The organism is Blastococcus sp. TML/M2B, from assembly GCF_016612865.1.
In the GTDB taxonomy this organism is placed as follows: domain Bacteria; phylum Actinomycetota; class Actinomycetes; order Mycobacteriales; family Geodermatophilaceae; genus Blastococcus.
The window spans coordinates 283,099-339,258 of sequence record NZ_JAENZZ010000002.1 but is presented as its reverse complement, the minus strand read 5'-3'; the positions used below and the strand labels follow the sequence as shown (position 1 = coordinate 339,258).

The 56,160-nt window shown below is 75.8% G+C and carries 51 protein-coding genes and 5 pseudogenes (1 of these 56 only partly in view); 26 read left to right on the top strand and 30 right to left on the bottom strand.

Going from position 1 to position 56,160, the window contains the following annotated elements; translation table 11 throughout:
• Positions 1–53: 53 nt before the first annotated feature.
• Positions 54–875 (top strand): TSUP family transporter, encoded by an 822-nt coding sequence (locus JKP75_RS10220; RefSeq protein ID WP_200491538.1) that lies wholly within the window; start codon positions 54–56, stop codon positions 873–875.
• Positions 876–959: 84 nt separating this feature from the next.
• On the opposite strand, the gene JKP75_RS10215 is transcribed toward JKP75_RS10220, so the two are convergent.
• Complete coding sequence (locus tag JKP75_RS10215) at positions 960–2,756, bottom strand: helicase-related protein (RefSeq protein ID WP_242471944.1); 1,797 nt, start codon at positions 2,754–2,756, stop codon at positions 960–962.
• Positions 2,757–2,946: 190 nt separating this feature from the next.
• Positions 2,947–3,978, bottom strand: a complete 1,032-nt coding sequence (locus tag JKP75_RS10210; RefSeq protein ID WP_200491539.1) for a zinc-binding dehydrogenase — start codon at positions 3,976–3,978, stop codon at positions 2,947–2,949.
• 154 nt (positions 3,979–4,132) lie between these two features.
• Between JKP75_RS10210 and JKP75_RS10205 the strand changes: the two genes are divergently transcribed.
• The 3 genes from JKP75_RS10205 to JKP75_RS22715 are packed head-to-tail and all read left to right on the top strand — an operon-like array spanning position 4,133 to position 5,706.
• Entirely contained in the window at positions 4,133–4,957 is an 825-nt protein-coding gene (locus JKP75_RS10205) for an acyl-CoA thioesterase domain-containing protein (RefSeq protein WP_309229733.1), read from the top strand.
• 28 nt (positions 4,958–4,985) lie between these two features.
• The gene (locus JKP75_RS22720) at positions 4,986–5,258 is read left to right on the top strand and encodes a dienelactone hydrolase family protein (protein ID WP_200493038.1); all 273 of its coding nucleotides are present in this window, start codon (positions 4,986–4,988) and stop codon (positions 5,256–5,258) included.
• A gap of 1 nt (position 5,259) precedes the next feature.
• Positions 5,260–5,706, top strand: coding sequence for a dienelactone hydrolase family protein (locus JKP75_RS22715; protein WP_200493358.1), 447 nt, complete (start codon positions 5,260–5,262; stop codon positions 5,704–5,706).
• 4 nt (positions 5,707–5,710) lie between these two features.
• Here JKP75_RS22715 and JKP75_RS10190 read toward each other — a convergent pair whose 3' ends face one another.
• Positions 5,711–6,673 carry a YihY/virulence factor BrkB family protein gene (locus JKP75_RS10190; RefSeq protein WP_200493037.1) on the bottom strand — a complete coding sequence of 321 codons (963 nt, stop codon included), beginning with the start codon at positions 6,671–6,673 and terminating at the stop codon, positions 5,711–5,713.
• A gap of 191 nt (positions 6,674–6,864) precedes the next feature.
• Between JKP75_RS10190 and JKP75_RS10185 the strand changes: the two genes are divergently transcribed.
• The 3 genes from JKP75_RS10185 to JKP75_RS10175 are packed head-to-tail and all read left to right on the top strand — an operon-like array spanning position 6,865 to position 9,438.
• A complete protein-coding gene (locus JKP75_RS10185; RefSeq protein WP_200491541.1) occupies positions 6,865–7,896 on the top strand; it encodes an LLM class flavin-dependent oxidoreductase in 1,032 nt (343 codons plus the stop codon).
• Entirely contained in the window at positions 7,893–8,699 is an 807-nt protein-coding gene (locus JKP75_RS10180; RefSeq protein ID WP_200491542.1) for an alpha/beta hydrolase, read from the top strand. The genes JKP75_RS10185 and JKP75_RS10180 overlap by 4 nt, the downstream gene beginning before the upstream one ends.
• Positions 8,692–9,438 (top strand): PIG-L deacetylase family protein, encoded by a 747-nt coding sequence (locus tag JKP75_RS10175; RefSeq protein WP_200491543.1) that lies wholly within the window; start codon positions 8,692–8,694, stop codon positions 9,436–9,438. Before JKP75_RS10180 ends, JKP75_RS10175 begins: the two co-directional genes overlap by 8 nt.
• Before the next feature lies 1 nt (position 9,439).
• Here the strand turns inward: JKP75_RS10175 and JKP75_RS10170 are convergent, their stop codons facing one another.
• The gene (locus JKP75_RS10170) at positions 9,440–10,969 is read right to left on the bottom strand and encodes an ATP-dependent DNA ligase (protein ID WP_200493036.1); all 1,530 of its coding nucleotides are present in this window, start codon (positions 10,967–10,969) and stop codon (positions 9,440–9,442) included.
• A gap of 83 nt (positions 10,970–11,052) precedes the next feature.
• Here JKP75_RS10170 and JKP75_RS10165 point away from each other — a divergent pair, with 83 nt between their 5' ends.
• Both JKP75_RS10165 and JKP75_RS10160 read left to right on the top strand, forming a co-directional pair.
• Entirely contained in the window at positions 11,053–12,282 is a 1,230-nt protein-coding gene (locus JKP75_RS10165; RefSeq protein ID WP_200491544.1) for a trans-acting enoyl reductase family protein, read from the top strand.
• Between the two features lie 116 nt (positions 12,283–12,398).
• Positions 12,399–13,040: a hypothetical protein gene (locus JKP75_RS10160; RefSeq protein WP_200491545.1), complete on the top strand. Its 642-nt coding sequence runs from the start codon at positions 12,399–12,401 to the stop codon at positions 13,038–13,040.
• 120 nt (positions 13,041–13,160) lie between these two features.
• Here JKP75_RS10160 and JKP75_RS10155 read toward each other — a convergent pair whose 3' ends face one another.
• Entirely contained in the window at positions 13,161–13,589 is a 429-nt protein-coding gene (locus JKP75_RS10155; protein WP_200491546.1) for a nitroreductase family deazaflavin-dependent oxidoreductase, read from the bottom strand.
• A 140-nt stretch (positions 13,590–13,729) separates the two neighbouring features.
• Positions 13,730–14,980: an HNH endonuclease signature motif containing protein gene (locus tag JKP75_RS10150; protein WP_200491547.1), complete on the bottom strand. Its 1,251-nt coding sequence runs from the start codon at positions 14,978–14,980 to the stop codon at positions 13,730–13,732.
• Between the two features lie 146 nt (positions 14,981–15,126).
• Between JKP75_RS10150 and JKP75_RS10145 the strand changes: the two genes are divergently transcribed.
• Positions 15,127–16,524, top strand: coding sequence for a thioredoxin family protein (locus JKP75_RS10145; RefSeq protein WP_200491548.1), 1,398 nt, complete (start codon positions 15,127–15,129; stop codon positions 16,522–16,524).
• Positions 16,521–17,051, top strand: a pseudogene (locus tag JKP75_RS23410) (UGSC family (seleno)protein). The gene JKP75_RS10145 and the pseudogene JKP75_RS23410 overlap by 4 nt, the downstream one beginning before the upstream one ends.
• Here JKP75_RS23410 and JKP75_RS10130 read toward each other — a convergent pair.
• Positions 17,023–17,802, bottom strand: a complete 780-nt coding sequence (locus JKP75_RS10130; protein WP_200491551.1) for a hypothetical protein — start codon at positions 17,800–17,802, stop codon at positions 17,023–17,025. The pseudogene JKP75_RS23410 and the gene JKP75_RS10130 overlap by 29 nt on opposite strands.
• Positions 17,803–17,999: 197 nt before the next feature.
• Between JKP75_RS10130 and JKP75_RS10125 the strand changes: the two genes are divergently transcribed.
• The 5 genes and pseudogenes from JKP75_RS10125 to JKP75_RS21165 all read left to right on the top strand — a co-directional run bounded on the left by JKP75_RS10125 (position 18,000) and on the right by JKP75_RS21165 (position 22,432).
• Positions 18,000–18,287 carry a hypothetical protein gene (locus JKP75_RS10125; RefSeq protein WP_200491552.1) on the top strand — a complete coding sequence of 96 codons (288 nt, stop codon included), beginning with the start codon at positions 18,000–18,002 and terminating at the stop codon, positions 18,285–18,287.
• Between the two features lie 97 nt (positions 18,288–18,384).
• Positions 18,385–19,890: an AMP-binding protein gene (locus JKP75_RS10120; protein WP_200491553.1), complete on the top strand. Its 1,506-nt coding sequence runs from the start codon at positions 18,385–18,387 to the stop codon at positions 19,888–19,890.
• A 49-nt stretch (positions 19,891–19,939) separates the two neighbouring features.
• The gene (locus JKP75_RS10115) at positions 19,940–21,139 is read left to right on the top strand and encodes an acyl-CoA dehydrogenase family protein (protein WP_200491554.1); all 1,200 of its coding nucleotides are present in this window, start codon (positions 19,940–19,942) and stop codon (positions 21,137–21,139) included.
• Positions 21,136–21,387 (top strand): annotated as a pseudogene (locus tag JKP75_RS23405) (acyl-CoA dehydrogenase family protein); the annotation flags it as partial. The gene JKP75_RS10115 and the pseudogene JKP75_RS23405, both read left to right, overlap by 4 nt.
• Before the next feature lie 370 nt (positions 21,388–21,757).
• Entirely contained in the window at positions 21,758–22,432 is a 675-nt protein-coding gene (locus tag JKP75_RS21165) for an acyl-CoA dehydrogenase family protein (RefSeq protein ID WP_309229731.1), read from the top strand.
• On the opposite strand, the gene JKP75_RS10105 is transcribed toward JKP75_RS21165, so the two are convergent.
• Positions 22,335–23,381 (bottom strand): porin PorA family protein, encoded by a 1,047-nt coding sequence (locus JKP75_RS10105; RefSeq protein WP_200491556.1) that lies wholly within the window; start codon positions 23,379–23,381, stop codon positions 22,335–22,337. The two genes, JKP75_RS21165 and JKP75_RS10105, sit on opposite strands and share 98 nt — an antisense overlap.
• Positions 23,382–23,635: 254 nt before the next feature.
• Positions 23,636–24,247: a trimeric intracellular cation channel family protein gene (locus JKP75_RS10100; RefSeq protein ID WP_309229730.1), complete on the bottom strand. Its 612-nt coding sequence runs from the start codon at positions 24,245–24,247 to the stop codon at positions 23,636–23,638.
• Between the two features lie 111 nt (positions 24,248–24,358).
• On the opposite strand from JKP75_RS10100, the gene JKP75_RS10095 reads away from it, so the two are divergent.
• Entirely contained in the window at positions 24,359–25,615 is a 1,257-nt protein-coding gene (locus JKP75_RS10095) for an MFS transporter (RefSeq protein ID WP_200491558.1), read from the top strand.
• Between the two features lie 16 nt (positions 25,616–25,631).
• Here the strand turns inward: JKP75_RS10095 and JKP75_RS10090 are convergent, their stop codons facing one another.
• From JKP75_RS10090 to JKP75_RS10080, 3 genes are read right to left on the bottom strand one after another with little or no spacing between them, the layout of a single operon-like run.
• Positions 25,632–26,651: an MsnO8 family LLM class oxidoreductase gene (locus JKP75_RS10090; RefSeq protein WP_200491559.1), complete on the bottom strand. Its 1,020-nt coding sequence runs from the start codon at positions 26,649–26,651 to the stop codon at positions 25,632–25,634.
• A gap of 54 nt (positions 26,652–26,705) precedes the next feature.
• Entirely contained in the window at positions 26,706–26,867 is a 162-nt protein-coding gene (locus tag JKP75_RS24540; RefSeq protein ID WP_200491560.1) for an RGCVC family protein, read from the bottom strand.
• Positions 26,868–26,894: 27 nt separating this feature from the next.
• Positions 26,895–27,092 carry a hypothetical protein gene (locus tag JKP75_RS10080; RefSeq protein WP_200491561.1) on the bottom strand — a complete coding sequence of 66 codons (198 nt, stop codon included), beginning with the start codon at positions 27,090–27,092 and terminating at the stop codon, positions 26,895–26,897.
• Positions 27,093–27,452: 360 nt separating this feature from the next.
• Here JKP75_RS10080 and JKP75_RS24535 point away from each other — a divergent pair.
• A pseudogene (locus JKP75_RS24535) lies at positions 27,453–27,701 on the top strand (CBS domain-containing protein); the annotation flags it as partial.
• Positions 27,702–27,795: 94 nt separating this feature from the next.
• Complete coding sequence (locus JKP75_RS10070) at positions 27,796–27,966, top strand: CBS domain-containing protein (RefSeq protein WP_200491562.1); 171 nt, start codon at positions 27,796–27,798, stop codon at positions 27,964–27,966.
• On the opposite strand, the gene JKP75_RS10065 is transcribed toward JKP75_RS10070, so the two are convergent.
• The 6 genes from JKP75_RS10065 to JKP75_RS10045 all read right to left on the bottom strand — a co-directional run bounded on the left by JKP75_RS10065 (position 27,949) and on the right by JKP75_RS10045 (position 34,495).
• Positions 27,949–29,148 carry a helix-turn-helix domain-containing protein gene (locus tag JKP75_RS10065; protein WP_200491563.1) on the bottom strand — a complete coding sequence of 400 codons (1,200 nt, stop codon included), beginning with the start codon at positions 29,146–29,148 and terminating at the stop codon, positions 27,949–27,951. The two genes, JKP75_RS10070 and JKP75_RS10065, sit on opposite strands and share 18 nt — an antisense overlap.
• Positions 29,149–29,215: 67 nt before the next feature.
• Positions 29,216–30,382, bottom strand: a complete 1,167-nt coding sequence (locus tag JKP75_RS10060; RefSeq protein ID WP_309229729.1) for an MFS transporter — start codon at positions 30,380–30,382, stop codon at positions 29,216–29,218.
• Positions 30,383–30,481: 99 nt separating this feature from the next.
• Complete coding sequence (locus JKP75_RS22710) at positions 30,482–30,613, bottom strand: hypothetical protein (RefSeq protein ID WP_255522686.1); 132 nt, start codon at positions 30,611–30,613, stop codon at positions 30,482–30,484.
• A gap of 390 nt (positions 30,614–31,003) precedes the next feature.
• On the bottom strand, positions 31,004–32,032 hold the full coding sequence (locus tag JKP75_RS10055; protein ID WP_200491565.1) for an LLM class flavin-dependent oxidoreductase: 1,029 nt from the start codon (positions 32,030–32,032) through the stop codon (positions 31,004–31,006).
• A gap of 59 nt (positions 32,033–32,091) precedes the next feature.
• Entirely contained in the window at positions 32,092–32,913 is an 822-nt protein-coding gene (locus tag JKP75_RS10050) for an alpha/beta fold hydrolase (RefSeq protein ID WP_200491566.1), read from the bottom strand.
• Positions 32,914–32,980: 67 nt separating this feature from the next.
• Positions 32,981–34,495, bottom strand: a complete 1,515-nt coding sequence (locus tag JKP75_RS10045) for an NAD(P)/FAD-dependent oxidoreductase (protein ID WP_200491567.1) — start codon at positions 34,493–34,495, stop codon at positions 32,981–32,983.
• Between the two features lie 253 nt (positions 34,496–34,748).
• Between JKP75_RS10045 and JKP75_RS10040 the strand changes: the two genes are divergently transcribed.
• Complete coding sequence (locus tag JKP75_RS10040) at positions 34,749–36,980, top strand: lysylphosphatidylglycerol synthase transmembrane domain-containing protein (protein ID WP_200493035.1); 2,232 nt, start codon at positions 34,749–34,751, stop codon at positions 36,978–36,980.
• Between the two features lie 9 nt (positions 36,981–36,989).
• Here the strand turns inward: JKP75_RS10040 and JKP75_RS10035 are convergent, their stop codons facing one another.
• Positions 36,990–37,682: an NRDE family protein gene (locus JKP75_RS10035; RefSeq protein ID WP_200491569.1), complete on the bottom strand. Its 693-nt coding sequence runs from the start codon at positions 37,680–37,682 to the stop codon at positions 36,990–36,992.
• 127 nt (positions 37,683–37,809) lie between these two features.
• Between JKP75_RS10035 and JKP75_RS10030 the strand changes: the two genes are divergently transcribed.
• From JKP75_RS10030 to JKP75_RS10020, 3 genes are all read left to right on the top strand, one after another.
• A complete protein-coding gene (locus JKP75_RS10030; RefSeq protein ID WP_200491570.1) occupies positions 37,810–38,487 on the top strand; it encodes a hypothetical protein in 678 nt (225 codons plus the stop codon).
• Between the two features lie 159 nt (positions 38,488–38,646).
• Positions 38,647–39,636: a hypothetical protein gene (locus JKP75_RS10025; RefSeq protein ID WP_200493034.1), complete on the top strand. Its 990-nt coding sequence runs from the start codon at positions 38,647–38,649 to the stop codon at positions 39,634–39,636.
• Between the two features lie 22 nt (positions 39,637–39,658).
• Positions 39,659–42,601: an FtsW/RodA/SpoVE family cell cycle protein gene (locus JKP75_RS10020; RefSeq protein ID WP_200493033.1), complete on the top strand. Its 2,943-nt coding sequence runs from the start codon at positions 39,659–39,661 to the stop codon at positions 42,599–42,601.
• A gap of 90 nt (positions 42,602–42,691) precedes the next feature.
• On the opposite strand, the gene JKP75_RS10015 is transcribed toward JKP75_RS10020, so the two are convergent.
• From JKP75_RS10015 to JKP75_RS09970, 10 genes and pseudogenes are all read right to left on the bottom strand, one after another.
• On the bottom strand, positions 42,692–43,675 hold the full coding sequence (locus JKP75_RS10015) for a rod shape-determining protein (RefSeq protein WP_200491572.1): 984 nt from the start codon (positions 43,673–43,675) through the stop codon (positions 42,692–42,694).
• 73 nt (positions 43,676–43,748) lie between these two features.
• Positions 43,749–45,587, bottom strand: a complete 1,839-nt coding sequence (locus tag JKP75_RS10010; RefSeq protein ID WP_200493032.1) for an FtsX-like permease family protein — start codon at positions 45,585–45,587, stop codon at positions 43,749–43,751.
• A gap of 139 nt (positions 45,588–45,726) precedes the next feature.
• Positions 45,727–46,293 carry an ABC transporter permease gene (locus JKP75_RS10005; protein ID WP_200493031.1) on the bottom strand — a complete coding sequence of 189 codons (567 nt, stop codon included), beginning with the start codon at positions 46,291–46,293 and terminating at the stop codon, positions 45,727–45,729.
• A 2-nt stretch (positions 46,294–46,295) separates the two neighbouring features.
• The gene (locus tag JKP75_RS10000; protein ID WP_309229728.1) at positions 46,296–47,111 is read right to left on the bottom strand and encodes an ABC transporter ATP-binding protein; all 816 of its coding nucleotides are present in this window, start codon (positions 47,109–47,111) and stop codon (positions 46,296–46,298) included.
• Positions 47,112–47,219: 108 nt separating this feature from the next.
• Entirely contained in the window at positions 47,220–47,840 is a 621-nt protein-coding gene (locus tag JKP75_RS21160; protein ID WP_200491574.1) for a phosphatase PAP2 family protein, read from the bottom strand.
• Entirely contained in the window at positions 47,837–50,263 is a 2,427-nt protein-coding gene (locus JKP75_RS09990; RefSeq protein WP_200491575.1) for a phosphatase PAP2 family protein, read from the bottom strand. The genes JKP75_RS21160 and JKP75_RS09990 overlap by 4 nt, the downstream gene beginning before the upstream one ends.
• 56 nt (positions 50,264–50,319) lie before the next feature.
• Positions 50,320–50,907: a hypothetical protein gene (locus tag JKP75_RS09985; RefSeq protein WP_200491576.1), complete on the bottom strand. Its 588-nt coding sequence runs from the start codon at positions 50,905–50,907 to the stop codon at positions 50,320–50,322.
• 82 nt (positions 50,908–50,989) lie between these two features.
• Positions 50,990–52,246: an MFS transporter gene (locus JKP75_RS22705; protein ID WP_255523335.1), complete on the bottom strand. Its 1,257-nt coding sequence runs from the start codon at positions 52,244–52,246 to the stop codon at positions 50,990–50,992.
• A 43-nt stretch (positions 52,247–52,289) separates the two neighbouring features.
• Positions 52,290–52,772, bottom strand: a pseudogene (locus tag JKP75_RS24530) (MFS transporter); the annotation flags it as partial.
• Positions 52,773–53,008: 236 nt separating this feature from the next.
• Entirely contained in the window at positions 53,009–53,749 is a 741-nt protein-coding gene (locus JKP75_RS09970; protein ID WP_200493028.1) for a GGDEF domain-containing protein, read from the bottom strand.
• Between the two features lie 28 nt (positions 53,750–53,777).
• On the opposite strand from JKP75_RS09970, the gene JKP75_RS09965 reads away from it, so the two are divergent.
• Positions 53,778–54,683 carry a hypothetical protein gene (locus JKP75_RS09965; RefSeq protein ID WP_200493027.1) on the top strand — a complete coding sequence of 302 codons (906 nt, stop codon included), beginning with the start codon at positions 53,778–53,780 and terminating at the stop codon, positions 54,681–54,683.
• Here the strand turns inward: JKP75_RS09965 and JKP75_RS21155 are convergent.
• Entirely contained in the window at positions 54,676–55,017 is a 342-nt protein-coding gene (locus JKP75_RS21155; protein ID WP_200491579.1) for a hypothetical protein, read from the bottom strand. The two genes, JKP75_RS09965 and JKP75_RS21155, sit on opposite strands and share 8 nt — an antisense overlap.
• On the opposite strand from JKP75_RS21155, the pseudogene JKP75_RS24525 reads away from it, so the two are divergent.
• Together JKP75_RS24525 and JKP75_RS09955 are read left to right on the top strand one after the other, a co-directional pair.
• A pseudogene (locus JKP75_RS24525) lies at positions 55,016–55,741 on the top strand (hypothetical protein); the annotation flags it as partial. The gene JKP75_RS21155 and the pseudogene JKP75_RS24525 overlap by 2 nt on opposite strands.
• A gap of 10 nt (positions 55,742–55,751) precedes the next feature.
• Positions 55,752–56,160, top strand: the 5' portion of a protein-coding gene (locus tag JKP75_RS09955; RefSeq protein WP_255523334.1) for a hypothetical protein. It continues 110 nt past the right edge of the window; only the first 409 of its 519 coding nucleotides appear in the window; it begins with the start codon at positions 55,752–55,754; its stop codon lies beyond the right edge, outside the window.

Below are 56,160 nucleotides of genomic sequence, written 5' to 3'. Positions count from 1 at the left end.
GTGGTCGCCGCCTCCGGCGCCGCCGGACGGATCGGGGCTCCGGGGGGAGAGGGATGGGCGAGCTGCTCGCGGGGGACGTCCTGCCCGACGGGCTCGGCACCGCGACCCTCCTGCTCGTCCTGCTCGCCGGGCTCACCGCCGGGTTCATCGACGCCGTCGTCGGCGGGGGCGGGCTGGTGCAGCTTCCGGCGCTGCTGCTGGTCCCCGGCATCAGCCCGGTGCAGGCGCTGGCCACGAACAAGCTCGGATCGGTGTTCGGCACGACCACCAGCGCCGTCACCTACTACCGGCGCGTCCGCCCCGACCTGCGGACCGCGCTGCCGATGGCGGGCATCGCGCTCGTGGGCAGCTTCTGCGGCGCCTCGGTGGCCGCGCTGTTGCCCGCGAGCGTCTTCAAGCCGGTGATCGTGGTGGCGCTGATCGGCATCGGGGCGTTCACCGTGCTCCGGCCCGCCCTGGGCGACGTCACCGCGCTGCGGCACAGCAGCCGCCGCCACCACGGGACGGCAGCGGTCATCGGCGCCGCCATCGGCTTCTACGACGGCATCCTCGGGCCCGGCACCGGCTCGTTCCTCGTGTTCGCCATGGTGTCGCTGCTGGGCTATGCGTTCCTGGAGGCGAGCGCCAAGGCGAAGATCGTCAACTGCGCCACCAACCTGGGCGCGCTGCTGTTCTTCGTGCCGCACGGCTCGGTCTACTGGGGCCTGGGCCTGCTGCTGGGTGCGGCCAACATGGTCGGCGGCTACCTCGGCGCGCGGACGGCGACCGCGCGCGGCAGCGGCTTCATCCGCGTCGCGTTCCTCGTCGTCGTCGGGGCGCTGGTGCTCCGGGTCGGCTGGGACGTCTGGCAGGAGAACGTCCGCCCGCACCTCTGACGTGCACCGACCTGGCGCGCGGATGCGGCATCCCGAGGTCGGGAACGCTGCATCCGCGCGCCCGGTCGGCCTCGGACGGCGGGGTCAGCCCCGGCGGGAGCGCCCGCGCGGTCCGCCCTGGCGGCCGCCGAGCGCGCGGCCCGCGGAACGCTGACCACCGGGACGGCGGTCGCGGTTGCCGCCCGAGCGGCCGGCGGGACCACCGCTGCACGGGCGGCAGGTGGTGAACCAGGGGGCGATCGCCGAGCCGCAGCTCGTGCACTTGCCCGACCGGCCCAGCGCGATCGCGTCGGGGAGCAGCTCGGTGATCATCTCCGCGCACTCCTCCTCGACCCAGGCGGCGTCGTCGCCGTCCAGGCCGCCGACGCCGGGGAACTGGCGCAGCAGCGTCTGGGCGTCGCGGGCGGCCGCGGCGGCCTGCTCGTACTCCTCGACGGTGCCGCCGCGGGGGACGTCGGGCAGCACCGTCTCCGGCGGGACCGGGATGCCGACCGCGTGCTGGAGCGCGGCCTTGGCCAGCGTCAGCCAGCGGGTGCGCCGCGGCGGGTTGTAGTCGATGGCCAGGTTGACCAGCCGCCACACGGTCTCCAGGTCGCCGGCCGCGCCGAGCGGGCCGCGCAGCAGCGGCAGCAGGGCGTGCACCCGCAGCACCAGGCTGGTGACGTCGTCGGCGGTCATGGCCTGGTCGCGGGTCGCGGCCCGGGCCCACGCCATCCAGCGGGTGAGCGCCTCGGGGAGATCGACGGCCTCCATGGCGCCGAGGTCCTCGAGCTCGGGGCGCAGCCGCGGGGCGCGCTTGGGCAGGTCGCTCATCTCGTCGCCGCGGGCCACGGCGGCACCGTTGGCGACCAGCCCGGCCAGGGGCTTGAGGCCGCTGACGCCGATGAGGATGCCGACGGCGCCGTGCCCGGTGAGGCCGTAGCGGCCCGCGCGGCCGGCGATCTGCGCGGCCTCCCAGGTGCGCAGCGGCCGCACCTCCTGGCCGTCGAACTTCGTCGTCTCGGCGAACAGCACGGTGGTGGCCGGCACGTTGATGCCGTGCCCGATGACGTCGGTGGTGACCAGGACGTCGAGCTCACCCTCGGTGAACCGGTCGATGACCTCACGGCGGGTGGCCGGGGGCAGCGCGCCGTAGAGCACGCCGACCTTGCCGGGGCGGTGCTGGTCGAGCTCGGAGGCCGCGGCGTAGACCGCCTTGCGGGAGAACGCGACGACCAGCGTCTGCGGGCGCACGCCCTCGGGGCGCACCGGGGCGCGCAGCACGTCGAGCCGGGACAGCCGCTTGTGGTTGACGACCTCGACGTGCTCGGCGTCGGAGACCAGCGGCTTGAGCACCAGGTAGGCCTCGGCGGCGCTGATCAGGTGCATCGTGCGGTACTCGCCGGTGAGCAGCAGCCGCGCCCAGTGGTGGCCGCGGTCGGGGTCGGTGACCCAGTGCGCCTCGTCGAGGACGAGCATCTCGCCGCGCGGCGGCGCCTTCTCGACGGTGCAGCAGACGATCGGCGCGAACGGGTCGATCTCCTCCTCGCCGGTCGACAGGCCGACGGTGCCCTCGGGCAGCAGGGCGGAGAGCTTGGCGTAGGCCTCGTGCGCCAGCTGGCGCAGCGGCGCGGCGTAGACGCCCGAGCCGGAGGCGGCCAGCGCCTGCAACGACTCGTAGGTCTTGCCGGAGTTGGTGGGGCCGAGGTGGAAGACGACGTCCTCGGGCCGGGTGCTGCGGGTCGGCAGCGCGGGCTCGGCACCCTCGACCCAGCTCTGCTGCGCCAGCTTCTCCTGGCGGGCGGCGGCGCGGTCGGCCTCGCGGGCGGCGGTCTGGCGGCCGGCGGAGCGCTCGCGACGGCGGGCCGTCTGCGGCAGGGGGGTGGACTGGATCTCGGGCAAGCAGTGTCCTTCGAACGGGTTCGGAGCAGGGGCGGGGTCGACGCCGTCGCAGGCGGACCATCGCTCCGATCAACAGCGGGGGCGGCGGGTTCATGCCCGGGGCCGTCTGCTCACCGGGCCCGCACGGGCACCCCATGGTCGCACCGACCGGCGGTGCGACCTGCGTCGCACCGCCGATCGACCCCGTCCGTCAGGGCTGCACGAGGATCCGGATCGGGTTGCCGTCGCGCTCCTGGAGGCGGCGGATGCCCTCGCCGACGTCCTCGAGGGAGACCACGCCGCTGATCGACCGGGACAGGTCCAGCCGGCCGCTGGCGACCAGCTCGGCCAGCGTCCCGATGTCGGTGCCCTGGTAGCCGAGGTGCCCCCGCGCCTGCTTCGTGGAGAGCCCGAAGCCCAGGGTGCTGCCGAGGGAGGCCTCCTCGCCGCTCAGCCCGACGACGACCACGCGCCCGCCGTTGGCCAGCGACGCCAGGCCCTGGTCGAAGGTGACGGCGAGGCCGACGGCGTCGAAGGCGACGTCCAGCATCCGGCCCTTGGTGGCCTCGGAGATCTTCGCCGCGAGGTCGGGGTCGCGGGAGTCGAAGGCGAAGTCGGCGCCCAGTTCCAGCGCCCGCCGGCGGACCTCCTCCTCGAGGTCGACGGCGATGATCGGGTTGGCCCCGACCAGCCGGGCGAGCTGCACGACGTGCGTGCCCACGCCGCCGACTCCCCAGACCCCGACGGCCTCGCCGATGCGGACCTGCCCGGTGTGCACGACCGCGCCGAAGGGCGTGGAGACCGCGTCGGCCAGGATCGCGGCCTGGTCCATCGGCACCCCGTCGGGCACCTCGGTGAGGCCGAACGCGCTGGCCAGCGTGTACTCGGCCCACGCGCCGTCGTAGGCGAAGGCCATGAGCTGGATGCTCAGGCACTGCCGGCCGCGCACGCAGTTGGCGCAGGTGCCGCACGGGCGCCCGGCGGCGGGGATCACCCGGTCGCCGACCGACCAGCCGGTGACGCCCTCGCCGAGCTCGGCGATCGTGCCGGAGGCCTCGTGGCCCTGGGTGATGACGTCGGGGGTGCCCAGGCCGCCGAACACGCCGTCGATCAGGCTGAGGTCGGAGTGGCAGATGCCGCAGTAGGCGACCTTGATCAGCACCTGGCCGGGGCCGGGTGAGGGGATCGGGACGTCCTCCACCGCCCACTCGCCGGTGGCCTTGTAGAACCGCTGGGCACGCATCGTTCCTGTCATGGAGCAACTGCCTCTCGCCGGCGGCGACCGCCGGGTCTCTGGGACGGGTCGGGCGACAGTGTGCTGGCCGGGCGGTGACGTGCGTCGCAACCCCACCTCCGTATCGTCGCGGCGGCGATCCGAATCGACCGAGGAGAACGCAGTGCGCAGCGAGCCGGGGGCACCCGCAGAGTCCGAGCCGACGGTGCACGACGTCCTCGACCTCGAGGAGATCGACCGCGACCTCTACCGCAGCACGCTGGTCTTCGCCGACCCCTTCCCGCTGTACGGCGGGCAGGTCGCCGCGCAGGCGCTGCTCGCCGCCGGGCTGACCGTCGGCGAGGGCCGGCTGCCGCACTCGCTGCACGGGTACTTCCTGCGCAGCGGCGACGCCGCCCGGCCGACGATCTTCCGCGTCGAGCGGGACCGGGACGGTGGCTCCTTCTCCGCCCGCCGCGTCGTCGCGGTGCAGGGCGGCGAGGTCATCTTCAGCATGGCGGCGTCCTTCCACGCCGGCGGTGCGGGCCCCGACATCCCCGTGCAGGAGATGCCCGACGTCGAGGCGCCGGAGACGCTGACGAGCCACGGGATGCCGCGGCTGTTCACGATGGAGAGCCGGCGGCCCGGGCAGGCCGACGAGTCCTGGCGGCTGCCGACCCGCTTCTGGGCGCGGACGACGGTGCCGCTGCCCGACGACCAGCTGGTGCACGCCTGCGTGCTGACCTACCTGTCCGACATCGGCACGGGGCTGGCCAACATGCCGCAGGACGAGGCGAGCCCGGGGCCGACGCTGGACCACGCCCTCTGGTTCCACCGGCACGCGCCGCTGGACGACTGGGTGCTCATGGACATGCAGCCGGGCACGGTCTCGGGTGGACGCGGCTGGTACACCGGTGCGATCTTCACCGCCGGCGGCACGCTCGCGGCCAGCTTCACGCAGGAGACGCTGTTCCGGGCGGGCAAGAACCCGTTCCGCCCCGGCAGCTGACCACCCGCCCCGACCCGCTGGAGACCCCGTGCCCGACATCTCGATCCCCGGCGCCGCCAGCGCCCCGGAGCTGCGGGCCTACCTCGCGGTGCCGCCGACGGGGGAGGGGCCGTGGCCGGCGGTCGTCGTCGTCCACGAGGCGTTCGGGCTGAACGACGACACCCGGCAGCAGGCCGACCGGATGGCCGCGGCCGGCTACCTGGCGGTCGCGCCGGACCTGTTCACCGCCGGGGGCGCGCTGCGCTGCCTGCGGACGACGTTCCGCGCGCTGCTGCGCGGCGAGGGCGCGGTCCTTCGGTGACCTGGAGGCCACCCGGCTGTGGCTGCGCGACCGCCCGGACAGCACCGGACGGATCGGCATCCTGGGCTTCTGCATGGGCGGCGGCTTCGCGCTCATGGCCGCGAACAAGGGCTTCGACGTCTCCGCGCCCAACTACGGCGCCGTCCCGGCGAACGCCGAGGAGCTGCTCGGCGGCGCCTGCCCGGTGGTCGCCAGCTACGGCCGGCGCGACGTCATGTTCCGGGGCGCCGCCGCGAAGCTCGAGACCGCGCTGACGAACCTCGGCGTCGAGCACGACGTGAAGGAGTACCCCGACGCCGGGCACTCCTTCCTCAACCGGCACAACGCCGGCCCGTTCAGCGTGCTCGAGCGGGTGGCCGGCTTCAGCTACCACCAGCCCTCGGCCGAGGACGCCTGGGCGCGGATCCTGCGGTTCTTCGGCGAGCACCTGCGGCCCGCCGCGCGCTGAGCGATCAGCTGCCGGCGTCGTCGTCCGGGTGCGGCGGGACGCTGTCGGCGACGACGGCGCCGCGCTCGCCCGGGGGTCGCTCGGGCCCGACCGTGGAGTCCCGCGCGGTCTGCCGCTCGCTCTCCGCGTTCACCGTCGCGCCGACGATGACCAGGAAGACGCTGAGCCACAGCCAGAACATGCTGATCGCCACGCCGCCGAGTGAGCCGTACGTCGTCTCGTAGGAACCCAGGCTCTGCACGTAGGCGAACAGCGCGACCGAGGTGACCAGCCACAGGAGGGTCGCCACCCCCGCGCCCACGCTGATCCACCGCCAGCGGGCCCGCTTCCGGTCGGGCGCGAACCGGTAGAGGACGGCGAGGACGAGCGCGAGCACGACCGACAGCGCCAGCCAGAGCAGGGCCGGCGCGAACGGGCGCAGCGGATCGGGCATCCGGTCCAGCCGCCGCGACAGGGCGCCGGTGCCGGTGAGCACCGCGCCGATGGTGAGCGCGCCGCCGAGCACGAAGGTGACCGCGAGGCCGGTCCGCCGCCAGAAGCTGCGGGTCTCGGTCTCGGAGTAGGCGAGGGTCAGCGCGTCGATCAGGTAGGTGGCGGCGGTCGTGGCGGTGACCAGCGCCGCGGCCAGCCCGCTGAGCCCGCGCCAGGTGAGCACCTGCGTCGAGGCGGTGGTGATGGTGGTCAGCTGCTCGGCGACCAGCGGCTCGAGCTCGGGCGGCAGCACCTCGGCGACCGAGGAGAGCTGGTCCAGCGCCTGCTCCGGGGTGTTGACCGCGCCGTAGATCGACAGCGCCGTCACCAGCAGCGGGGCGATGGAGAGGATCGCGAAGAAGGAGACCGCCGCGGCCAGCGCCATCAGCCGGTCGTCGAGGACGTGCCGGGCGGCCCGGGCGAGCACCTGACGCCAGCCCCGCACGGGGATCCGGTGCGGGGCGTGCGCGTCGTGGCCGTGCCGCGCGGTCGCCATGGTGGCTGTAGTGCCCCCGATCCGGCGTTTCGTGCACGAACCGTCGTCTCCGGGCGCGCGGGACGACGGTTCGTGCACGAACGGTGCCCTCGGGCCTGCCGCTCGGTGGTCCAGCCGTCGTCGGCCGGTGCTGCTTGACTGGGCCGGTCCGCGTGGCGCACCCGCGGGCACCGGCTCGGGAAGGACGGTCCATGCACCTCGGCGTCGACAGCTTCGTTGCGGCGGTGACCGACCCCTCGACCGGCCACCTGGTCGGGCCGGAGGAGCGGATGGAGCACCTGCTCGAGGAGATCGAGCTCGCCGACCGGGTCGGGCTGTACTCGTTCGGCATCGGTGAGCACCACCGCCCGGAGTACTACGACTCCGCGCCGCCGGTGATCCTGGCCGCCGCGGCCGCCCGCACCTCCCGCATCCGGCTGGGCAGCGCGGTCGCCGTCCTCAGCGCCGCGGACCCGGTCCGGGTGTTCCAGCAGTTCGCCACGCTGGACCTGATCGCCAAGGGCCGGATCGACCTCGTCGTCGGCCGCGGCTCGTTCACCGAGGCGTTCCCGCTGTTCGGGCTGAGCCTGGCCGACTACGACGAGCTGTTCGCCGAGAAGCTGGACCTGCTGCTGCAGATCCGCGATTCCGAGCGCGTCACCTGGTCGGGCCGGCACCGCCCGCCGCTGAACGGGCAGGGCGTCTACCCGCGTCCGCTGCAGGACCCGCTGCCGATCTGGGTGGGCGTCGGCGGGACGCCGGAGTCGTTCGTGCGGGCCGGGCTGCTCGGCCTGCCGCTGATGGTGGCGATCATCGGCGGCGAGCCGCGCCAGTTCGCCCCGCTCATCGACCTGTACCGCCGGGCCGGCGCCCAGGCCGGGCATCCGCCGGAGCGGCTCCAGGTGGGGCTGCACGTGTTCGGCTTCGTCGCCGGGAGCACGCAGGCGGCGGCGGACACCATCTACCCGGGGTGGCACGAGATGTTCGAGAAGGTGTCGCGCGAACGCGGCTTCTCCCCGCCCAGCCGGGCCCAGTTCGACGCCACCAGCGGCCCGAACGGCGCCTTCTTCATGGGCGATCCCGAGACCGTCGCCGAGAAGCTGGTGCGGATCTCGGCGCAGCTCGGCGGGGTGGACCGGATCTCGCTGCAGATGACCAACCCCCGGCTGGCGCACGCCGACCTGATGCGCGGCATCGAGCTGCTCGGCACCGAGGTCGCGCCCCGCGTGGCGGCGTCGGCATGACCGCGGCGCGGGAGTGGAGCCTCGACGGGCACGCCGGCCGGCTGGCCGGGCGGACGTGGGAGGGCGCCTCGCCCACGCACGTGGTGCTGCTGGCGCACGGCTACGGCGAGCACACCGGGCGGTACGACCACGTCGCCGCCGCCCTGGTGGACGCCGGAGCGGCCGTGTTCGCCGTCGACCACGTCGGGCACGGGAAGAGCGACGGCGACCGGGTGGTGATCACCGACTTCGAGCGGGTCGTCGACGACCTGCACGTCGTCGACGAGCAGGCGCGGGCGCAGCACCCCGGGCTGCCGGTCGTGCTGATCGGGCACTCGATGGGCGGGCTGATCGCGGCCCGCTACGCGCAGCGGTACGGCGGCTCGCTGGCCGCGGTCGTGCTGTCCGGCCCGCTGGTCGGGGAGTGGGGCGGAGCGGCGCTGCTCGACCTGCCCGAGCTGCCGGACACCCCGCTGGACAGCAGCACGCTGTCCCGCGACCCGGCCGTCGGCGCGGCCTACGAGGCCGACCCGCTGGTCTGGCACGGCCCGTTCCGGCGGCCCACCCTCGAGGCGATCGTCCGGGCGCTGGTGGCGATCCAGGACGGGCCGTCGCTCGGGGCGCTGCCGCTGCTGTGGGCGCACGGCGAGGGGGACCGGCTGGTCCCGCTCGAGGGCTCCCGCGTGGGCGTCGAGCACCTGCGCGGCGAGACCTACGCCGAGCGCATCTACCCCGGGGCGCAGCACGAGATCTTCAACGAGACCAACCGCGACGAGGTCCTCGCCGACGTCGTGGCCTTCGTGCGGGAGGCGCTGCGTGGCTGAGCCGAGCCTGCTCGCCGTCTTCGCCCACCCCGACGACGAGTCGATCTCCGCCGGCGGGCTGCTGGCCCGCTCGGCCGCCGCCGGCGCGCGGACGACCGTGGTCTCGGCGACCTGGGCCGAGGGGACGGCGCGGGCCGGCGAGCTGGCCGAGGCGGTCCGGCTGCTCGGGGTCCAGGAGCCGCCGCGGCTGCTCGGCTACGCCGACGGGCAGGTGCCCGAGTCCGCGCCCGGGCGGCCCCGCCTGGTGGACGCGCCCCTCGACGAGGCGGTCCGGGCCCTGGCCGTGCACATCCGGGAGGTGCGGCCCGACGTGGTGGTCACCCACGACGCCTACGGCGGGCTGACCGGGCACGCCGACCACGTGCACACCTACCGGATCACGCTGCTGGCGACCCAGGCCGCCGGCCTCGAGCAGATGTACCCGGATGCCGGGGAGCCCTGGCGGCCGCAGGCGCTGTTCCTGGCCACCCACCCGGAGCCCGTCGTCGCCGGGCTGCGGCAGGTCGTCGGCGCCCAGCGGGCGGTGCACGGCGTCCCCGAGGAGCAGATCACCGACCACCTCGACGTCACGCCGTGGCTGGACGCGAAGATCGCCGCGATCCTGGCGCACCGGACCGAGGTGGAGCGCGGGGCGGTGCCCGGCCTGGTCGCGGCGGCCCCGCCCGAGGCGCGCGCGGCGCTCCTCTCCACCGAGTGGTTCACCCGCTGGGAGCCGTTCCCGGCGGTGCCCGCGCGCTAGCTCAGGGCGCGAGCAGCGCGCGGACGGCGTCGATCGTGTCGGCGTCGGCGGGGGTCTTGTCCGGGCGGTAGCGCAGCACGCGGGCGAACCGCAGCGCGACGCCGCCGGGGTAGCGGGTGCTGCGCTGGGCGCCGTCGACGGCTATCTCCACGACCAGTTCCGGCCGCAGCAGCACACCCCAGTCGGGTCGCTCGCGGGCGTGGCTGGGGAAGGTGGCGGTCTGCCAGGCCAGCAGCTCGTCGGTCATGCCCTTGAACGTCTTGCCGACCATCACCGGCTCGCCGCCGTCGGGGTCGCGGGCGCCGAGGTGGATGTTCGAGAGCGTCCCGGTGCGCCGTCCGTAGCCCCACTCCGCGCCCAGGACGACGAGGTCGAGGGTGTGCACCGGCTTGACCTTCTGCCACGCCTTGCCGCGCCGGCCCGCCGCGTACGGCGCGTCGAGCGCCTTCACGACGACGCCCTCGTGCCCGCCGGTCAGCGCGTCGTCCAGCACCTGCGCCGCCCGGTCCGCGTCGGGGCGGCGGGTGCCGGGCATGCGCAGCGCGGCGTGCGCGTCGTCGGCGAGCAGCCCGGCCAGCGCGTCCAACCGCTCGGCCAGCGGTTCGTCGAGCAGGTCGCGCCCGTCGAGGTGCAGCAGGTCGAAGAAGAACGGGCTGAGCAGCACGCCTTCGTCCGCCGTCTCGCTGCCGAAGCGGCTCATCGTGTCCTGGAACGCGCGCGGCCGGCCGTCGTCGTCCAGCGCGAGCGTCTCGCCGTCCAGCACCGCGGTGCGGCAGGGCAGCGACCGGACCAGCGCGACCAGCTCGGGCACGCCGTCGGTGATCTCGCGCAGCGTGCGGGTCCAGACGCGGACGTCGTCGCCGTCGCGGTGCACCTGGATGCGGGCACCGTCGAGCTTGAACTCCACCGTGACATCGTCACCGAGGTCCCCCAGGGCGGCGTCCAGCGACGAGCCCGGGCTGGCCAGCATCGGCCGCACCGGCCGGCCCACCTCCAGCCGCACCGCCTCCAGCGCTGCGGTGCCCCCGGTGAGCGCGGTCGCCGCCGTCGCGGGCAGCCGGCCCGAGAGCATGAACGCCCGGCGCACCGCCGCGGCCGGGACGTCGGTGGCCGCCGCGACTGCGTCGAGCACGACGCCCTCAAGCGCACCCTGCCGCAGCTCGCCGGTGAGCAGCCGGACCAGGAACCGCTGCTCCTCCTCGGTCGCGGCGGCGAACAGCCCGGTGAGGACGGCGTCCCGGCGGGCGGCCGATCCCGCGCCCGACGTCGTCGCGAGCTCGCCGAGCGCGGCGACGACGGCCGCGACGGTCAGCGAGGGCTCGGTGGCGGGGGTGCCCGTGCGCGGGGCGAGGGTGCGCCAGCCGACCCCGAGCCGGCCCTGCCCGGTGTCGCCGGAGAGCCAGGCGGTGACCGGCTCGACCTCCGTCGGCTCGGCGGTGCGGAGCAGCGCCGCGATGGCGGCGGCCTTGGCCGTGCGCGAGCGCGTGGCCGCGACCTGGGCGGACGCGGCGACGACCTCGGCGAGCAGCACGGGGCCATGGTGGCAGCCCCCACCGACGGTCCGGCGACCTCCGGGGTGCGCGACGTCCGGCCGGACCGGTATGCATTGCGTCCATGACCGCCAGCGCACGCGACTCCGACCTCGTCGTCTTCGGGGCGACCGGCTTCGTCGGGAAGCTGCTCGCCGCCTACCTGGCCGAGCACGCTCCCGCCGGGGTCCGGATCAGCCTGGCCGGGCGCTCCCGCGCGCGGCTGGAGGAGGCCCGGGCCGCGCTGCCGGGAGCAGCGGCCGACTGGCCGCTGATCGAGGCCGACGCCGCCGACCCCGCGTCGATGGCCGCGCTGGCCGCCGGCACCCGCGTCGTCGTCACCACGGTGGGGCCCTACGCCCGGTACGGCATGCCGCTGGTCGAGGCCTGCGCCGCTGCCGGCACGCACTACGCCGACCTGACCGGTGAGGTGCTCTTCGTCCGCGACGCGATCGACCGGACCGACGCGGTCGCCCGCGGCACCGGCGCGCGCATCGTGCACGCCTGCGGCTACGACTCGATCCCCTCGGACCTCAGCGCGATGCTGCTCGGGGCCCGCGCGGCCGCCGACGGCGCGGGTGGCCTGCGCGACGTGCAGCTCGTCGCCACGCTCAAGGGCGGGTTCAGCGGCGGCACGATCGACTCCATGCGTGCGCAGGTCGAGGCGATCGGCAAGGACCCGTCGCTGCGCAAGGTCGCCGGGCACCCGTTCGCCCTGAGCCACGACCGTGCGGCCGAGCCGAAGACGCAGCAGCCGCGCGACGCCGGCCTGCCCCAGCGGCTGCCGGACGGGCGCTGGGCGGCGCCGTTCGTGATGGCGTCGTTCAACACCCGGATCGTGCGGCGCAGCAACGCGCTGCAGGACTGGGCGTACGGCCGCGAGTTCAGCTACGGCGAGGTCATGGGCGTGGGCTCGGGTCCGGCGGGTGCGGTGTCCGCCGCCGGTGTGACCGCCGGGTTGGCGGGGGCCCTCGCGGCGATGTCGTTCGGGCCGACCCGCGGACTGCTCGACCGGGTGCTGCCCGCGCCGGGCGACGGCCCCAGCGAGGAGGTGCGGCGCACCGGCTGGTTCCGGATGGACGTCAGCGCCACCACCGAGTCCGGACGCCGGTACACCGCCGTCGCCTCCGGGCAGGGCGACCCCGGCTACGCCGCGACCGCGGTGATGCTCGGGGAGTCCGCGCTCGCCCTGGCGTTGGACGGCGACCGGCTCCCCGACCGCGCCGGCTCGCTCACCCCGGCGACGGCGCTGGGCGACGTCCTGGTCGAGCGGCTGCGCGCCGCCGGGCACACCTACGAGGTGACGCCTGGCTGAGCCCGCACGGCAGTCGTTTCCCAGGGAGCGCACGGGAGCGGGCCAGGTCCGCGCCAGGAAGCGCCCGCAGGCTCCTCCCGGGAGCCGGGGACGCCGGCTGACGACGAGGAGCCGCCATGCGCAAGAAGCTGATCATCGCCGCCGCCGCCGGGACGCTGGGCCTGGGGGGACTGGCGGTCGCCGTCCCGGCGGTCGCCGACGAGGGGAGCACCGCCGGGTCGGCGGTCGGGCGGATCGCCGACGCCTTGTCGGGGCTGGTGTCCGACGGGTCGATCACCCAGGAGCAGGCCGACGAGGTCGCGAGCACCCTGAGCGATGCCGGCATCGGCGACCGGGGCGGGCACCGCGGCGGAGGCCCGGACCTGGACGCCGCCGCGACGGCGCTGGGCATGACGCAGGACGAGCTGCGCGCCGCACTGGAGACCGAGGGCACCACGCTGGCCGACGTCGCCGAGGAGCAGGGCGTGCCGGTGGGGACGCTCGTCGACGCGCTGGTGAGCGCGGCGCAGGAGCGCATCGCCGCCGCGGTCGAGGACGGCCGGATCACCCAGGACCAGGCCGACGAGCGGCTGGCCGACCTCGAGCAGCGGATCACCGACCGGGTGGACGACCCGCTGCCGGCGCCGGGTGATCGCGGCCCGGGCGGGCCGGGTCGGGGAGGTGCGCACGAGCGGTCCGACGGCGGCCCGCACGACCGGTGGGGCGGCGCTCCGGACGACGGGGCGGACGGCGGGGCGGAGCCGACTCCGGCCGACTGAGTCGGGCCGGCTGCGGCCGGAGGGGGAGCGGGGGGCGTGCCCGGTACCGCGGGTGCGCCCCTCGCCGCTGCTCGAGCGCCGCTGCTCCGACGGGCGCCGCTCGGCGGTGGGCGCGGCGGGTCAGGCGGCGGGCGGTTCCAGCAGGAGGACGGGGATCCGTCGGCCGGTCCGCCGCTGGTACTCGACGAAGGACGGGAACGTGGTGCACGCCCGCGACCACCACTGCGCCCGCTCCGTGCCGGTCACCTCGCGGGCGACGAGGGAGAGGTGGAGGTCGCCGTCGCGCAGCTCGACCTCGGGGTGGGCGAGCGCGTTGACGTACCAGTGCGGGTGCGCGTCGCCGCCCCGCGTGGAGGCCACCGCGGCGTAGACGCCGGCGTGGGCGACCCGCATCAGCGGCGTCTTCCGCAGCAGGCCGGTGCGGGCGCCGACGGTGGTGAGCAGGACGACGTCGCGCCCGCGCAACCCGCGGCCGGTGCGCTCGAGGTGCTCGACCTCTTCCCGGACCCACGGCACGGTGCTTGGCTCGTACGCCCCGACCAGTGCCATGCGGTCATCCTCCCCGGGAGACGACCGCTGCGTGCGTGCGGGCGCGCCGCCGAGCCGGCCCTGCCGGGCGGCATACCGGTGCCAGGGCAGGGTCGGCTCGCTGTCGAACTCGGGTAGCCGGGTCACGTCCCGGCGGGAGGTCAGGCGGAGAGGAGGAACGGTTCGCCGATGAGGATCTCGGTGCCGTCGGGGCGGTAGGTGCGCCATCGGCCGTCGGGTTGGCGTTCTATCCGGAAGCCGTGGTGGACCTTGGTGTGGTGGCGTTCGCAGAGCAGCCCGGAGTTGTGCAGCGAGGTCTCGCCGCCGTCGATCCAGTGCACGAGGTGGTGGACGTCGCACCAGTAGCTGGGTGCGTCGCAGCCGGCGAAGACGCAGTGCCCGTCGCGCGCCTCGACCGCGCGGCGCAGGTGCGGCGGCACCACCCGGTGGGTGCGGCCCAGGTCCAGGGGCTGGCCTTCGGGGCCGATGACGATGCGGGTGATGGCGCCGTCGCAGGCCAGCCAGCGGGCCTTGGCCGCGGAGATCAGCCCACCGAAGGTGGTGCGCCCGGCACCCGTGCCGACGCCCGCGGCGGACGAGGTGTCCATGAGGTCCTCGTGGTCGATGAGCACCCCGATGTGCGGCTTGTGGCCGCGCAGTACCGGCAGGTTGCCTGAGGCCAGGGCGTTGTCGCACAGCTGCACGAGGGCGTCGCCGGCCTGCTGGGCGCGGGTGCGGGTGTCCCCGGCGGGGCGGGAGGCCTGCAGGATCGACTCGATCGCGGCCTGGAACTTCTCCCCACCCACCGCATCCAGGGTGCCGGAGAAGGACAGGGTCCCGTCGGTGTGCTTGGCGAACGACAGCGACCGCTGCTCGGTGGAATCCGGTTCGGCGCCGTCGGGGTCCAGCCGCGCCAGGTAGTGCCCCACGGCCTGCCGCAGATCCGCGTGCGAGGCGCTCACCGCGACCTCGGTGAGCAGCCGGTCGATCTCGGCGAGGTCCACGCCCTGGGCCTCGGCGCGGGCCAGGTTCACCTCGGCCACGACCGGCGCGATCACCGACACCGCCTCCGCCGGCACGAGACCCGAGGCCGCCGCTGCCGCGAGCGCCGGCAGCTGCTCCAGCGCGCGCCCGTTGCGCACCAGCTGGCCCGCCGCGCCCTGCGGCAGCCGGTGGTGCCCGCGCAGCCAGGAGGCCATCGTCGCCTTGCCGTCGTGCTCGGAGGCCTGGGTCAGCTCACCCTCGCGCACCGTCCGCGACACCTCGGCGTCCAGCCGGTTGCGGGCCTGCACCAGCACCCCGGTCCGCTCGATCACCGCCGGCCCGAACGAGGACTTCAGGTCCTGACCGCCCAGAGCCGTGAGGGCGCCGGTCAGGCACTCCACCGGCGTCTCACAGTCAGTCGAACACATGTGCGAATAGTATCGCCAACGGCAGTACGAGACCAGATGAATCCCCAGGTCAGACGCCTGTCCACAGATCGGCGACGGCCCTTGACAGGGCTCGCCGAGCACCGGATCGGACCGCCCGCGCTGTGACGTGCGCTACGGTCCGGCGCATGCAGCTCCCCGACGGTCTCGTGGCCGTGGTGAAGCGCGAGTGCCCCACCTGCGTCCTCGTCGAGCCGGTGCTGCGGGAACTCGGCGCCACCGTCTGGTGCCAGGACGACGCCGGCTGGTTCGAGCACGAGGACCTCGAGCTCGAGCTCTCGTACCGGTGGAACATCGAGACCGTCCCGACGCTCCTGCGGATCGAGGACGGCGAGGAGGCCGCCCGCGTCGTCGGTTGGAGCCGCGAGCAGTGGGAGGGCCTGACCGGCGTCACCGGCCTCGGCACCGGCCTGCCCGAGCACCGGCCCGGGTGCGGCTCGCTGTCGGTGGACCCGGACCGGATCGACGCCCTGGAGGCCCGCTACGGCGGTACCGGTCTGGGCAGCCGGCGGGTCGAGCTCGCCGACCTCGAGGACGAGCACGAGGCCATGTACGACCGCGGCTGGACCGACGGCCTGCCCGTCGTCCCGCCCACCCCGGAGCGGGTGCTGCGCATGCTCCGCGGCACGCCCCGCGACCCGCAGGAGGTCGTCGCCGTCGTCCCGCCGGACCTCGTCGAGTGCACCGTCGAGAAGGTCGCGGTCAACGCAGTCATGGCCGGCTGCCTGCCCGAGCACCTCCCGGTCGTGCTGGCCGCCCTCGAGGCCGCCTCCGCGGACGAGTTCGGCCTGCACGGCCTCCTGGCGACGACGTACTTCTCCGGGCCGATGATCGTGGTCAACGGCCCGATCACGCGGCGGATCGGCATGAACAGCGGCGTCAACGCGCTCGGTCAGGGCAACCGCGCCAACGCCACCATCGGCCGGGCGCTGCAGCTCGTCGTCCGCAACGTGGGCGGCGGCCGGCCCGGCGAGATCGACCGCGCCACTCTCGGCAATCCGGGCAAGTACAGCTTCTGCTTCGCCGAGCGCGAGGAGGACAGCCCGTTCACCCCGCTGGCGGCCGACCGCGGCGTCCCCGGCAACGCGGTCACCGTCTTCGCCGGCTCGGGCGTGCAGCCCGTCGTCGACCAGCTGAGCCGGACGCCGGAGTCGCTGGCCCGGAGCTTCGCGGCGTGCCTCCGCGTCAACGGTCACCCGAAGCTGCCGCTGGCCTTCGACGCGGTGCTGATCGTCTCCCCGGAGCACGGCCGGCTCTTCCGCGAGGCCGGCTGGGACCGCGACCGGCTGGTCGCCGAGATCGGCGCGCTGCTGACCCTGCCCTCCGACGAGCTCATCCGCGGCGCCGGCGGCATCGAGGAGGGGATCCAGGAGCGGCTGGCCGGGGTCGAGCTGCCCAAGTTCCGACCGGGCGGGCTGCTGGTGGTGCACGCCGGCGGTGACGCGGGGCTGTTCAGCGCCATCGTCGGCGGCTGGGTGTCCGGGAGCACCGGGAGCGCCCCGGTGACCAGAGAGGTGCGCACATGAGAACTGTCCTCGACCCGACCGGCGAGCGGCGGACGGCGGAGCGCGAGCTGCTGCCGCGCCCGGCGTCGCTGCGCGGCCGCACCGTGGGGCTGCTCGACATCAGCAAGCCCCGCGGGGACGTCTTCCTCGACCGCCTCGAGGAGCTGCTCACCGCCGACGGCGTGGTGGTGCGGCGGTACCAGAAGCCCACCTTCACCCGGACGGCGCCGGTCGACCTGCGGCACGAGATCGCCGAGCAGTGCGAGGTGGTCATCGAGGCGCTCGCTGATTAGGGCTCCTGCACGTCGTGCAGTGTGCATGACATCGCAGACCTGGAGCGCCGCGGAGTGGTGGGGGTCTTCCTCGCCAGCGAGGTGTTCGACGAGGCAGCCCGGCTGCAGAGCGCGACCCTCGGCTTCCCCGCCCCGTACGTCCTGGTGCCGCACCCGGTCCAGGACCGGACGGACGAGGAGATGCGCGCGGCGGCCGACGGCGCGTACGCCGCGGTGGTCGCCGCGGTCACCGCGGCGGGGGAGGCCCCTGCCTGAGCCGCGCGGCCTCCGCGTCGGCCCGCCGGCGCTCCGCGTGGCCGGCGGCCAGCACGCGGAGCGCCTCGGCGCGCGCCGAGGCGCGGGCTCCGACCGCGTCGCCGGCCGCCTGCGTGCGGATCCGGTCGGCCTCGGCGGTCGCCCGGGCCAGCTGTTCCTCGGCCGCGGTTCGGAGGCGGGCGGCGTCCTGCTGCGCGGTGGCGACGATGGCGGTCGCCTGCTCGACCATCGCGGCCGCCTCGGTGCGCGCCGCGGCGAGCGAGCGGTCGGCCAGGACCTCGGTCGCGGCGGCCCGGCGCCGGGCCTCGGCGAGCAGCCGCTGCGCCTCGGCCGCGGCCGCCTGCCGGTCCTCCGCCGCGGCGGCGCGCTCGGCGGCGGCCTGCTCGGCCGCCTCCGCGCGCAGCGCCGTGGCCTCGTCGGCCGCCGCGGCCAGCAGCGCGCCGATCCGCCGGGACGCCCCGAGGTACTCCCCGCCGCCGGGGGAGTGCGCGAGCAGCTCGCGGGCCTCCGCCAGGGCGGCGGCGGTCTCCAGCTGGCGGCCCACCAGGTGCTCGCGCTCGCGATCGGCGGCGGCCAGCTCGTCCTCCGCCCACTGGACGTAGGACTCGACCTGGAAGCGGTCGTAGCCGGACAGCGCCCGCGCGAACATGGGCGCTGCCCGCAGCACGGTCGGCAGGTCCCCGGAGACGTTAGGGCGAGCCCGCCCGGCGCCGGCGCCCACCGTTCCCTCGACGTCCAGTTCGATGCTCATGCGATCCGCTTCCCCCGGCGTCCGGTCGATCCCTTCCGACGCTAGGACCAGCGGAGCGTGCTCGCCCGGTGACCCTGGGTGGTTCACCCGGACGGGGGCGGCACGCGGGATCCGGTCGACGCCGGCCGGTTCGCCCGCCCGGGTGAGCCGGCGCGCGAACGGCCGCACGAGGCCCCGACGGGTCGCACGCTCGTCCCGTGCTCCCCGATCCCGCGCCCGTTCCCGGCAGCCCGTCGGTGCCGCCGTTCGCCGGCTGGCAGGACCTCGCCGTCGCGCTGCTGGCCGTCCTCGTCGTCGCCCTCGCCTTGCTCGCGCTGGGCGTGCTGGCCACGGCCTTCCGGCGCTCGTCGCCGGAGTGGCAGGCCGAGCTCGACGCCCGCTCGCGGCCCCGCACGCCCACCGCCGGACCGCTTCCGCTCAGGTCGCCGGCGGGACGGGAGGACGGCGGGGAGGGGTCGCGCGTCGGCCCGGCCGGAGCCGGGTGAGGCCTGCGTTACAGTCCGAAACGAGCCCGGGCGTCGTGAGCCCGCTCACGGTCCGCGGCGGTGCTGCAGCGGCCGTCCGTCCCCCGGGAGGCAGCCGATGACCGAGTCCGCACAGCCCGTCGACGGTGTGGAGGACCTGCCGGAGCCGGTGCCGATCGGGGTGCAGATCGGCGTGCTGGCGGAGCGGTACGGCGACGCCCCCGCGGTGGCCTGCGAGGGCACCACCCGCAGCTGGATCGAGCTCGACCGCCGCACCAACCGGCTCGCCCGCGCCCTGCTCGCCCGCGGCGTCGTCCTCGGCGACCTGGTCACCATCGGCCTGCCCAACAGCGTCGAGTTCGTCGAGGCGTGCGTGGCCGCGTGGAAGATCGGCGCGGTTCCGCAGCCGGTCTCCGCAGCCCTGCCGCCCCTGGAGCTGCAGGGCGTCGTCGAGCTGGCGAACCCGCCGCTGGTCGTCGCCCGCGGGGACATCCCGCTGGACCGGCCGATCGCCGACGTCGACGAGCTGATCGCCGGTTCCGACGACGACAGCCCCCTGCCGCCCGCGATCGCCCCGGCCTACAAGGCGCCCACCTCCGGCGGCAGCACGGGCCGGCCCAAGCTCATCGTCTCCGGGCAGACCGGCGTCGTCGACCCGCTGGGCGGGGGAGCGGTGTGGCGGCACCGGCCCGGCGGCACGCTGCTCATGCCCGGCCCGCTGTACCACAACGGGCCGTTCACCAGCGCCATGGGCGGGCTGCTCGGCGGCTCCACGCTGGTGCTCATGCCGCGGTTCGACGCCGAGGCCGTCCTGCGGCTCGTGGAGCAGCACCGCGCCACCTGGCTCTACCTCGTCCCGGCCATGATGAGCCGGATCTGGCGGCTGCCCGAGGACGTGCGCGGCCGCTACGACCTCTCCTCGCTGGAGACCGTCTGGCACCTGGCCGCGCCGTGCCCGCCGTGGCTCAAGGAGGCATGGATCGACTGGGTCGGCGGCGAGGTGCTCATGGAGCTCTACGCCGGCACCGAGGCGCAGGCCGGCACGGTCATCAGCGGCACCGAGTGGCTGGCGCACCGCGGCTCGGTCGGGAAGACGCTCTACGGCGAGATCACCATCCTCGGCCCGGACGGCGAGCAGCTGCCCGCCGGCACCGTCGGCGAGGTGTTCATGCGCCGCGGCGAGGGGCAGCCGCCCTCGTACCGCTACATCGGCGCCGAGGCCCGCACCCGCGGCGACTGGGAGTCCCTCGGCGACGTCGGCTGGATGGACGAGGACGGCTACCTCTACCTCGCCGACCGGCGGACCGACATGGTGCTGGTCGGCGGCTCCAACGTGTACCCCGCCGAGGTCGAGGCCGCGCTCGACGAGCACCCGCAGGTCGCCTCCAGCGCGGTCATCGGCCTGCCGGACGACGACCTCGGCCAGGTCGTGCACGCCATCGTCCAGCCGGCGCCCGGCGTCGACGCCGTCGACCTGGACGACCTGCGCCGGTACCTCGCCGACCGGCTGGTCCGCTACAAGCAGCCGCGCACGTTCGAGTTCGTGTCCGAACCGCTGCGCGACGACGCCGGCAAGATCCGGCGCTCCCAGCTCCTGGCCGACCGGGTGGCCGCGCAGCAGTAGCGGCGCCCGACCCCGACCCGTACCACCGACCCCGAACGGGAGCACCACCATGACCACGACCGATCCACGAGCCGTGGAGGAGGACCTGCGCCAGCGGGTCAGCGACTTCCTCGCGGCCAACGACCACACCACGATGGACCGGCTGGAGTTCCTCCGCGCCCGGTACGACGCCGGCCTGGCCTGGGTGAACTTCCCGGTGGGCCACGGCGGGCTGGGCCTGCCGCGCTCCTTCCAGACCCAGGTCGAGGTGCAGCTGGCCAAGGCCGGCGCGCCGGACAACAACCCGCGCGGGAACGGCATCGGCCTGGGCATGGCCGCGCCGACGATCCTCGCGTTCGGCACCGAGGAGCAGAAGAAGAAGTTCCTCCGCCCGCTGTGGACCGGCGAGCAGATCTGGTGCCAGCTGTTCAGCGAGCCCGGCGCCGGCTCCGACCTCGCCGCCGTCAGCACCCGCGCGGTCCGTGAGGGGGCCGACTGGGTGGTCAACGGCCAGAAGGTGTGGACGTCGAGCGCGCACAAGGCGCAGATGGCGATCCTGGTCGCGCGCACCAACCCCGAGGTGTCCAAGCACGCGGGGCTGAGCTACTTCCTGTGCAACATGGACGCCCCCGGCGTCGACGTCCGGCCGCTGCGCCAGATCACCGGCGAGGCCGAGTTCAACGAGGTCTTCCTGACCGACGTGCACATCCCCGACAGCCAGCGGCTCGGCGACGAGGGCCAGGGCTGGAAGGTCGCGACCGCGACGCTGAACAACGAGCGCGTCGCCATCGGCGGTGGCGGCGGCGGCCGGGAGAGCGGGATGGTCGGCGTCCTGGCCAAGAGCTGGCGCGAGCACCCCGAGAGGCGCGGCGTCGGCCAGCACGACAAGCTGCTGCGGCTCTGGGTGGACAACGAGGTCGCCCGGGTGACCGGCCAGCGGCTGCGGCAGAAGCTGGCCGCGGGCGAGCCCGGTCCCGAGGGCTCGGCGATGAAGCTGACCTTCGCCCGCATCGCCCAGGAGGCCAGCGGCATGGAGCTCGAGCTGCTCGGCGAGGACGGCCTGCGGGCATCGGACTGGACGATGAAGCGCCCGGAGCACGTCGACTTCACCGGCCGCGACGCCACCTACCGCTACCTGCGCGCCAAGGGCAACTCCATCGAGGGCGGCACCTCGGAGATCCTGCGCAACGTCATCTCCGAGCGGGTGCTCGGACTGCCCTCCGAGCCGCGCGTCGACACCGGCATCGCCTGGAAGGACCTGCCCCGATGAGCGACCTGAACCTGCTCTACACCGACGTCGAGGACGACCTGCGCAGCAGCGTCCGCGACCTGGTCGCCGCGCGCAGCGAGCCGCACGCCGTCGCCGGCACCTACGACGGCGACCGCTCGCTCGTCGACCCGCTGTGGCGCGCCGTCGCCGCCGACCTGGGCCTCGCCGCGTTGCTCATCCCGGAGGAGCGCGGCGGTGCCGGCGCCTCGGCCCGCGAGGCCGCTGTGGTCCTCGAGGAGCTCGGCCGCGCGGTGGCCCCGGTGCCGTTCCTGACCAGCAGCGTCGTCGCCACGACCGTGCTGCTCGCCGCCGAGGCCGGCGGCGCGGCCGACGAGCTGCTCGCGGGTCTCGCCGCCGGCGAGCGCACCGCCGCCCTCGTGCTGCCGCTCTCGGCCGGGCCGGGGGAGGAGCGCACCGCGTTCACCGTGGACGGCGAGGGCCGGCTCAGCGGCACCGCGCGCAGCGTCGCCGGCGCGGTCGAGGCCGACGTCCTGCTGGTCCCGGTCGGCACCGGCAGCGGCACGGCCGTGTACGCGGTCCCGGCTGCCGACGCGCAGGTTGACGCCGTCGTCTCGCTGGACATGACCCGCCAGCTCGCCGACGTCACCCCTCGACGGGGTGGCCGGGCAGGAGCTGCTCGGCGCTTCCGCCGGTGCCGACGCCGTGCGCCGCGCCCTGGAGGTCGGCGCCGCGCTGCTCGCCTCCGAGCAGTACGGCGTCGCGCAGTGGTGCCTGACGACGACGATCACCTACCTCAAGGACCGCCGTCAGTTCGGCCGGGTCGTCGGCGGCTACCAGGCGATCAAGCACCGGCTGGCCGACCTGTACGCGGCGGTCGAGTCCGCCGGTGCCGCGGCCCGGTACGCCGCGGCCACCACGGCCCAGGGCGACCCGGACAGCGAGGTGGCCACCGCGGTGGCGCAGTCGTTCGTCTCCGACGTCGCGGTGAAGGCCGCGGAGGAGGCCGTCCAGCTGCACGGCGGCATCGGCATGACCTGGGAGCACCCGGCGCACCTCTACCTGAAGCGCGCCAAGGCCGACCAGATCGCCTTCGGCACGCCGGCTGCGCACCGGGCCCGCCTCGCGGAGCTGGTCGACCTGCCGGCGCCGAGTGGCCTGACCGGCGCTCCGACACCACGACGGGCCCGGTCCCCAGGAGATCTCCTGGGGGCCGGGCCCGTCCGCGTGCGGGAGGTCAGGCGGTGTGCACGCCCGTCCGGTCCGCCGCAGCGGTGCGGCCGGCGGCCCGGCGGGCCAGCAGCAGGGCGGCGACGACCAGCAGGAGGCCGATGACCAGGAGCGCGATCGGCAGCACCGTGCCGACCAGGGTCAGCAGCTGCGCCTGGTCGGCGACCTCGTCGCCGCGGTCCTCGATGGAGTCGTCGGTCGAGTAGATGTCGATCGTCGCGAACGGGACGTCGACCGTCGTCACGCCGAGGTCCAGCGAGCCGGTGATCTCCTGGATGCTGCCGCCGGCGATGGTGGCGCCCAGCTGCTGGTCGGCGTCGACGAAGGTCGTGGTGCGCGAGGTCCAGGCGATCGGGATCTCGGCCGGGAGCGAGGGCAGCACCGCGGGCAGCGCGGCCAGGAGCTCCGGCGACACCAGGCCGTCGAGGCCGGGGGCGAGCGCGGCGAGGGTCTCCTTGGGCAGCGACGTCGGCAGGTTCAGCGCGGCCGGGTCGGCCAGCTCGCCCTCGGAGAGCGACTCGTAGCGGTAGACGTCACGACCGCCGAAGGTCTCCTCGCCCTCGAAGGTCACCGGGGCGGCCTGCAGCGTGTACTGGTCCCAGTACTCGTACGTGCCCTCCTCGGTGGACGGGTCGACGGGCAGGGTGAAGACCAGACCCTCGGCGTCCTGCACGTCGTCGGCACCGGCGGGGGCCGGGCCGGCCTCGGCGGTCTCGCGGTCCACGTTGAAGCTGACCTCGGTGATCGCCGGCTCAGCGGTGCCGACGGTGCGCTCGTCGGTGCGCGTCACGATCTCGCTGCCGCCGTCGACGTCGCCGGCGGAGACGTTGCGGGTCGCCTCGATGGGGACGTCCCGGGCCAGCACCTCGGTCGCTCCGCCCGAGAGGACGGCCGGGTTGATCCCGTTGTAGGTGCCCTCGAACTCGAGGGTGACGTCGAGGTCCTCCGGCAGCTGGGTGGCCGAGGGGACGACGACGAAGCGGACGATCGCTGCGGCGACGACCAGCAGCACGCCGATCACGGCGAGGACTGCGGACGAGCGGGTCAATCTCACGTGTGGTGGCTCCGGGGGTGGTGGGTGCAGAACCCGACGAGTCTGTGTCGCACTCGACTGTGACCTGCGTCCGGGCTCCCCGCTGCCCGGCAGCCGCATGCGCGTCGTGACGTCGACCACCATGCACTCCGGCACGTTTCTCCGCGAGTGGTCGGGTGCCGCCTCGCGGACCGCCACGCCACGGCCGAGCGCGCCGGCCGGGTCGCCGAGGACGGCCCGGTCGACCAGTCCGCCGCGCTCGCCCCCGGGGCGGCTCAGCGCTCCCGGCGGCGCTCGCCCGGGGGGAAGGGCGCGTTCACGTCGAAGTGCACGCCGAGCATCCGGATCGCGAAGCAGACCGCGGCCGCGCCGATCGCGGCCACCGGACCCCGGGCGTCGAGGACGTCGGCGAGCACGACCACCGTGGCCCCGACCAGCGCCGGCACCGCGTACAGGCCGCTGCTGAGCACCGAGGGCACCTGGCGGATCAGCACGTCGCGCAGCGTGCCGCCCCCGACGCCGGTGATCGCGCCGACGATGACCGCCTGCGCGGGCCCGAACCCGAGGTCCACCGCCTTGAGGGCGCCGGTGACGGCGAACAGGCTGAGCCCGGCGGCGTCCAGCACGTTGATGGTCCCGTTGATCCGTTCGAGGTGGTGCCCGGTGAGGAAGGCGATGAGCCCGCCGCCGGCGGCCACGGCCAGGTACCGCCAGTCGAGGAACGTGGCCGGCGGGAGCGCGTCCAGGAAGACGTCGCGGATGGTGCCCCCGCCCAGCGCCGTGATCATGCCGAGGGTGATGACGCCGACGATGTCCAGCCGGGTCGCCCGCAGCGCGGTGAGGGCCCCGTTCAGCGCGAAGGCGAAGGTGCCGATCAGGTCGAGCACCAGCCAACGCGGTCGTGGCCATGCCCGGAACCTAGTTCCCCCTGCGGGACGGCGAGGCGCGGTGGTGTCGAATGGGGTCGGCGGCACCGAGCGGGACGAGGGACCACGGCGATGAGTTCGACCTTGAGCACGGTGCTGCGGCAGATCGGACCGTCGGTGATGCTGCCGATGCTGGTCTACGAGATCGGCCACGGCGCGGTGATGCCGGTCATCGCCCTGGTGGCCCTGGACGCGGGCGCCTCGACGACGGTCGCCGGGCTGATGCTCGCCGCGATCGGCATCGGCACGATCCTCGGCGACGTCCCGGCCGCGTGGCTGGCCAACCGGGTCGGCGAGAAGGGCGCGATGCTCGCGGCGATGCTCGCCTCGGCAGTCGCGATGGCCTCCTGCCTGGTCACCGGGTCGGTCGCCGCGCTGGCCGTGGCGCTGCTGGTGCTGGGTGCCTGCGGCGCGACCATGCACCTCGCGCGGCAGTCCTACGTCGCCGACGTCGTCGCCGTGCACCACCGGGCCCGCGCGATGTCCACGCTCGGCGGTGTCTTCCGCATCGGGCTGTTCATCGGCCCCTTCGTGGGCGCCGGCGTCATCTCGATCTGGGGGACCCGCTCGGCGTTCGCCGTCGCGGTGGTCGCCTCGCTGGTCGCGGCCGCGATCCTGGCCCTGGCGCCGGTCACGCCCGGCTCGGCCGCCCGGCCCGCGGGCGCGGGGCACGGGCCGGTCGGGGTCCGCGAGATGTTCCGCCGGCACCGGCGGCTGTTCCTCACCCTCGGGATCGCGGTGGCGTCCATCGGGGCGATCCGCGCGGCCCGGGTGGCGGTCATCCCGCTGTGGGCCGATCACATCGGTCTGGACGCGGCCACCACCAGCCTGGTCTTCGGCATCGCCAACTTCGTCGACATGGCGCTCTTCTACCCGTCGGGCCACGTCATGGACAGGCTCGGCCGGCTGTGGATCGCCGTCCCGTGCATGGTCGTCCTGGGCCTCGGCACGCTGGCCCTGCCGCTGACGGACGGCGTGGTCGGGCTGACCGCGGTCGCCATGGTCATGGCCTTCGGCAACGGGATCGGCTCGGGCATCGTGATGACCCTGGGCGCGGACACCTCGCCCGAGCTCGACCGACGGTCGTTCCTGGCGATCTTCCGGCTGATCAACGACGTCGGGACGTCGCTGGGCCCGGTGGTGCCGGCGGCGATCGCCACGGTCGCCCCTCTCGGCGTCGGCATCGCGGTGATGGGCGGCGTCGGGCTGCTGGGCGCGGCCGGGCTGGCCCGCTGGGTGCCGCGGTACTCGACCTACGCGACGCGGGCCATGGTGCGCGAGCACCACCGGCGGCGGCTCGAGGAGCGGGCGGAGATCCCGCAGCCCTAGCTCCGGCGGGACCCGCTCAGCCGGCGGGGGCGCTGGTCCGGGGCCGCAGGCCCAGGATCCCGGCGAGCGCCGCGTCGGAGGCGGCCAGGGCGTCGCGGTCGAACGTGCTGCTGCTGGCCACGAGTTCGGCGGCGCCGGTGCGCTCGAGCAGCTCGGCCAGCCGGCTCCCGACGTGCGCGGCGGTGCCCGCCACGGCCATGGCCGCGGTCCGGTCCACGTGCTCCTGCTGGCGCGGCGTGCGGGGCGCCGCCACGACGGCGGCGACCGGCTGCAGCGGCGGGAAGGCGCCCTCGGTCCGCGAGCGCGCCATCGCCCAGGCCTCGGGCAGCAGCAGGTCCGCGGCCTCGGCGGCGGTGTCCGCGACCAGCACGTCGAGGCTGATCGACACCCGCGGTGCGGGCTGCTGCTCGGAGGGCCGGAAGTCGCGGCGGTAGGCGGCCAGCGCGGCCAGCCCGGGCTCCGGATCGCCGGCGACCCCCAGGACCGGCCCGCCCACGACCACCGGCAGGCCCAGCGCGGCCGCCACCTGCAGGCCCGCTCCGGTGGCGAGCACGTGCAGGGGCAGGGGGCCGGCCGGCTGCGGGCGCACCGTGATCTCGGCCGAGCCGGTGAGGTAGCCGCGGAGCTCGGCGAGGTCGGCGGCGAAGTCGCGCTCGGTCTCCCGCAGCGCGCGCCGCACCGGCGGGGTGAAGCCGGGGGAGCGACCCAGCCCAAGGTCGATCCGGCCCGGTGCGAACGCGGTGAGGGTCGCGAACTGCTCGGCGACGACGAGCGGCTGGTGGTGCGGCAGCATCACGCCGGCCGAGCCCAGCCGGATGGTCGACGTCACCCCGGCCAGCGCCGCCAGCAGCACGGCCGGGGCGGCGCCGGCGACGCCGGGGACCCCGTGGTGCTCGGCGACCCAGAACCGCTCGTACCCCGACCGCTCGGCAGCCGCCGCGCGGGCGCGGGTGCCGTGCAGCGCGGCGGCGTCGGGCTCACCGACCCGGGTGCGGGAGCGGTCCAGCAGGGAGAGCCGGGGCTCCGGGGAGGTCACGTGCGCTCCAGCGCCGGCGGGCCGGGTCCTGTTCCGCCAGGCCCGCGAGGCCGGTCACCCGGTCGGGCAGACGCAGGTGCGGTCGAGCGCGGATCCGGTCGTGGCCCGGCACCAGCGCAGCGCGACCGGGTCGTGGTTCCCCACCGGGTGGGGGCAGGCGGCGCAGCCGGGCGCGGGAGCGGTCGGGCGTGGGGCTGTCGATGCCGGGGCGGTCACGGTCGTCCTCCTCGTCGATCGGGCAGGTCACCAGTTGGCCGGCGGATCGCTGGCCGGGAAGGACTGCAGCCCCCACTCCTCGACGACGTCGGAGCCGCGGTCCTCCCGGCCGGCGGGCGCGATGGGAGCCGTGAACGCACGGAGCTCGGGGGCCGCGGTCCGGGCAGCAGGCTGCCGCACGGGGGCGAGCAGCAGGGCGGGAGCGGGCGTCAGGGCGAGGGACACGGTGCCTCCTTCGGTTGCGGGGACGTCGACTCCAGCGTGGCCTCCCGGGTGCCGTGGATCGAGGGGCGCCACCGGTCAACTCGATCGCCCCGTCGTTGCCCGTCCCCGGCAAACCCGCGCCGCTCGGCCGCCTGCGCACATTCAGCTGCGCGCATCGAGCCGAGGGCCACGGCGTCCCGTTGCCGGGCCCCGGCAAGTTCCGACCCGGCGGATCGTCCGTCCGGAGCCGGTGACCCGGCCACCCCGCTCGACGCAGACTCCGATCAGTTCGACGACGAGGCCCCCTGGGGCAGAAATGGCCATTTCCGCCCCAGGGGCGAGGAGCGCCCGGACCGCGGGCGCCGGAGGAGGAGGCCAGCCATGAACCCCGTGCTCGACCGCGCCCCGAGGTCTGCCGGCGCGCCGCTCGCCCTGCGGCCGTGGCGCCGCGGGACGCCGGAGCCGGAGATCTCCCGGATGCCGCGCACGGCGGCGGATGTCATGACCCGTTCTCCGACGACGGTGGACCAGGACGAGTCGATGTGGGAGGCGTGGAGCCGGCTCGCGAGCGCCCGCGACCAGCGCGTCGTCGTCATCGACGGCACCGGCCGGCCGGTGGGCGTGCTGGACGACCGGGCGCTGGCCCTGGAGTGGCCGCCCGGGCCGTTCGCCGCCCGGCGCACCCCGGTGCGCACGCTGCTGAGGGGCCGGACGGGGGCCGCGGGTGCGCGGCACCGACGAGCTGCCCGCAGTCCTCCGGGTGATGGCCGGCTCGCGCGCCGACGCGGTGCCCGTCGTCGACCGGGCCGGGCGGCTCCGCGGACTGGTCACCCTCTGGCACCTCGCCGAGCTGGCCGCCGGGGTCGACCGCGCGGGCTCAGTGGTCGGCGGGTAGCGGCCGGGCCGGCCAGTCCAGCAGCCGCGCGCCCAGCACGGCGGCGTGCAGGGCGAACCGCTCCGCGGGCACCCCGGCGTCGTAACCGGTCAGCGCCCGCACCCGGGCCAGCCGGTAGGTCACGGTGCGGACCGACACGTGGAGGCGGCGGGCGGCCTCGGTCGCCACGTCCCCGGCGGCGACGTAGGCCTGCAGCGTGTCGAGCAACAGCTCGGGTCCGCCCCGGACGCCTGCCAGCGGGCCGAGCACGTCGCGCACCAGGTCGGTGATCGCCGCCTGGTCGCGCCCGAGGACGCGGTAGACGAGCAGGTCCCCCGAGTCGACGACGTCGCTGCCGGGGTCCAGCCGCTCGGCGAAGGTCAGCGCCTCCCGGGCCTCCTCGTAGGAGCGGGCCACGCCGTAGGCGCCGGGGAACGGGCGCCCGGCCGCGACCCGCCAGCCGCGGCCGGGCTCCAGCCGCGCGAGCTCCTGGCGCAGGACGGCAGCCAGCGTGGGCTCGGCAGGTCCGGTCCCGCCGGCCCGGTCCGGGACGACGACGACCACGCGGCCGTCCTTCGTCGCGACGAGCACGTCCCGGTCGCCGAACCGGTCGACGACGGCCCGCTCGAGCAGGATCGGCGCGCGCCCGGGGTCGGCGTCGTCCCGGCGGGCGGCGAGGGCGACGCGGTGGGCCTTGCCGAGGTCCAGGCCGAACGGCTCGGCGCGCTGCACGACGAGGGCGACGTCGGCGTCGCCGCGGAGCAGGTCGTCGACGAACTCACGCCGCAGCGCCTCCTCGTGCCGGACCTGCTCGCGCCGCTCGGCCTGGTGGCCGGCGACCAGCGCGCCGACCGCGTCGTCCAGGCTGCGCAGCACGGCCTCGGCGGAGCGGCGCACGTGCTCGGGGTCCGCGGACCGCTCGGTCACCGGGAGCGCCCGCCACAGCCGCCACGCCGCCGACAGGTAGAGGTCGACCGCCCGGCGGGCGCCGACACCGGAAGCGGCCGCGCGCCGGCCGAGCTCCCGGACGGCCGCGAGCTCCCAGGGCTCGGGCCGTCGGCCGCCGATGGCCGCATCGGCCAGCACCGGCAGGTAGTCGCCGATCAGCTCCAGCGGCGCGCGGGTCGCCGCGGCGGCCGCGGCGCCGACGGCGTCCAGCCAGGCGCGGTCACCGGAGCCGGCCGACCGTGGAACTGGGGGCACGGATCCTCCTCGCCGGGGCCCGGGTGGGCGCACCGGGCCCGACCATCCGTGCCGCGGACGGGCGGCGTCAAGCCGGCGGCCGGCTCCCGGCCCTCGGCAGGGTCAAGGCCGCGACCAGCGCGGCGGCCAGCACCAGCGCGCTCAGCGCGAACGCCCACTGGAAGGAGGCGACGTCGGTCAGCCAGCCGGCCACCAGCGGCCCGGCGATCGCACCCAGGTCGGCCGACATCTGGAACACCGCCACCACCCGCCCGCCGCGCGCGGGGCTGACGTCGGCGACCAGCGCAGCCGGCGCGCTGGCCAGCAGCGCGGCGGCAAGGCCGAAGACCGCCATGGACAGCAGGAACAGCCCGAGCTGCGGCGGGGCGACGAGCACCAGCATTGACGTGGTGGCCAGCGTCGAGCCGAGCAGCAGGGCCGGTCGCCGTCCCCACTCGTCGACCAGCCGGCCCGACCGCAGCAGGGCGACCGCCTGCGCCAGCGAGCCCGCGAGCAGCCCGGCGCCGGCCCAGGCGACGGTGCGGCCCAGCTCCTCGGTCACGTACAGGGGGACCAGCGAGTTGCGGACGCCGAACAGCACCCACCCGACGCCCAGGTTGGCAATGAGCGCCGCGACGTAGGCCCGCGAGCGGAAGGCGGTGCGCAGGTCGACCGGGCCCGCGTCCAGGTCGACCCCCGGGGACGGCGCGGGGCCGGCCGCGTCAGGTGCCGCCCGCAGCAGGACCATCCCGACGCCGCCGGCGACCAGCAGGAACCCGGCGTAGAGGAAGAACGGCAGCCGCGGTGAGAGCTCGGTGAGCAGTCCGCCGGCGGCGGGCCCGGCGATGCCGCCGAGGATGAAGCCGCCCTGCCAGGTCGCGGCGGCCCGGCCGCGGTGCGTCGGCGGCGAGACGCGGAACAGCAGCGAGAGCGCCGCGACGCTGAACATCGCGCTGCCCACGCCGCCGGCGGCGCGCAACCCCAGGAAGACGGGGAAGGAGCCGGCCAGCCCCGCCGCGCCGGTGGTCACGGCGACGACCAGCAGCCCCGCCGCGAGCACCAGCCGCTCGCCGAACCGCTCGACCAGCGAACCGCCGCCGAACGCGGAGACGAAGCGGAAGAACGCGAACGCGCTGACCGCCAGGCCGACCGCCGTCCGCCCGACGCCGAAGTCACGGGCGAACAGCGGGATGGCCGGGGCGACGATGCCGAACCCGAGGGCGACGACGAACGCGATGATCGCGAGGACGCCCACCTCCCGGGGGAGCTCCCCGCGCCCCCATGACCGCACGACCGTCGATCCTGGCACGTCGTGCCCGAGGGCCCGGCCCCCGGTCAGGGGGCCGGGCGGGGGTCAGCTCTTCCTGCGGGACGTGAGCTGCCCGGCCGGGGTCGAGCCCTCGGTGCGGGCGCGCTTCTCGGCGCGCTTCTCCTTGATCGACCGGCCGGCCTTCTTCGTGTTCCGGCCGGGGGACTTGTCACCCATCGAGTGCCTCCTCGTCAGCGGGGGTACCGGCCTCGACCCTCGCTGCGCGCCGGCGTGCGGACCACGGTCCCGGTCGGCCAGGTCGAGGCGCCGATCCCTGCCGGGGGTCGGCAACGACCGGCTCGGCAACGACCGGCTCCGCCACCGGGCTGCCGCGCGGCGTCGGCGACCGGATCGCCGTCAGGCGGGCTCGGGGACGCCCCCGGGGTCGCCGCCCGGGTCGTCCGGCGTCGCCTCGATCGGCGGCGGCGGCAGCACCTCGGGAGCGTCGGGCAGCAGCTCGCCCGGGTCGTCGGGGATCGGCTGGTCGGGATCGATCTCCGGCCCGGTTCCGGCAGCGGTTCGACCATGCCGCGAGTCAACCAGCGCGCACCTCTCGCCGCAGGGCGATCAGCCCGGCGGGCGCCACCCCAGCGCCGGCCCCAGCCGGGTCGCGATGTCGGTCAGCATCTGCTCGTAGTCCTCGTCGGCGAAGGAGAACGGCAGGGCGAAGGCCACCTCGGAGACGGCGCGGAACCCGGCGTGCGCGTGCAGCTGCTCGGCGATCTGCTCGGCGGTGCCGATCAGATCGGGGGCGAAGAGCATCCGCGCCGGGCCCTGCGGGCTCGTCGTCCGGGGGAGCCGCTGGGCGACGTAGGCGGCGTACTTCTCGCGCTGCGCGGGGGTGGCGCTGTCGGTGGGGATGACGACGAGCCCCTGGGAGACCCGGGCCGCCGCGCCGGCCGGGTGGGCGGCGCGGAAGGCGTCGACGTGCGAGCGCTGGATCGCGGCGAAGTCCGGCTCGGCGGTGCCCTCGGCCTTCACCACGCTGCTGGTCAGGAGGTTCATGCCGTGCTCGCCGGCCCAGCGGGCCGAGCCGAGGCTGCCGCCGCCGTACCAGAGCCGGTCGCGCAGCCCCGCCGCGTGCGGCTGCACGCGGTCGGACCACTCCTCGACCACGCCCTCGCGGCCGGCGAACGAGGAGGCCGGCTCGCCGGCGACCAGCGACAGCAGCCGGGACACCCGCCCGTAGGAGAAGTCCTCGAGCTCGGCGGTGTCCGGGTAGAGGGCGCCCTTCACGTCGTCCCAGTGCATCGGCGGCCCCACGCTCACCCCGGGGTTGAGCCGGCCCCCCGAGAGGACGTCGACGGTCGCGAGGTCCTCGGCCAGCCGCAGCGGGTTCTCCCACCCGAGCGGGATGACCGCCGTCCCCAGCTCGATCCGGCTGGTGCGCTGCGTCGCCGCAGCCAGGACGGCGACGGGGGAGGAGATGCCGAACTGCAGGTGCCGGTGCCGCACCCACGCGCTGTCGAAGCCCAGCCGCTCGCCCAGCTCGATGACGCGCAGCGTCGTCTCGTGCCCCGCGCGCGGATCGGCGGCGTCGAAGGAACCGATGGTCAGGAAGCCGAGCTTCTCCAGCGGCTGCGAGGGGACGGGCATGCCGGGGCGCTCCTTCGTCGGGTGCGCCGATCCTCCCAGGCGGCGCTCCGGCGGGTCGCTCAGGCCGCCGGCTGCAGCGCGTGCCGGTCGAGGAAGCCGGTGACCAGCCGGACGACGTCGTCGGGTCGCTCGATGTGCACGCCGTGGCTGGACCCCGGGCCGGTCAGCAGCTCGTACTCCGCGCCGGGGATCGCGTCGGCCACCTTCTTCGCCTGCCAGGGCGGGGTGAGCAGGTCCTGCTCGCCGACGATGACGAGGGTGGGCACGGTGATGCCGGCCAGCCGGTCGGTGGTGTCGTGCGCCAGGTCGGCGTCCCACTGCTCGACGGTGACCTGCATCTGCTCCTCGGTCTGCGGGAAGGCCGGCAGCATCGGCTCGAGCATCGCGGCGAAGTCGGGGTGGTCCAGCAGTTGCGGGGAGAAGGCGATGCCCGCGGTGGCGAGTGCGGCCTCCATGTCCCGCTTCGCGTAGGGGTGCCGCAGCGCCGTCAGCACGGACCGCTGGAAGCCGTCGCACTGCGCCCACGTGGCGTGCAGGATCGCGGTGGCGACCTGATCGGGGTGCGCGAGCGCCAGCTCCTGCACCACGGCGGAGCCCAGCGACCAGCCCATGGCGTGCGCGCGGGGGATCCCCAGGGCCTCCAGCAGGGCCGAGGCGTCCTCGGCCAGGGCGGTCACGGTGATCGGGCCCTCGCCGCGCTCGCTCCCGCCGAGGCCGCGGTTGTCGAAGGCGATGACCCGGTAGCGCTCGGCCAGCCGGGGGATGAGCTCGCCCCACAGCGGGATCGACCCCGACGTCCCCATGACGAGCAGCAGCGGGTCGCCCTCGCCGCTGATCTCGTAGTTCAGGGTGACACCGGTCCGGACGGCCGTCTGCGGCATGGCAACTCCTCGGGAGGCGGAACGGCGGGCACGGCGCCCGCCGGGGGTGCGGGGACGTCGGGGCGGGTCACCGGTAGACGAGGGAGCCGTCGTCGAGGTCGACCTTCGGGAGGATCTCGGCCTCCTCGGCGTGCTCCAGCATGTGGACCCAGGGCTCGCGGTCGCCCTGCTTGAACAGCAGGTGCTGGGAGCGCATCACGTACCCGGCGTTGAAGTCCTCCGGGTCCGACCACGGCCGTGGCTGCATGCCGGCGTCCTCGTCGCGCAGGGTCGGGACGACCATGGTCGCCTTCTTGGTCTCCATCTGCTCCAGGAGCCGGATCACCAGGTCGCTGACCAGGTCCACGCGCAGCGTCCAGCTGTGCCGGAAGTACCCGAAGACGTAGGCCATGTTCGGGATCCCGCTGATCATCAGGCCGCGCCAGGTGACCCGTTCGGGGAAGTCGACCGGCTCGCCGTCCACGGTGAAGGCGACGTCCCCGAGCACCGACAGGTTGAACCCGGTGGCGCTGACCACGACGTCGGCCTCGAGCTCGTCCCCGGAGCCGAGCCGGATGCCGGTCTCGGTGAAGGTGTCGATGGTGTCGGTGACCATCGAGGCCTTCCCCTCGCGCAGGGCGGCGAACAGGTCGCCCTCCGGGACGATCGCGATCCGCTGCTGCCACGGTCGGTAGCGCGGCGTCAGGTGCTTCTCGACGTCGAAGCCCTCCGGGAGGTGCGGCTTCATCGCCTCCATGAGGTAGTCGTGCAGCTCGTCCGGCGCCTCGTGCGCCATCCGTGCCAGCTCGTCGAACTCGGCGGCGTAGGCCCGGCGGAGGATCTCGTGGGTCCACTCCTCCGGGATGTCCAGCGCGCGCAACGTCGTCGCCAGGTCGTGCGTCAGCGGCGGCGCGAGGAAGTAGGACGGCGAGCGCTGGAGCATGGTCACGTGCGCCGCCTGCCCGGCGATCGCGGGGATCAGCGTCGCCGCCGTGGAGCCGGACCCGATGACGACGACGCGCTTCCCGTCCAGGTCGAGGTCCTCGGGCCACTGCTGCGGGTGCACGATCCGGCCGGCGAACCGGTCCATGCCGGGCCAGTCGGGCTGGTAGGGCCGGGTGTGGTTGTAGTAGCCCTGGCACATCCACAGGAAGTTCGTGGTGAACCGGACCTCCTCCCCGGTGTCGAGCCGGGTGACCCGGACCGTCCAGCGCCGGTCCTCGGTGGACCACGAGGCGTGCGTGGCCCGGTGCCGGAAGCGGATGTGCGGGGCCAGGTCGTCCTCGGCGATGACCTCGTCCAGGTAGCGGAGGATCTCGCCACCCGCCGCGATGGAGGGCCCGCGCCAGGGCTTGAAGCGGTACCCGTAGGTGAACAGGTCGCTGTCCGAGCGCACCCCCGGGTAGCGGTGGGTCCACCACGTCCCGCCGGGCCGGTCCTGCGCGTCGAGCAGCACGAAGCTCCTGTCCGGGAAGCGCTCCTGCAGGTGGTGCGCGGCGCCGATGCCGGACACCCCGGCCCCCACGATGAGGACGTCGACGTGCTCTCCCGGCGACCCGTCCAGGGCCTCGGCCGGGCTGGTGCGCTGGTCGGTCGCGGTCATGGCGGACCCCCGCTCGTCGTGTGACCTGGCTCACAGAGCGTACCGGCGACGAGCCGTTCGCGGGACCGTTCCCGTCCCTCCCCTTCGGGGTGACCCGGCATGCCGGTGGCTGACCGCGGGGCCGGGCTCGGGGATGATCGCGCGGTGAGCGGGGGCGGCGGGGAGGCGGTGCTGGCCCCCGCGACCCGGGTGCGGCGGCCCAACGACGTCGTCCAGCTGCTCACCGCCGCCGCCGGGCTGGCGCTGATCGTGCGTGCTCACGCTCACCACCCCGGACGCCGTCGACACCCTCGACCGCACCGTCCCGACGGTGGTCCGCGATCCGCTGCGCACGCTGTTCTCGGTCGCCTCGGTGGCCGCCTCGCTCGCGGTGCTCGCGGTGCTCGCGACCGTCGCGGTCGACGCCGCCCGGCACCGGCGGGCGGCCCTGGTCCAGGCCCTCGTCGCCGGGCTGCTGGGGCTGCTGCTGGGAGCGGTCGCCGAGCGGAGCGGGGACGCCGCCGGCGGCGTGGTGGCCGACGTCCTCACCGGCCCCCGCGACGACGCCGCCCTCGTGCCCGTCGTCGCGACGATCGCCTTCCTCGTGGGCGCGGACCTGCAGCGCCGCCGCCGCTGGCGGGCGCCGGCGCGGTGGGTGGTGCTGGCCGCGCTCGTCTGCGGCGTGGCACTGGGCAACCTGACGATGCAGGGGGCGGTCGCGGCGGTGCTGCTCGGCGCCGTCGCCGGCCTGGCCGTGCGCCTGGCCGCCGGGGTGAGCCCGGCCCGGCCCGGGGACGACGTCCTGCGCGCCGAGCTCGCCCGCGCCGGGGTGGTGGTCACCGCGCTGGAGGTGACCGAGCAGCACGCCGGCCTGGTGCGGCTGACCGGCTCCGACGAGGAGGGGCCGGTCTGCGTCACGGTCGTCGACCCCGACGGCCGCGGGCTGCCGCTGGTGCGGCGGGCCGGGCGGATGCTCCGGTTCCGCGCCGCCGTCGTGGGCCGGCCCTCGCTCAGCCAGCGCGGCGACCTGGAGCGGGAGACGTCGAGCAAGGCCCTGGCCGCCGCCGCCGGCGTCCCGGTGCCGCCGGTGGTGGCGCTGCTGGCCGTCGGCCCGGCGCTGGTGCTGGTCGAGCGCCCGCTGCCCGGCACGCCGCTGACCGAGGCCGGGGACGGGGCGGAGGCGGGGCTGGCCGCGGCCTTCGCGGCGCTGCGCCGGCTGCACGCCGTCGGCCTGGCGCACGGTGCCCTGACCCCGGACAGCGTGCTGCTGGACGCCGACGGCGCCGCCGGGTTCCGCGACCTGCGGGCCGCCCAGCCGGCCGCCGGCGAGCTGCAGCGGGACCTGGACACCGTCGCCCTGCTCGTCGGGGGCGCCACCGTCGTCGGCGCCGCGGCGGCGGTCGCTGCGCTGCAGGCCGACCGGACGCCGGGCCCCACGCCGGCCCGCGTGCCCGCGCTGCTCCAGCCGGTGGCCCTGCCGGCGGCGGTCCGGCGGGCGGTGCGCGGCACGGAGCTGCTCGCCGAGCTGCGCCGCGCGCTCGCCGGCCCCGACGGCACGGTCGCCGCCGCGCCCCGCCTCGAGCGCTTCTCGGTGCGCACCATCCTCACCGTCGCCGCGTCCACCGTCGCCGCCGTCCTGCTGGCCTCGCAGCTGTCGCAGGTCAGCGTCGTCGACGAGCTGCGGCGGGCCGATCCGCTGTGGCTGCTGGTGGCTCTCGGCGGTTCGGCGCTCACCTACGTCGGCGCGGCGCTCGCGCTCATCCCGTTCGTGCCGGTCGCGCTCTCCCTGGGGCGCACCACGCTGGTCCAGGTGTCGTCGGCGTGGCTGACGCTGGTCACCCCGCCGACCGTCGGGCACGTGGGGATCAACATCCGGTACCTCCAGCGGGCCGGGCTCGCGGTGGGCGCTGCGGCGGCCAGCGTCGCGGTGAGCCAGGTGGCGACGGTCGCCGCGACGGTGCTCCTGCTGCTCGTCGTCGGCTGGGCCAGCGGGGTGTCGGCGTCCCGGCTCTCCCTGGTGCCCAGCGGGGAGGTGCTCCTGGTCCTGCTGGGCGCGGTCGCCGTCGTGGGGCTGCTGCTCGCGGTCGCGCCGGCGCGGCGGCTGCTGGTGAGCCGGCTGGAGCCGCTGCTGCGGCAGTCGCTGCCGCAGCTGCTCGCCACGGCGACCGAGCCGCGACGGCTGGCGACGGCGCTGGGGGGCATCCTGCTGCAGAACGCCGGCTACGTGCTGGCGCTGGACGCGTCGCTGCGCGCCTTCGACGCCTCGCTGGCGCTGCCCACGGTCATCGGGGTCTACCTGGTGTCCTCGGCGGTCGGCTCGGTCGCCCCGACCCCCGGCGGGCTGGGCGCCGTCGAGGCGGCGCTGCTCGGTGGCCTGACCGCGACCGGCGTCCCCGTGTCGGCCGCCCTGGCCGCGGTGCTCGCCTTCCGCACGGTCACCTTCTGGCTGCCCGCGCCGGTGGGCTGGGTGGCGTTCGTCCGGCTGCAGAGCCGCCGGTACATCTGACCCGCGGGGTCAGCCTGCGGCGGCGAAGGAGGCGCGCTCCCAGGCGCCGGTCCAGGGCTGCCGGCTGTACTCCAGCTCCAGCCGGCCCGGGCGGGCGTCGATCGTCTCGGCGAAGACGGTGCCGTACACCCGGCCCTCCCGCTCCCGCCGGACGACGAGGGCGGCCGGGTCCTCGGCCGGCTGCTGCTCCTGCACCAGCTCCCGCCAGCGCGCGGGGAAGGCCGCCCGCGCGAACGGCTCCCGCCACAGCTCGTCCTCGCGGTCCTCGGGGCCGCCGGAGGTGAACACGGTGGTGCCCTCCCCGTGCTCGGCGCGCACGAGCCGCTCGCCGTCGTGCTCCCAGCTGGTCAGCGCGTCCGGCGTCACCAGCACCAGCAGGAAGCCGGCCATGCCCTCCAGCCGCACGTGCGGCACCCACCCGGGCCCGTGCGCGACGGCGAGCAGCGGCAGCACGCCCCGGCTCGGGGCGCCGGGGGCGGCGGGCCGCTCGTGGTACCGGTTGAGCACCAGCGCGGTCACGCCGGTGCGCACGTCGGTGGCGCACCACGTCCCGCCGGCCACCCGGTCGCGGCCTCCGACGACGGAGGGCGCGTCGGGCCACCAGCGGCCGGGGGAGTCGAACTCGCGGCCGGTGAGCTCGTCGCGGATGGCGAGCACCTCCGCCGGCCCCGCACCGGACCGCCGGACCACCACCGTGCACATGGGCCCATCCTGCGTGCCGCCCCCGGCGGAGCCGCCGCCGGCCCCGCCGGACCGGGGACCTTCCGCCCTGGCACCCGCCGCCCCGGCGAGGACCCTGGGGGCACGAGCGCCCACGAGGAGGCGGGATGTGCACCGACAGCGGTCCGCCCCGCACGGGACGCCCGCGCGCCGCGGCCGGCCCCGGCCGGCGACGCCCCGGCCCGCTGCTGGCGCGGTGGTCACGCCGTCCCGGCTGACGGCGGCGGGAGGGCTGCTCCTCCTGCTGCTGACCGGGTGCGGCGCGGAGCGGGACGCCGGCAGCGCGCCCGCGGCCGCGGCGGTGGACTGGCGCGCCACCACCTACGAGCTGACGTGCGACGGCCTGGTGCCCGGCGGGTTCCGGGCGCCGGTCGTGGACGGCGCGGCGCGGGTGCCCGCCGACGGCAGCCGGCCGCCCTGGTACGAGTTCTACGACGTCCGGGTGGTGGACACCGCCACCGGCGACGTGGACGGCACCGGCGGGGAGGACACCGTCGTCCTGCTGGAGTGCTCGCCGCAGCCGTCGAACGGGATCGTCCAGGAGGTGCTGGTCTTCTCGGCGACCGGCTCCCGCATCGGCAGCCTGCCCAGCCCGCGCACGCTGCAGGGCCAGGCGCCGCTGCCCCCGGTCTACGAACCGGACGGGCTGTCGGTGGAGGACCGGGTGATCGTGGCGCGGATGCTGGCCTACGCGCCCACCGACAGCCACGCCGACGGGCCCTCGGTGCCGGTCACCGTCCGGTGGCGGTTCGACCGGGATGCGGTCGTGCGCGTCTCGGCGTCGTGACTCCACGGCAGCGCATCGGAACCCCGTGACAACTCCCCGGCCGGGGCGGAGCATCGGCGGCGACGTGTCACGGGGGGAGTGCCCAGGAAGAGCCGTTGGGCGGGGGTGGCGGTCGTGACGGATCTGAGGACGCCGCGCGCTGCCGCACCGCCGCCGCCCGTGCCCGCACCGCCCGACGGGTCGACACCGCCCGGCGAGCCGACGCCGGCCGTCGCGTCGACGAGCGGCGGCGTCGAGCTCGGCCGGGTGCTCTCCCTCGCGCGGATCACCGCGCCCCAGGCGCTCGTCCTCACCGAGGACCTCCGCGCCGCGCTGGCCGAGGGCGGGGGTGCGGGCCGGCCCCTGCTCACCGGTGACGGGCGGATCACCCTGGGCCCGGCCGCGGACGGCCCCGCGACACGGCCGGCCGAGCGGTTCCTCGACGACCTGGCCGCCCTCCTGCCGGACGAGCCGGTCATGGACGTCGACCGGGCCGCGGTGCGCTCGGAGCTGGCCGCCTTGGCCCGTGCGGTGCGGGCGCTGCCCGACGGGGCCGGGGCCGCGCCGCCGGCTCCCGCGCGGCGGGCTGCCGTGCGCGACCGGCCCGCGCCGCGCCCGCCGCGCCGGCCCCGCTCGACCGGCCGGCGGATCGGCGCGTGGCTGCTCTCGCTGGTCGTGCTCGGCGCCGCCGTCACCGCCGAGGTCGTGCTCCTGGGCGACGACATCACCGCCGACCTCGACCTGCTGATGGACGCCGGCCGGGGTGGGCAGGAGCCCTCTGACGAGCCGGTGCCCGACGGGCTGCCCGTCGCCACCCCGGCGCCGCCCTCCGCCGGCGCCGTCGTGGCGGTGGACCTGCGGCCGCTGGGCACCTGCACCCCGGGGGCGACGTGCGCGGTGCGGGTGCTCGTGCGGCTGGTGCCGTCCCCGGAGCAGCAGGTCGTCAGCTGGTCCTACCGGGTGGTCGACCGGTGCACGGGGACGTCGACCCCCGTGCCGGGCGGCAGCGTGACCGTGCCGCCGCAGGCCGACCGGACGGCGGTGGTCGCCGAGGTCGCGCTCCCGCCGCTGGCCGGCGCCGCGCTCATCGCGGTCACCGAGGAGCCCGCGGTCGCCGCCTCCGACCCCGTCGTCCTGGGTTCCTGCCGCCCGGCCGGACACGGCGCGTGAGACCGGACGGGGGAGCCGAACCGTGCCGAGCGCAGCACCGCCGACGGGGACCGGGCCCCGGCGCACCCACCGCACCCGCGAGCAGCGCCGCGCCCGGTGGGGCGCCGCCTTCGACCTGCTCGCCGTGGTCGCGGCGGGCGGGCTGGTGTTCCTGGGGATCGCCAACCTCTACCTGATCGGATTCCGCGACCTGGCCGTGCGGACGGTCCTGATCGCCGCCGGCGGCGTGCTGGCGCTGGCCGTGTTCTGGCGGGTGCGGGTGCGCTACCTGGGCGTCCTGGCGTGGGTGGCGTACTGCGGTGCGGTGCTGCTGCTCGTCGGCGTGCTCGCCGTCGGGCTGTCGGCGAACGGCGCGACCCGCTGGTTCGCCATCGGCTCGCTGACCTTCCAGCCCTCCGAGCTGGCCAAGCTCGGCCTCCTGCTGGTGCTCGCCGCGGTGCTGGCCTCGAACCGCCCGGCCTGGCAGCGGTTCGCGCTCGCGCTCGTGCTGGCGGCACTCCCGATCGGGCTGACCCTGATGCAGCCCGACCTCAGCACCGCGATGCTGCTGACGGTCCTGACCGGCGGGCTGCTGCTGCTGGGGCGCGTCCCGGCCCGGTTCCTCGTGCCGCTGGGCGCGGCCGCGGCGGTGTCGGCGCCGCTGCTGATCAGCTTCCTGCGGCCGTACCAGGTGGCCCGGCTGGGCAGCTTCCTGGTCGGCGCGCACGAGTCGCCCACCGGCTCCGGGTGGGCGGTGCGCCAGGCGCACATCTCGGTCGCCTCCGGTGGCCTGTTCGGCCGTTCCGACGACCCGCTGCGCCAGCTCCGCGCGTCCTACCTGCCCGAGCGGGACACCGACCTGGCGCTGGCCAGCCTGGTCGGGCAGTGGGGGCTGGTCGCGGGCGCCGCCGTGGTGCTGGCCGCGCTGCTGCTCGTGTGGCGGCTGGCGCTGGCCAGCCGGACGTCGCGGACGCCGCACGGTGCGCTGGTCGCGGGCGGGCTGGCGCTGCTGCTGGGCGTCGAGACGGTGGTCTCGGTGGGGGCGAACCTGGGGCTGCTGCCGCTGGCCGGCGTGCCGTTCCCGCTGCTCAGCTACGGCGGCACGGCGCTGGTCGTGCACCTGGCGGCGATCGGCGTCGTCCTCGCCGTCCGGCGCGACGGGGCCCGCCGCCGGCTCTGGGCCGCCCCCGGCCGGCGCAACCCGCGGCCGCGGCTGGTGCGGCTCGCCGCCGCGGCGCTGTCGGCGCTGCTGATCGCGTTCGGCCTGTACGGCTGGCGGCTCCAGGAGGAGCGCGGCGCGGAGCTGCAGGTCGCCGGCGACGACCAGATGACCCGCTGCTTCCGGCTGCCGGCGCCGCGCGGGGCGATCACCGACCGGCACGACGTCCCGCTGGCGATGGACGCCGGGGACGCCGGCGCCGGCCCCGACCAGGTGCTCGGCGTCCCGGCGCTGCTGCGCGACCGGCCGGCCGACGTCGACCGGCTGGCCCAGCTGGTCGGTGCCCCCGCTCCGGACCTGCACGCGCAGCTCGCCGCCGCCGAGGACACCACCCTGTCGCTGCCGGTGGCCGAGGTCCCGCGCCCGGTGGCCGACGCGGTCACCGCGGCCGCCATCCCCGGGGTGTTCGTCGTCCCGCTGCCACGCCGGACCTACCCGCACGGCGCGCTGCTCGGGCCGCTGCTGGGCTTCGTGGGGGTGGCCGGCCCGGAGGACGAGGAGCGCTGGCCGGACCTGCGGCCGGGTGAGGTCGTCGGTCGGGCCGGGCTGGAACGCCAGTACGACGCGGTGCTGCGGGGCGTGAGCGGGCGGCAGTGCCTGTACGTCGACCCGACGGGCGTACCGGTGGCCCTCGGGGAGCTGCGCCCGCCGGTGCGCGGTGCCGATCTGCGGCTGTCGCTGGACCTGGGGCTGCAGCGGCGACTGGACGCCGGGGTGCAGGCCGCCCTGGCCGCCCAGCCGCGGCGGGTGGGAAAGATCGGTGCGGCGGTCGCGATGGACCCGCGCACCGGCCAGGTGCTCGCCATGGCCAGCGCGCCGTCGTTCGACAACAACGTCTACGGGCCGCCGCTCGACGGCCCGGCGCTGCAGGCGCTCGCGCAGGCCCCGGGCTCACCGATGCTCGAGCACGTCACGCAGGCCGTGGCGCCGCCCGGCTCCACCTTCAAGCTGGTCGCGGCCGTGGCCAACCAGGTGCACCGGGTCTTCGGTGCGCGGCAGGTGATCCCGACCGGGGCGAGCTTCACCTACGGCGGGCACACGTTCGGCAACTGGCGGCCGATGGGACCGATGGACCTGGTGCAGTCGATCGCGGTCTCCAACGACGTCTACTTCTACAAGCTCGCCGTGGCGCTGGGCGCCGACCGGCTGGTCGGCACGGCCCGCGACCTGGGGGTCGGCGTCGCGACCGGCGTCGACCTGCCGGGGGAGTCGGCCGGCCGGCTGGGCAGCCCGGAGCTGGCGGCGGCGGAGGGGCAGCCCTGGTACGGCGGGTCGACGGTCATCCTCGGCATCGGGCAGGGCGACCTGCAGGTGACGCCGCTGCAGAACGCCGGCTGGACCGCCGCGATCGCGACCGGCGCGCTGGTGACCCCGCGGCTGGCGATGGCCCTCGGCACGGGGCCGGGCACCTCCGCGCCGCTGCCCGCCCCGCCGCCGCGGCCGCTGCCGTTCGACGCCGACCTCGGGCCGGTCCGCGAGGGGATGCGGGCGGTCGTCGCCGGCGGCACCGGGAGCCGGCTCAACGACCTGCCGGTGCCGGTCGGTGCCAAGACCGGCACGGCGCAGGACGGCGGGCTGCGCGACGACGAGTACGACAACTGGATGTCCGCGGTCGCCCCCCTGACGGACCCGGAGATCGTGATGACCGCGCTCGTGCAGGGCCCCGGCACCGGCGGGAACAGCGCCTCCGCCGTCGTCGACGACGCGCTGCACTGGTTCTACGAGCACCACGACGAGGTCCTCGCCGTCGGCCCGCCGGCGCCCTGACGATCCCGCGCGCGGAGACGGTGTGCGCCGAGGCCCGGTTCCGCGGCTCGGAACCGGGCGTCAGCGCACACGCTCGGCGGCGGCGGCGGGTCAGCCCCGGCCGTAGGCGGCGAGGAGGGGGCGGTTGCGCAGCGCCCGGGCGGCACCTTCGGCGACGCAGGTCAGGGGCTCCTCGGCGAGCTTGACCGGCAGGCCGAGGGCGTTCTCCAGCTGCTGGGGCAGGCCCGGGACGAGCGAGGCGCCGCCGAAGACCAGCACGCCCTCGGCGAGCACGTCGGCCAGGGCCTGCGGGGGCAGGTCGTCGAGGCAGCCGCTGAGCGCCCGCACGATCTCGTCGACGACGGGCCGCACGGCGGTGCCGATCTCGCCGGGCTGCACGGTGACCAGCCGGGGCCGGCCGGTGCCGCCGTCGCGGCCGTGCACGACCAGCGGGCCGGCGTCGGCCGTCGGCGAGGTCTTGACCCGCTCCGCCTCCAGCTCCCCGATGGACAGCTGGTGCTCCTCCCGGAGGTAGCGGGCGACGGCGCCGGTCATCTCGTCGCCACCCACCTTGCTGGTCCGCTGGGCGAGGACCCCGCCGTAGCAGAACGCCACCGCCGCGGCCGATCCGCCGCCGATGTCCACGACCAGGTGCACCCGGCGCTCCAGCGGGTCCAGCCCGCAGCCGACCGCGCCCGCGACGGCGTCGTCCAGCGCGGTCGCGGGGCGGATGCCGGCCTCCTCGGCGGCCTCGAGCAGGGCGCGGGTCTCCAGGGAGGTGGCGTCGGCCGGCACCCCGATCACCGCGCGCACCGGGCTCCACAGCCGCCGCCCGGCCCGGGCGAGGACCGCGCGCAGGTACAGCCGCGCCGTCTCCAGGTCGGTGACCACGCCGTCGTGCAGCGGCCGGACGGCGGAGAACCGCGCCGGGGCCCGGCCGACCAGCTCCCCGGCCTCCCGCCCGACGGCGGTGATCCGGGGACGGCGGCCGGAGCCGGGCCGGAGCAGCAGCACGCTGGGTTCGTCGAACACGATGCCGCGCCGCAGGTCGCTGACCACCGTGGTGGCGGTCCCCAGATCGATGCCGAGATCCATGTGCGGCCTCCTGCTCGGGCGACCCAGTGTGGAACCCGCCGTGCCGCCGGTCCAGGCTCCCCGGCGCGGCCTCTCAGGCGCGCGCGATCGCGTCCAGGATCTCCAGCTTGGCCGCCCGTCGTGCCGGCCCGACCGCGGCCAGCACCCCGATCAGCGCGGCGACCACGAGGAAGACGGCCATCCGCGGATAGGGGACGACGAGCTCGGTGATGCCCTGGTCGACCAGCGAGCGGCTCAGCGCGACCCCGAACAGCGTGCCGAGCACCAGCCCGAGCACCGCCCCGTAGATCGAGATGATCACCGCCTCGAGCCGGACCATGCGGCGCAGCTGCGACCGGCCCAGCCCGACGGCGCGCATCAGCCCGATCTCGCGGGTCCGCTCGATGACCGACATGGCCAGGGTGTTGACGATCCCCAGCGCGGCGATGAGCACCGAGAGCACGAGCATCGCGTTGATCAGCAGCAGCAGCTGGTCGACCGAGCCCTCCTGCTCGTCGGAGAACTCGCCCCGGTCCTTGAGGTTCACGATCGGGTAGCCGCTGACCACGTCCTCCAGCTGCGCCCGCACCTCGGACGGCGCGACGCCGTCGGCGAGGTCGACGAAGAGGAAACGGTCCAGGCCGACCCCGCCGAAGCGGCTCAGCGAGTCGAGCGAGACGACGGTGCTGCCGATGACCTGGTTGGACTCGTAGATCCCGCCGACGGTCAGCTGCTCCGTCCGGCCGTCGAGGGTCAGCACCTCCACCTGGTCGCCCACCGACCAGCCGCGGCCCTCCGCGGTCGACTCGTCGACGACGACGCCGTCACCGGCCAGGTCGTCGGCGGAGCCGTCCACCCAGCTGAGGTCGATGCTCCGGTCCAGCGACGCCGGGTCGACGGCGGTGAGCAAGGCGGTGCTCCCGTCGAGCTGGGCCTGGCCCCAGCGCAGCGGCATGACCGCCTCGACGCCGTCGACGGCGGCGAGCTGGGCGGCCACGTCGGAGCTGAACGGCACCTGCACCGCGCTGGAGACGACGAACTCGGCGCGCACCGAGCCCGCGACCAGCTTCTCGATGCTGGCGTTGGTCGACGCACCGATGACGCTGAACGCGCTGACCAGCGCGAGCCCGATCATCAGCGCCGACGCGGTGGCGGCCGTGCGCCGCGGGTTGCGGACGGCGTTCTCCTGCGCGAGGCGGCCGGTGGTGCCCCAGATGCGCGGCAGGACGGCGCCCACGGTCCGCAGGAAGGGCCGGGCCAGCACCGGGCTCAACGCGGTCGCGCCCAGGATGAGCGCGAGCGCACCGACGCCGACGAGCGAGGCGCCGGTGCCGCCGTCCTCGCTGAGCGTGCCGCCGACCAGGGCCGCGATGCCGGCGACCGCCAGGACGGCGCCGAGGACCGTGCGCCGGCGCAGGCCGCGCTGCGCGGTCACCACGTCGTCGCGCATCGCCGCGACCGGGGGCATCCGGGCGGCGCGGCGGGCGGGCACGTACGCCGAGACCAGGGTGACCAGGACGCCGACCACGTACCCCCACACCACGGTGTCCGCGGCGAGGACCAGGTTGCCGTCCAGGGTGAGGCCGAAGGAGCCGAACAGCGCCCGCAGGCCGGCGGCGATGCCGTAGCCGGCGGCCAGCCCGAGGGTGGCGCCGACGAGACCGACGACCAGCGCCTCGCCGAGGACCGACCGGGTCACCTGCCCGCGGCTGGCGCCCAGGGCGCGCAGCAGCGCCAGCTCGCGGGTCCGCTGGGCCACGAGCATCGAGAAGGTGTTGAGGATGATGAACGTGCCGACGAACAGCGCGATCCCGGCGAAGACCAGCAGGAAGATGTTGATGAACTGCAGCGCCTCGGAGAAGTCCGAGGCCAGGCTCTCGGCCTGCTCGGTGGCGGTCTTGACGTCGTGGCCGTCCCCGACGGCGGCGGCCACGCGGCCGGCGAGCTCGTCGGGGTCGACGCCGTCCTCGGCCCCGACGCCGATGCCGGTGAACTGCCCCGGAGCGGTCAGCAGCTCCTGCGCCGTCGCGGTGTCGAACGCGGTGAGCGACGCGCCGGCCAGCCCGCTGCCGTCACCGAACCGGAAGATGCCGAACGAGCTCGGCCTCGATCCGCGGGCCCGGCGTGAGCAGGCTGATGGTGTCGCCGACCTGGTAGCCGGACTCCTCCGCGGCGTCCTCGTCGATCATGACCTCGCCTGGCCCCTCGGCCGCCCGGCCCTCGACCAGGCTGGTGGGGGAGATGGACTCCTCGGTGTCCCAGCTGATGCCCAGGCCCGGGGCGCCGCCGGTGTCGAGGACCTCGCCGTCCGGCACGAGGATGTAGACGCCCTCGGCCTGGACGTTGCCCTCCACCGCCGCGACGCCGTCGACGTCGGCGATCCGGTCGACCAGCTCGGCCGGCACGTAGGTGGCGGTGCCGCCGGCGCCGGTGCCGGCCAGACCCTGGTCGAACGCGGCGGCGCGGGTGACGTTGACGTCGGCTGCCGTGGTCTCGAACAGGTCGTTGAACGTCTTGCTCAGCGTGTCGGTGAAGATCAGCGTCCCGACGACGAAGGCGACGCCGAGCACGATCGCCAGCCCGGACAGGGCCAGGCGCACCTTGTGCGCCAGCAGGTTGCGCCAGGTGGTGCGCCACACGGTCAGCGCACCCCCGCCGGGCCGCCGTCGCCGGTGCCGCCGGGCAGGACGGCCGCGGGTGCGCGGTCGGTCTCGGTGTCGAACGCCTTGAGCCGCTCGAGCACGCGGTCGGCGGTGGGTTCGAGCATCTCGTCGACGATCCGGCCGTCGGCGAGGAAGAGGACCCGGTCGGCGTAGCTGGCGGCCTTGGGGTCGTGGGTCACCATCACGATCGTCTGGCCCATCTCGCGCACCGAGCGGCGCAGGAAGTCCAGGACGTCGGCGCCGCTGCGGGAGTCCAGGTTCCCGGTCGGTTCGTCGGCGAAGACGATGTCGGGCCGCCCGGCCAGGGCGCGGGCGCAGGCGACCCGCTGCTGCTGGCCACCGGAGAGCTCGGTGGGCCGGTGCGCCAGCCGCTGCCGCAGCCCGACGGTGTCGATCACCGTGTCCAGCCACTCCTTGTCGGGCTTGCGGCCGGCGATGTCCATCGGCAGCGTGATGTTCTCCAGGGCGGTGAGCGTGGGCAGCAGGTTGAACGCCTGGAAGACGAACCCGACGCGGTCCCGCCGCAGCACGGTGAGCGCCTTGTCCTCCAGGGTGCTGAGGTCGACGTCGCCGATGAACGCCTGGCCCTCGGTCACCGAGTCCAGGCCGGCCATGCAGTGCATGAGCGTCGACTTGCCCGAGCCGGACGGGCCCATGATCGCGGTGAACCGGCCACGGTCGAAGTCGACGTCGACGCCGTCCAGCGCCACCACGCGGGTGTCGCCCTCGCCGAAGACCTTGGTCAGCTTCCGGCCGCGGGCGGCCGGGGCGGGAGACGGACCGGGAGGGGTCACGGGGAACTCCAGAGGGGAGGGAGCGGGCACGGTCTGCGGCCAGGACGCTAGAGGGGACCACCGACAGGTCGGTAGGGCTTTTCGGGCCCGGGCGCGTCGGGCCGGCGGTCAGGGCCGCGGGCCGCGGGCCGGCACGCCGAGGAGCAGGTCGAGCGTGGCAGCCAGGGCCACGCCGGCCGCGGCGCCACCCACGACGTCCAGCGGTGCGTGCCCGCCCAGGTACACCCGCGCCACGGAGTTGAGCACCGCCAGCACCAGGACGACGACCTGCCAGCGGCGGGCCAGGTAGGGCAGCAGCAGCACGGCCACCCCGAAGGCGACGATCGCGTGCCCCGAGGGGAACGAGCCGCCGGCCGAGGGCACGTCGCGCAGCACCGCGCCGGGGATCGTCGTCCCCGGCCGCTCGCGGTGCACCAGCTCCTTGAGCACGCCCCGCTCCACCACCAGCTTGAGCGGCACGAGCAGCACCAGCGCCGCGGCCAGGCGCGGGCGGCGCAGCAGCAGCGCCCCGGCGGCGACGACCAGCGGCGTCCCGAGCACGCCGAGCAGCTGGACGGCCCACAGCGGGGTCTCCCACGCGTCGGACCGGTCGTTGACCAGCGCGAACAGGCGGCGCTCCCAGGTGTCGACGGTCCCGTCGGACACGGCGGTGGCGCAGGCCGCCGTGACCGCGATCCCGCCCGCGGCCAGGACGACGTCGGACCGGCGCCGGCGGAACGGCGCGCTCACATGCCGAACCGGTGCTCGAACCGGGCGGTCAGCAGGGCCCCGGCCGCCGCGGGCAGCCAGAAGGTCAGCAGCCGGAAGACCAGCACGCACGCGCACGCCGACGACAGCGGCGCGCCCAGCGCGGTGAGCGCCAGCAGCAGGGCGACGTCGGCCGCGCCCGGAGCCGCGGTGACCGGCACCAGCGACCACAGGAGGTGCAGCGCCCCGTACACCGTCGCGGTGGCCAGCACCGGCACCTCGCCCCCGACGCTGTGCAGGGCCGCGGCCAGCACCGCGGCCTCGAGGAAGATGCCGGTGGTGACCCAGGCGAGCTGGGCGCCCCTCCGCCACGGCCGCACCCCACCGGGCCGGTGGATGCGCAGCAGCTCCCGCAGCGCGCGGGCGACCTCCGCCCGGTCCCGCCGGACCGGCGCCGGCCCCGACGGCAGCGCGAGCCACTGCCCGGTGAGCACGAGCACCCAGGCGCCCGCACCCAGGGCGACGGCCGGGCCGAGGGCCTCCGGCGTCCGCCACCCGGTCAACCGGTCGTCGACGAGGGCGAGCACGAGCGTCGGGACGGCGACGAGGAACGCGGCGACGACGCCGGCCGCGGCGAAGCGGGACAACCCGGCGGTGGCGGCCGCGGGCAGCACACCGGCCCGCTCCAGGAAGCGGGCGGCCGCCCGGCGCCAGCCGTCGTGCCCGTGCAGCAGCGTGGCGGAGTCGGCGACCATCCCCGCGCCGGCGGTCCGGCCGAGGGCGATCCGCCGGTCGACGGTGAGCAGCGCGCCCGCGGCCCGGGCGGTGCGCGCCAGCACCGTGAGCGCGACCGCCGCGCCCAGCCAGCGCCACCCGCCGTCCTCGAGGAAGTCGGCGGGTACGCCGTCGGCGCCGAGCAGCGGGAGCCCGACGAGGGCGAGGCCCGACCCGGCCGCGACGGCGAGCCACGCGGCCCAGCCGGTCGGCGGGAACTCCGGGCGGTCGAGGTCGGGCAGCCCGAGGGAGGCCCGCACCTCAGCCCGCAGCACGCCCAGCCGCTCGGGCCGGGTGCGCAGCGCCGTGCGGGTCGCGGCGGTCAGGCAGAGCGGTGCCAGCGCCGGCAGGGCGTCGGCGACCGGGGCCGCGCCCAGGCCCGCGACGGCGGAGCGCACGACGACGTCCGGCTCGGCGACCAGCGCCAGCGACGCCATGAGCTCGGCGACGTCGCCGGCCAGCGCGTCGTCGTCGGCGCCGGTCTGCGCGTTGGCGAAGTCCACGACCCAGGGCCGGCCGACGTCGTCGACCATGATGCTGGCGGTCACGAGGTCGTGGTGGGCCACGCGGGCGTCCCGGAGCAGGCCCACCTGGTGCCAGACCTGGGCGAGCAGTGCGGGCGTCACCCGCTCCGCGGGCAGCTCGTCCAGCGGCACCCCCTCGAGGTGCTCCTGGACGACGACGGCGCCGCGGTCGCTGCCGCGGGCGAGCAGGACGCGGGGCGTGCGCACCCCGCGCTCGCGGGCGGTCATCGCCGCGACCGCCTCGTGCTCGGCCTGCCGGCCCAGCGGCGCGACGGCGTCGGCGTCCTTGACGTCGCGGACCGCGACGAGCCGGTACAGCCGGTAGAGCCAGTCGCGCTCGGTGCGGTTCGGGCCCAGGTACTTCACGTACAGCCGGCGGCCCTCGGCCGTGGTGGCCACGAAGGGGTGCGAGCTGAGAGCGCGGACCGGCGCCGGGCGCAGCTCGCGCACCGGGAGGCCGACCCGGTTCAGGAGCCGGGCCAGCCGCTGCGGGTCGACCTGCAGGCGGGGCACGCCGAACGCCACGTGCACGAGGGATCCGATCGCCCAGCCGAGCGCGGCGCCGCAGACGACGTCGAGCGGCAGGTGCGCGCCGACGTAGATCCGCGCCAGGCCCACCACCCAGGCGAGCGCCCACACGACCCGCCGGGTGCGCCGGGACACGTACGGGACGACGGCGGTCGCCAGCGCGGCGGCGACCGCGGCGTGGCCGGAGACGAAGCCCAGCCCGGTGACCGGCCCCTCGGGGAAGTGCACGTCGACGGCGAAGCCCCCGGGCCGCTCCCGCCGCACCACGGACTTGACCAGGTCGGCGGCGACGTAGGCGAGCAGGCCGGAGACGATCAGGTCGCGGGCCAGGCGGACCTGCCGCGCGGCCAGCGCCAGCACCGCGACCAGCGGGACGGCGACGACGTTGCCGAGCTGCATCACCAGCCAGACGACGGGGAAGAGGGCCGGTGGCAGGTCGTTGACCAGCTGGAAGACGTCCCGCTCCGCGACCGGCAGCTCGCCGCGGCGGGCGACGAGGAAGCCCAGCCCCAGCACCGCGGCGCCGAGCACCACCCGGACCAGGTCCACGGTGTAGCGGTCGACCGGCGTGCGGCGGCCGTCGCGCACCCGGGCGCCGGCCGGACCGGAGGCGCGCCCCGGCCGCAGCAGCGTCGTCACCAGGAGAGTGCACCGCGTCGGGGGCCGGGCCAGCAGGGTCTTCCGTCCCCCGCGCCTCAGCCGGCCGGGGGGAGCGCGGCCAGCACGGCGTCCGCGGCCGCCGGCCAGTCCGCGACCCGCGGGCCGGGCACGGCGCGGTTGTAGGGCTGGTCGAACACCAGCGCGGCGCGCCCGGCGGCCGCGAAGGCGGTCAGGTTCGCCGGGCTGTCGTCGAGGTACAGGTCGGCGCCGACCTCCGGCTTGTCGGCCATCAAGCACAGGTCCCAGAACGGGATGCGGTGCCGCTCGAGCCAGGTGACGGTGTCCGCCGCGGCCGCGCCGTGACCCCCGCTGACGACCAGCCGGTGGGTGATGACCCGGATGCGCACGCCGGCCTCCGACAGGCGCCACAGCTGCTCCGACACCCCGGGCAGCGGCGCGAGGTCGCGGAACAGCCCGGCCGCGACGGCGCGGCCGTGCAGGTCGAGGTACTCGGCGCGGGTGGCGATGCCCCAGCCGCACCGCGTCCAGTCCCAGTCGACCGGGTCGGGCAGCGTCGCGGGGTCCACGCCGCGCTCCCCGGCCACGAACGCCCGGAAGCCCCCGGTGTAGTCGGCGCAGACGCCGTCGAGGTCGAGGCCGAGGACGAACCGACGGGTGCTCACCCGGTGCTCGTCGGCACGCGGTGCGGTCGGCTGCACGGCCCCCGGTGCGCCGCTACCCCGACCGGGGGACGGCGCCCCGCGGTCAGAGCCAGAGCTCGAACTGGATGCCGTCGGGGTCCTCGAAGGAGACGAACCGGCCGAGGTCGAGCACGCGGACGGGGGAGTGCGGCACCCCGAGCTCGTCGAGGTGGGCGATCCAGCGGTCGAGCTCGGCCTCGTCGGAGACCTTGAACGCGAGGTGGTCCAGCCCGGTGCGGCGGAAGTCGAACTCGTCGCCCGAGCCCTCGGCGGGCTGGCACAGGCCGAGCACGACGAAGCTGGACGGCTCGAGCAGCAGGACCCGGGGCGAGCCGGCGTCCTCGGCGCCGTAGCGGCGCAGCTCCTGGAGGCCGAGGACGCGCTGGTACCAGGCGGCGCTGGCGTCCATGTCCCGGACGGTGAGGGCGACGTGCGAGACGCCGGAGAGCGTGGGCATGCCCGGATCGTGGCAGGCCCACGTCCTCCGGTGCGGTCCGCCGCGCGCGGGGCTACCGGGAGCCGGCGAAGTCGGCGGGGGAGAAGCGGCCCTCCGAGAGCCGCTTCTCGATCTTCTCCAGGCTGCGGCCGCTGAGCTCGGGCATCCGCCGGTACAGGAAGACGAACCCGGCGATGTTGAACGCCGCGTACAGCCAGAAGGTCTGGCCGGTGCCGATCGTGTCGATGATGTTAGCAGGGTCAGCGTGATGAGCAGGTTGGTCCCCCACAGCGACGCGGACTGCGCGGCCGCGCCGGCCTCCCGGGTGGCCAGCGGGTAGATCTCCGAGCCGGTCAGCCAGCCCATGAGCTGGATGCCGCCGGCGGTGAAGGCCATGAAGGCGATCAGCGTCGCGATGATGTACGGGACCTGGGCCTCGCCGTCGTTGCCGGTGACGAAGAAGGTGCCCAGCACGATCAGCGCGAGCGCGGCCCCGGGGAGGGTGAGCAGCGTCAGCCGGCGGCGGCCCACGCGGTCGATGATCGCCAGCCCGACGAGCTGGGTGACCAGGTAGGTCGCGCCCAGGGCGACCGACACCCGGAGGGCCGCGGAGTCGGAGAAGCCGTTGTCCGTGAGGATCGTCGGCGAGTAGTAGACGATCATCTCGATCCCGGACAGCTGGGTGAAGATCGCCAGCCCGCACCCCACGACCAGCGCCGGGCGCACCCAGGCCTCGCGCAGGCCGCGCCAGCCGCTGGTCTCCGCGGAGCGCTCCTCCTCGACCAGCTCGTCGATCTCCTGCAGCTCGGCGGAGACGTCGCTGCCGGACGGGCGGACCCGCTCGAGGGCCTCGCGGGCGCGGTCCTCCTGACCGTTCTTGACCAGCCCAGCGCGGAGAGTCCGGCAGCCGCAGCATCAGCAGCAGCATGAGCGCGCTCGGGACGACGGCCGCGCCGATCGACACCCGCCAGTCGACGCTCTCGGTGGCGCCGACGATCGTGGCGATGAGGATGCCGACGCCGATGGCGATCTGGAAGAACAGCACCAGCCGGCCCCGGTACCGGCTCGGGGCCAGCTCGGCGACGTAGACCGGCGCGGTCTGCGTGGCACCGCCGACGGCGAAGCCCAGCACCACGCGGGCCAGCGACAGCGTGATCGGGTTCGGTGCCAGCGAGGCGCCCAGGGAGCCGAGGACGAAGATGCCGGCGACGATCAGCAGCGTCGTGCGGCGGCCGCGCGCCTGGCTGAGCCGGCTGCAGGTCAGCGCCCCGATCACCGCGCCGGCCAGGATCGAGGCCGCGATGACCTGCTCCCAGCCGCTGCCGATGTCGAACTCGTCGCTGATCTGCAGCAGCGCGCCGGAGATGATCCCGGTGTCGTAGCCGTAGAGCAGGCCGGAGATCGCCGACACCAGCGCCACGATGACGACGGCGCCGGTCAGGCTCCCGCCGTCGTCCGTCGTCGTGGTCCCGCCGGGCGGGGCCGCGGTCGCGGTGCCGGTGGACGGGCCGGGGGTCTCTTCCTCGGACACGTTGATGGAACTCTCCCCGTGGGCGGACGGCGCGGCGTCGGCCACGCTAGGTCCGGCAGCGGGAAGCCGCCTGTCCAGACGGGGAGATCGCCCCGACGGCGGACCGGGTCGAGCGGTCAGGCGTCGGTGACGACGCGGTCGCGCCCCTGCGCCTTGGCGCGGTAGAGCAGCGCGTCGGCGCGTCCGAGCAGCGCCGCCGGGGTCTCGTCGGCAGCTCCTGTGACGCCGATGCTGGCGGTGACCGGCACCGCGCCGGTGAGGTCCTCCCACGCGTGCCCGGCGATCGCCGTCCGCAGCTCCTCGGCCAGGGCGGCGGCGTCCGGGGGTGCGGTGTCGACCAGGACGAGGAGGAACTCCTCGCCGCCCATCCGGGCGGCGAAGGACCCGCCCAGGGCCCGGGCGCCGTCGGCGGGCACGGCCGCCTGGAGCAGTCCGGCCACCCGGCGCAGCACGGCGTCGCCGACGTCGTGGCCGAACGTGTCGTTGACCCGCTTGAAGTGATCGAGGTCGACCAGCGCCACGCTCGCCGAGGCCGCGGGCAGCCCCCCGGGACCGAGCAGGCGGATCAGCTGCTCGTCGATGTGCCGGCGGTTGTACAGCCCGGTCAGCGGGTCGCGCAGCGACAGCTCCCGGTAGCGGCGGGACTGCCGGCGGGCCTCGCTCGTCTCGTACATGGCCTGGACCGCCCGGGCGCGCGCGTCCCGCTGGGCCGACTGCAGCTCCACCAGCTGCTCGTGGAAGAGCTTGTGCTCGGTGAAGGCAGCCCGGTGGTCGCCCTGGGCGGCGTGCAGCTCGGCCTGCTCCTGCCGGGCGCGGACCCGGATGGCGGTCAGGCCGTGCCGCTCGCACCGCGCCACAGCAGTCGTCCAGGACCTGCCGCGCCCCGTGCAGATCGCCGAGCCGGCGCCGCACCTCGGCGAGGGTCAGCAGGAAGTCCGCCCCGGCGTCCCCGTCGGTGGAGCTGTCCAGCAGCTCGGGTGCCAGCCCCGGCAGCAGCACCGCCTCGGCGTCCTCCAGCCGGCCCAGGCCGATGAGCACACGGCCGAGCGTGTCCAGCCGGCCGACGCCGAGGGTCTCGCCGAAGTCGGCCGAGCGCGCCTCCAGCTGCTGCGCGATGGGCAGGGCCTCGTCGAAGCGGCCCAGCAGCGTCTCGATGTAGGCCCAGTTGTTGAGGACCACCAGCTCGCGCCGGGCGTCACCGCGCTCGTGGGTCAACGCGAGCACGTCGGCGTAGCGGAGGGAGGCCGAGGCGTCCCCGTGCTGCCCCAGGGTGTCGGCCAGCCGCAGGGAGTGGTCGATGCGCAGCTCGGCGGGCGCGTCGTCGTCGAGCAGGTCGACGGCCTCGATCGCGTGCTCCAGCGCGGTGGCGGAGTCGCCCAGCTCCTGGAAGATCGAGGCGAGCACGTAGGCGCTGCGCGCCCGGAGGAAGGGCCGTTCGTTCTCGACCGCCCAGCGGCTGATCGCCTGAGCGCTCCGGCCGGCCTCGGCGTGCTCGCCCCGGCACCGCGCCATGTCCGCGCCGACGAGCCGGGCGCGCAGCCGCACCTCGGTCAGCTCCGGCCCCTCGGCCTCGGCCGCGACCCGCTCGGCCCGCTCGGCGATGCCCTCGACGGTGAAGCGCGAGAGGGCCTCCAGCTCGGCAACCTGGGCGGTCAGCCGCCGGAGCGGGTCGTCGCCCGGGTCCGGAAGCCCTGCGTCGACGACGGAGAGCGAGAACATGCCTCCACCTTCGGCAGGACCGGCGGCGAACCTGAGCGCGCGGGTGCGCGTCCCCCCGAAGGGGTCAGCTGAACGGGATGACCGGCCGGTCGGGGCCGCCGTCCTCACCCCAGCGCATCCAGCTGCGCAGGCCCTTGAGGGCGTCGGCGTCGGCCTTGTCCCGCCCTCTGCGCGGTCGGCGGCGGGGCGCGGTCGAGGTCTCCCTCGACGGACGCTCACCACCGGTCGACCGGACGTGCATCAGGTACTCCTGGACCGGCGCCGCGGACGGGAGGCCGTGGCGGGCGAGGACGTCGTGCCGGGCCTCGCGCTCGCAGGCGAGCTTCTCGACCTCCGACATCTCCGAGGTCGTCCCGGTGCGTTCGCGGCCGTGCGCCGCGGGCCTGCCGAATTCCAGAGCCGACATGGTGTTCCTCCTCCTCCGGAGGGGTGCCGTCGTGGGTACCGCCCCTCGATCGTCCGCCTGCCCGGCCCCGGACGCCAGGGCCCTCCAGCCCGGACGTGAGCCCTGCCCGACGCGCGGCCCCCGCCACCCAGGGCGGCCAGGTGACCGACCGCACACCCCCGGTAGCCTCGCGCGGGTGTCCGACCTCTTCGCGCCCCTGACGCTGGCCCACGGCCCGGCCGCTCCCAACCGGGTGTGGCTGGCCCCGCTCACCAACACGCAGAGCCACCCCGACGGACGGCTCTCCGACGAGGAGCTGCACTGGCTGTCGATGCGGGCGCGCGGCGGGCACGGGCTGACGATGACCGCCGCTGCGCACGTCCAGGCCGGCGGCCAGGGCTTCCCGGGGCAGCTCGGCGTCTTCTCCGACGACCACCTGCCCGGCCTGACCCGGCTGGCGACCGCACTCAAGGACGAGGGCTCCCTGGCCTCGTTGCAGCTCCACCACGCCGGCAACCGGTCGCCGCGGGACCTGGTCGGCCGGCCGGTCGGCCCCTCGGACCACGAGAAGTCCGGCGCGCGGGCGATGACCGGCGACGAGGTCGCGCAGCTGGTCGAGGACTTCGCCGCGGGGGCCCAGCGGGCCGAGCGCGCCGGGTTCCACGGCATCGAGGTGCACGGCGCCCACGGCTACGTCCTGGCCCAGTTCCTCTCCCCGGAGGAGAACCGGCGCACCGACGGCTACGGCGGCTCGGCTGGAGAACCGCGCCCGCCTGCTGTTCGAGGTGGTCCGCGCCGTGCGCGAGCGCTGCGGGCCGGACTTCCAGGTCGGCGTCCGGATCTCCCCGGAGCGGTTCGGGCTGCGCCTGGGCGAGGTGCGCGAGGTCGCCGCCGAGCTGCTCCTCTCCGACGCCGTCGACTACCTGGACCTGTCCCTCTGGGACGTCGCCAAGCAGCCGGAGGAGGAGGGCTTCCAGGACCGCCCGCTGATGGACTGGTTCACCGACCTCGACCGCGGCACCACCCGCCTCGGCGTGGCCGGCAAGGTGCGCAGCGGGCAGCAGGTCACCGAGGCCCTCGACCGGGGCGCGGACTTCGTGATGGTCGGGCGGGCGTCGATCCTGCACCACGACTTCCCCGAGCGGGTCCGGGCCGACGGCTCCT

What these genes read in the sequence shown, in the direction of transcription:
- JKP75_RS10220 (WP_200491538.1), top strand. Translation starts at nt 54, where the DNA reads ATGGGCGAGCTGCTCGCGGGGGACGTCCTGCCCGACGGGCTCGGCACC.
- JKP75_RS10210 (WP_200491539.1), bottom strand. Translation starts at nt 3,978, where the DNA reads ATGCGTGCCCAGCGGTTCTACAAGGCCACCGGCGAGTGGGCGGTGGAG.
- JKP75_RS10190 (WP_200493037.1), bottom strand. Translation starts at nt 6,673, where the DNA reads ATGGCGACCGCGCGGCACGGCCACGACGCGCACGCCCCGCACCGGATC.
- JKP75_RS10185 (WP_200491541.1), top strand. Translation starts at nt 6,865, where the DNA reads ATGCACCTCGGCGTCGACAGCTTCGTTGCGGCGGTGACCGACCCCTCG.
- JKP75_RS10180 (WP_200491542.1), top strand. Translation starts at nt 7,893, where the DNA reads ATGACCGCGGCGCGGGAGTGGAGCCTCGACGGGCACGCCGGCCGGCTG.
- JKP75_RS10165 (WP_200491544.1), top strand. Translation starts at nt 11,053, where the DNA reads ATGACCGCCAGCGCACGCGACTCCGACCTCGTCGTCTTCGGGGCGACC.
- JKP75_RS10160 (WP_200491545.1), top strand. Translation starts at nt 12,399, where the DNA reads ATGCGCAAGAAGCTGATCATCGCCGCCGCCGCCGGGACGCTGGGCCTG.
- JKP75_RS10155 (WP_200491546.1), bottom strand. Translation starts at nt 13,589, where the DNA reads ATGGCACTGGTCGGGGCGTACGAGCCAAGCACCGTGCCGTGGGTCCGG.
- JKP75_RS10150 (WP_200491547.1), bottom strand. Translation starts at nt 14,980, where the DNA reads ATGTGTTCGACTGACTGTGAGACGCCGGTGGAGTGCCTGACCGGCGCC.
- JKP75_RS10145 (WP_200491548.1), top strand. Translation starts at nt 15,127, where the DNA reads ATGCAGCTCCCCGACGGTCTCGTGGCCGTGGTGAAGCGCGAGTGCCCC.
- JKP75_RS10130 (WP_200491551.1), bottom strand. Translation starts at nt 17,802, where the DNA reads ATGAGCATCGAACTGGACGTCGAGGGAACGGTGGGCGCCGGCGCCGGG.
- JKP75_RS10120 (WP_200491553.1), top strand. Translation starts at nt 18,385, where the DNA reads ATGACCGAGTCCGCACAGCCCGTCGACGGTGTGGAGGACCTGCCGGAG.
- JKP75_RS10115 (WP_200491554.1), top strand. Translation starts at nt 19,940, where the DNA reads ATGACCACGACCGATCCACGAGCCGTGGAGGAGGACCTGCGCCAGCGG.
- JKP75_RS10095 (WP_200491558.1), top strand. Translation starts at nt 24,359, where the DNA reads ATGAGTTCGACCTTGAGCACGGTGCTGCGGCAGATCGGACCGTCGGTG.
- JKP75_RS22710 (WP_255522686.1), bottom strand. Translation starts at nt 30,613, where the DNA reads ATGGGTGACAAGTCCCCCGGCCGGAACACGAAGAAGGCCGGCCGGTCG.
- JKP75_RS10055 (WP_200491565.1), bottom strand. Translation starts at nt 32,032, where the DNA reads ATGCCCGTCCCCTCGCAGCCGCTGGAGAAGCTCGGCTTCCTGACCATC.
- JKP75_RS10050 (WP_200491566.1), bottom strand. Translation starts at nt 32,913, where the DNA reads ATGCCGCAGACGGCCGTCCGGACCGGTGTCACCCTGAACTACGAGATC.
- JKP75_RS10045 (WP_200491567.1), bottom strand. Translation starts at nt 34,495, where the DNA reads ATGACCGCGACCGACCAGCGCACCAGCCCGGCCGAGGCCCTGGACGGG.
- JKP75_RS10035 (WP_200491569.1), bottom strand. Translation starts at nt 37,682, where the DNA reads ATGTGCACGGTGGTGGTCCGGCGGTCCGGTGCGGGGCCGGCGGAGGTG.
- JKP75_RS10015 (WP_200491572.1), bottom strand. Translation starts at nt 43,675, where the DNA reads ATGGATCTCGGCATCGATCTGGGGACCGCCACCACGGTGGTCAGCGAC.
- JKP75_RS21155 (WP_200491579.1), bottom strand. Translation starts at nt 55,017, where the DNA reads ATGTCGGCTCTGGAATTCGGCAGGCCCGCGGCGCACGGCCGCGAACGC.